This window comes from Gammaproteobacteria bacterium (genome assembly GCA_013697705.1).
Classification (GTDB): domain Bacteria; phylum Pseudomonadota; class Gammaproteobacteria; order UBA6002; family UBA6002; genus UBA6002.
In genome coordinates this window covers 1-57649 of sequence record JACCWJ010000046.1, presented here as the reverse complement: position 1 = coordinate 57649, position 57649 = coordinate 1, and the positions used below count along the sequence as shown (strand labels likewise).

Annotated in this window: 53 protein-coding genes and 4 tRNA genes; 19 read left to right on the top strand and 38 right to left on the bottom strand. The window is 41.1% G+C overall.

Annotated features, from left to right (window positions below; all coding sequences use genetic code 11):
- Nucleotides 1-167: 167 nt before the first annotated feature.
- From H0U71_09015 to H0U71_09005, 3 genes are read right to left on the bottom strand one after another with little or no spacing between them, the layout of a single operon-like run.
- A complete protein-coding gene (locus tag H0U71_09015; GenBank protein ID MBA2655185.1) occupies nucleotides 168-902 on the bottom strand; it encodes a pseudouridine synthase in 735 nt (244 codons plus the stop codon).
- The gene (gene scpB, locus H0U71_09010) at nucleotides 895-1557 is read right to left on the bottom strand and encodes an SMC-Scp complex subunit ScpB (GenBank protein MBA2655184.1); all 663 of its coding nucleotides are present in this window, start codon (nucleotides 1555-1557) and stop codon (nucleotides 895-897) included. The genes H0U71_09015 and scpB overlap by 8 nt, the downstream gene beginning before the upstream one ends.
- Nucleotides 1557-2360 carry a segregation/condensation protein A gene (locus tag H0U71_09005; GenBank protein MBA2655183.1) on the bottom strand — a complete coding sequence of 268 codons (804 nt, stop codon included), beginning with the start codon at nucleotides 2358-2360 and terminating at the stop codon, nucleotides 1557-1559. The genes scpB and H0U71_09005 overlap by 1 nt, the downstream gene beginning before the upstream one ends.
- Before the next feature lie 143 nt (nucleotides 2361-2503).
- On the opposite strand from H0U71_09005, the gene H0U71_09000 reads away from it, so the two are divergent.
- Genes H0U71_09000 through H0U71_08990 form a run of 3 tightly spaced genes read left to right on the top strand, consistent with a single transcriptional unit; the run spans nucleotide 2504 to nucleotide 3625 of the window.
- Nucleotides 2504-3046 carry a septation protein A gene (locus H0U71_09000; GenBank protein ID MBA2655182.1) on the top strand — a complete coding sequence of 181 codons (543 nt, stop codon included), beginning with the start codon at nucleotides 2504-2506 and terminating at the stop codon, nucleotides 3044-3046.
- Nucleotides 3047-3059: 13 nt separating this feature from the next.
- The gene (locus H0U71_08995) at nucleotides 3060-3353 is read left to right on the top strand and encodes a YciI family protein (protein MBA2655181.1); all 294 of its coding nucleotides are present in this window, start codon (nucleotides 3060-3062) and stop codon (nucleotides 3351-3353) included.
- A gap of 5 nt (nucleotides 3354-3358) precedes the next feature.
- The gene (locus tag H0U71_08990; protein MBA2655180.1) at nucleotides 3359-3625 is read left to right on the top strand and encodes a BolA family transcriptional regulator; all 267 of its coding nucleotides are present in this window, start codon (nucleotides 3359-3361) and stop codon (nucleotides 3623-3625) included.
- Between the two features lie 31 nt (nucleotides 3626-3656).
- Here H0U71_08990 and purC read toward each other — a convergent pair whose 3' ends face one another.
- Genes purC through H0U71_08975 form a run of 3 tightly spaced genes read right to left on the bottom strand, consistent with a single transcriptional unit; the run spans nucleotide 3657 to nucleotide 5944 of the window.
- Nucleotides 3657-4373 (bottom strand): phosphoribosylaminoimidazolesuccinocarboxamide synthase, encoded by a 717-nt coding sequence (purC, locus tag H0U71_08985; protein ID MBA2655179.1) that lies wholly within the window; start codon nucleotides 4371-4373, stop codon nucleotides 3657-3659.
- A gap of 51 nt (nucleotides 4374-4424) precedes the next feature.
- A complete protein-coding gene (locus H0U71_08980) occupies nucleotides 4425-5042 on the bottom strand; it encodes a hypothetical protein (GenBank protein ID MBA2655178.1) in 618 nt (205 codons plus the stop codon).
- A gap of 26 nt (nucleotides 5043-5068) precedes the next feature.
- Complete coding sequence (locus H0U71_08975) at nucleotides 5069-5944, bottom strand: 4-hydroxy-tetrahydrodipicolinate synthase (protein ID MBA2655177.1); 876 nt, start codon at nucleotides 5942-5944, stop codon at nucleotides 5069-5071.
- A 112-nt stretch (nucleotides 5945-6056) separates the two neighbouring features.
- Here H0U71_08975 and H0U71_08970 point away from each other — a divergent pair, with 112 nt between their 5' ends.
- Entirely contained in the window at nucleotides 6057-6575 is a 519-nt protein-coding gene (locus H0U71_08970; protein MBA2655176.1) for a hypothetical protein, read from the top strand.
- Nucleotides 6572-7054, top strand: coding sequence for a peroxiredoxin (locus tag H0U71_08965; protein ID MBA2655175.1), 483 nt, complete (start codon nucleotides 6572-6574; stop codon nucleotides 7052-7054). The genes H0U71_08970 and H0U71_08965 overlap by 4 nt, the downstream gene beginning before the upstream one ends.
- A 75-nt stretch (nucleotides 7055-7129) precedes the next feature.
- On the opposite strand, the gene H0U71_08960 is transcribed toward H0U71_08965, so the two are convergent.
- The 5 genes from H0U71_08960 to H0U71_08940 form a co-directional block, all read right to left on the bottom strand.
- Complete coding sequence (locus H0U71_08960) at nucleotides 7130-7642, bottom strand: 6,7-dimethyl-8-ribityllumazine synthase (GenBank protein MBA2655174.1); 513 nt, start codon at nucleotides 7640-7642, stop codon at nucleotides 7130-7132.
- Nucleotides 7639-8871 (bottom strand): bifunctional 3,4-dihydroxy-2-butanone-4-phosphate synthase/GTP cyclohydrolase II, encoded by a 1233-nt coding sequence (locus tag H0U71_08955; GenBank protein ID MBA2655173.1) that lies wholly within the window; start codon nucleotides 8869-8871, stop codon nucleotides 7639-7641. Before H0U71_08955 ends, H0U71_08960 begins: the two co-directional genes overlap by 4 nt.
- Entirely contained in the window at nucleotides 8868-9461 is a 594-nt protein-coding gene (locus H0U71_08950) for a riboflavin synthase (GenBank protein MBA2655172.1), read from the bottom strand. The genes H0U71_08955 and H0U71_08950 overlap by 4 nt, the downstream gene beginning before the upstream one ends.
- A 61-nt stretch (nucleotides 9462-9522) precedes the next feature.
- Nucleotides 9523-10584, bottom strand: coding sequence for a bifunctional diaminohydroxyphosphoribosylaminopyrimidine deaminase/5-amino-6-(5-phosphoribosylamino)uracil reductase RibD (ribD, locus tag H0U71_08945; protein MBA2655171.1), 1062 nt, complete (start codon nucleotides 10582-10584; stop codon nucleotides 9523-9525).
- A 67-nt stretch (nucleotides 10585-10651) separates the two neighbouring features.
- Nucleotides 10652-11812, bottom strand: coding sequence for an acyl-CoA dehydrogenase family protein (locus H0U71_08940; protein MBA2655170.1), 1161 nt, complete (start codon nucleotides 11810-11812; stop codon nucleotides 10652-10654).
- 42 nt (nucleotides 11813-11854) lie between these two features.
- Here H0U71_08940 and H0U71_08935 point away from each other — a divergent pair, with 42 nt between their 5' ends.
- Together H0U71_08935 and H0U71_08930 are read left to right on the top strand one after the other, a co-directional pair.
- A complete protein-coding gene (locus H0U71_08935; GenBank protein MBA2655169.1) occupies nucleotides 11855-13132 on the top strand; it encodes an MFS transporter in 1278 nt (425 codons plus the stop codon).
- A gap of 13 nt (nucleotides 13133-13145) precedes the next feature.
- A complete protein-coding gene (locus H0U71_08930) occupies nucleotides 13146-13346 on the top strand; it encodes a DUF2905 domain-containing protein (protein MBA2655168.1) in 201 nt (66 codons plus the stop codon).
- A gap of 120 nt (nucleotides 13347-13466) precedes the next feature.
- On the opposite strand, the gene H0U71_08925 is transcribed toward H0U71_08930, so the two are convergent.
- From H0U71_08925 to H0U71_08865, 13 genes are all read right to left on the bottom strand, one after another.
- On the bottom strand, nucleotides 13467-13970 hold the full coding sequence (locus tag H0U71_08925) for a hypothetical protein (GenBank protein MBA2655167.1): 504 nt from the start codon (nucleotides 13968-13970) through the stop codon (nucleotides 13467-13469).
- 54 nt (nucleotides 13971-14024) lie between these two features.
- A complete protein-coding gene (locus H0U71_08920; protein ID MBA2655166.1) occupies nucleotides 14025-15032 on the bottom strand; it encodes a tetraacyldisaccharide 4'-kinase in 1008 nt (335 codons plus the stop codon).
- Nucleotides 15029-16804 carry a lipid A export permease/ATP-binding protein MsbA gene (msbA, locus tag H0U71_08915; GenBank protein MBA2655165.1) on the bottom strand — a complete coding sequence of 592 codons (1776 nt, stop codon included), beginning with the start codon at nucleotides 16802-16804 and terminating at the stop codon, nucleotides 15029-15031. Before msbA ends, H0U71_08920 begins: the two co-directional genes overlap by 4 nt.
- Before the next feature lie 14 nt (nucleotides 16805-16818).
- Nucleotides 16819-19098 (bottom strand): DNA internalization-related competence protein ComEC/Rec2, encoded by a 2280-nt coding sequence (locus H0U71_08910; protein ID MBA2655164.1) that lies wholly within the window; start codon nucleotides 19096-19098, stop codon nucleotides 16819-16821.
- 88 nt (nucleotides 19099-19186) lie between these two features.
- A complete protein-coding gene (gene lolD, locus H0U71_08905) occupies nucleotides 19187-19888 on the bottom strand; it encodes a lipoprotein-releasing ABC transporter ATP-binding protein LolD (GenBank protein ID MBA2655163.1) in 702 nt (233 codons plus the stop codon).
- Entirely contained in the window at nucleotides 19881-21131 is a 1251-nt protein-coding gene (locus H0U71_08900) for a lipoprotein-releasing ABC transporter permease subunit (GenBank protein MBA2655162.1), read from the bottom strand. The genes lolD and H0U71_08900 overlap by 8 nt, the downstream gene beginning before the upstream one ends.
- A 16-nt stretch (nucleotides 21132-21147) precedes the next feature.
- Nucleotides 21148-21236: transfer RNA gene (locus tag H0U71_08895), tRNA-Leu, on the bottom strand.
- Nucleotides 21237-21399: 163 nt separating this feature from the next.
- Nucleotides 21400-21473: transfer RNA gene (locus H0U71_08890), tRNA-Cys, on the bottom strand.
- 66 nt (nucleotides 21474-21539) lie between these two features.
- Nucleotides 21540-21615: transfer RNA gene (locus H0U71_08885), tRNA-Gly, on the bottom strand.
- A 12-nt stretch (nucleotides 21616-21627) separates the two neighbouring features.
- Nucleotides 21628-22191, bottom strand: a complete 564-nt coding sequence (gene pgsA, locus H0U71_08880; protein MBA2655161.1) for a CDP-diacylglycerol--glycerol-3-phosphate 3-phosphatidyltransferase — start codon at nucleotides 22189-22191, stop codon at nucleotides 21628-21630.
- A gap of 80 nt (nucleotides 22192-22271) precedes the next feature.
- On the bottom strand, nucleotides 22272-24101 hold the full coding sequence (gene uvrC, locus H0U71_08875) for an excinuclease ABC subunit UvrC (protein ID MBA2655160.1): 1830 nt from the start codon (nucleotides 24099-24101) through the stop codon (nucleotides 22272-22274).
- 197 nt (nucleotides 24102-24298) lie between these two features.
- Entirely contained in the window at nucleotides 24299-24955 is a 657-nt protein-coding gene (gene uvrY / locus H0U71_08870; GenBank protein MBA2655159.1) for a UvrY/SirA/GacA family response regulator transcription factor, read from the bottom strand.
- Nucleotides 24956-25005: 50 nt separating this feature from the next.
- Nucleotides 25006-25093 (bottom strand) — tRNA-Ser (locus H0U71_08865).
- Nucleotides 25094-25206: 113 nt separating this feature from the next.
- On the opposite strand from H0U71_08865, the gene H0U71_08860 reads away from it, so the two are divergent.
- The 4 genes from H0U71_08860 (at nucleotide 25207) to H0U71_08845 (ending at nucleotide 29868) form a co-directional block, all read left to right on the top strand.
- Nucleotides 25207-25878, top strand: a complete 672-nt coding sequence (locus tag H0U71_08860; GenBank protein ID MBA2655158.1) for a Bax inhibitor-1/YccA family protein — start codon at nucleotides 25207-25209, stop codon at nucleotides 25876-25878.
- 91 nt (nucleotides 25879-25969) lie between these two features.
- Nucleotides 25970-26884 carry a L,D-transpeptidase family protein gene (locus tag H0U71_08855; protein MBA2655157.1) on the top strand — a complete coding sequence of 305 codons (915 nt, stop codon included), beginning with the start codon at nucleotides 25970-25972 and terminating at the stop codon, nucleotides 26882-26884.
- A 167-nt stretch (nucleotides 26885-27051) separates the two neighbouring features.
- Complete coding sequence (locus H0U71_08850; protein MBA2655156.1) at nucleotides 27052-27783, top strand: murein L,D-transpeptidase catalytic domain family protein; 732 nt, start codon at nucleotides 27052-27054, stop codon at nucleotides 27781-27783.
- 2001 nt (nucleotides 27784-29784) lie between these two features.
- On the top strand, nucleotides 29785-29868 hold the full coding sequence (locus H0U71_08845) for a hypothetical protein (GenBank protein MBA2655155.1): 84 nt from the start codon (nucleotides 29785-29787) through the stop codon (nucleotides 29866-29868).
- Nucleotides 29869-31929: 2061 nt separating this feature from the next.
- On the opposite strand, the gene serS is transcribed toward H0U71_08845, so the two are convergent.
- The 4 genes from serS to H0U71_08825 are packed head-to-tail and all read right to left on the bottom strand — an operon-like array spanning nucleotide 31930 to nucleotide 37485.
- A complete protein-coding gene (serS, locus tag H0U71_08840) occupies nucleotides 31930-33213 on the bottom strand; it encodes a serine--tRNA ligase (GenBank protein ID MBA2655154.1) in 1284 nt (427 codons plus the stop codon).
- Nucleotides 33213-34547, bottom strand: a complete 1335-nt coding sequence (locus H0U71_08835; protein ID MBA2655153.1) for a replication-associated recombination protein A — start codon at nucleotides 34545-34547, stop codon at nucleotides 33213-33215. The genes serS and H0U71_08835 overlap by 1 nt, the downstream gene beginning before the upstream one ends.
- Nucleotides 34548-34555: 8 nt before the next feature.
- A complete protein-coding gene (gene lolA, locus H0U71_08830; protein MBA2655152.1) occupies nucleotides 34556-35170 on the bottom strand; it encodes an outer membrane lipoprotein chaperone LolA in 615 nt (204 codons plus the stop codon).
- Between the two features lie 26 nt (nucleotides 35171-35196).
- Nucleotides 35197-37485, bottom strand: a complete 2289-nt coding sequence (locus tag H0U71_08825; protein MBA2655151.1) for a DNA translocase FtsK 4TM domain-containing protein — start codon at nucleotides 37483-37485, stop codon at nucleotides 35197-35199.
- A 168-nt stretch (nucleotides 37486-37653) separates the two neighbouring features.
- On the opposite strand from H0U71_08825, the gene trxB reads away from it, so the two are divergent.
- Nucleotides 37654-38598, top strand: coding sequence for a thioredoxin-disulfide reductase (gene trxB / locus H0U71_08820; GenBank protein ID MBA2655150.1), 945 nt, complete (start codon nucleotides 37654-37656; stop codon nucleotides 38596-38598).
- A 498-nt stretch (nucleotides 38599-39096) separates the two neighbouring features.
- Here trxB and H0U71_08815 read toward each other — a convergent pair whose 3' ends face one another.
- On the bottom strand, nucleotides 39097-40158 hold the full coding sequence (locus H0U71_08815; GenBank protein MBA2655149.1) for a hypothetical protein: 1062 nt from the start codon (nucleotides 40156-40158) through the stop codon (nucleotides 39097-39099).
- A 249-nt stretch (nucleotides 40159-40407) separates the two neighbouring features.
- Here H0U71_08815 and infA point away from each other — a divergent pair, with 249 nt between their 5' ends.
- Nucleotides 40408-40665 carry a translation initiation factor IF-1 gene (infA, locus tag H0U71_08810; protein ID MBA2655148.1) on the top strand — a complete coding sequence of 86 codons (258 nt, stop codon included), beginning with the start codon at nucleotides 40408-40410 and terminating at the stop codon, nucleotides 40663-40665.
- A 24-nt stretch (nucleotides 40666-40689) separates the two neighbouring features.
- Here infA and clpA read toward each other — a convergent pair whose 3' ends face one another.
- The 3 genes from clpA to icd form a co-directional block, all read right to left on the bottom strand.
- Entirely contained in the window at nucleotides 40690-42948 is a 2259-nt protein-coding gene (gene clpA / locus H0U71_08805) for an ATP-dependent Clp protease ATP-binding subunit ClpA (GenBank protein ID MBA2655147.1), read from the bottom strand.
- Nucleotides 42949-42966: 18 nt separating this feature from the next.
- A complete protein-coding gene (gene clpS, locus H0U71_08800; protein ID MBA2655146.1) occupies nucleotides 42967-43284 on the bottom strand; it encodes an ATP-dependent Clp protease adapter ClpS in 318 nt (105 codons plus the stop codon).
- 185 nt (nucleotides 43285-43469) lie between these two features.
- Complete coding sequence (gene icd, locus H0U71_08795) at nucleotides 43470-44726, bottom strand: NADP-dependent isocitrate dehydrogenase (GenBank protein MBA2655145.1); 1257 nt, start codon at nucleotides 44724-44726, stop codon at nucleotides 43470-43472.
- Between the two features lie 91 nt (nucleotides 44727-44817).
- Between icd and H0U71_08790 the strand changes: the two genes are divergently transcribed.
- From H0U71_08790 to H0U71_08780, 3 genes are read left to right on the top strand one after another with little or no spacing between them, the layout of a single operon-like run.
- Nucleotides 44818-45345: a pseudouridine synthase gene (locus tag H0U71_08790; GenBank protein MBA2655144.1), complete on the top strand. Its 528-nt coding sequence runs from the start codon at nucleotides 44818-44820 to the stop codon at nucleotides 45343-45345.
- 45 nt (nucleotides 45346-45390) lie between these two features.
- Entirely contained in the window at nucleotides 45391-46473 is a 1083-nt protein-coding gene (mnmA, locus tag H0U71_08785; GenBank protein MBA2655143.1) for a tRNA 2-thiouridine(34) synthase MnmA, read from the top strand.
- Between the two features lies 1 nt (nucleotide 46474).
- The gene (locus H0U71_08780; protein MBA2655142.1) at nucleotides 46475-46825 is read left to right on the top strand and encodes a 4a-hydroxytetrahydrobiopterin dehydratase; all 351 of its coding nucleotides are present in this window, start codon (nucleotides 46475-46477) and stop codon (nucleotides 46823-46825) included.
- A 118-nt stretch (nucleotides 46826-46943) separates the two neighbouring features.
- On the opposite strand, the gene H0U71_08775 is transcribed toward H0U71_08780, so the two are convergent.
- Nucleotides 46944-47687 carry a hypothetical protein gene (locus H0U71_08775; protein MBA2655141.1) on the bottom strand — a complete coding sequence of 248 codons (744 nt, stop codon included), beginning with the start codon at nucleotides 47685-47687 and terminating at the stop codon, nucleotides 46944-46946.
- A 27-nt stretch (nucleotides 47688-47714) separates the two neighbouring features.
- On the opposite strand from H0U71_08775, the gene mfd reads away from it, so the two are divergent.
- Both mfd and H0U71_08765 read left to right on the top strand, forming a co-directional pair.
- A complete protein-coding gene (mfd, locus tag H0U71_08770) occupies nucleotides 47715-51176 on the top strand; it encodes a transcription-repair coupling factor (protein MBA2655140.1) in 3462 nt (1153 codons plus the stop codon).
- Nucleotides 51177-51188: 12 nt separating this feature from the next.
- The gene (locus tag H0U71_08765) at nucleotides 51189-53375 is read left to right on the top strand and encodes a sulfatase-like hydrolase/transferase (GenBank protein ID MBA2655139.1); all 2187 of its coding nucleotides are present in this window, start codon (nucleotides 51189-51191) and stop codon (nucleotides 53373-53375) included.
- Between the two features lie 68 nt (nucleotides 53376-53443).
- Here H0U71_08765 and H0U71_08760 read toward each other — a convergent pair whose 3' ends face one another.
- Genes H0U71_08760 through H0U71_08740 form a run of 5 tightly spaced genes read right to left on the bottom strand, consistent with a single transcriptional unit; the run spans nucleotide 53444 to nucleotide 56444 of the window.
- Entirely contained in the window at nucleotides 53444-54007 is a 564-nt protein-coding gene (locus H0U71_08760) for a hypoxanthine-guanine phosphoribosyltransferase (GenBank protein MBA2655138.1), read from the bottom strand.
- Nucleotides 54003-54968, bottom strand: a complete 966-nt coding sequence (nagZ, locus tag H0U71_08755) for a beta-N-acetylhexosaminidase (GenBank protein MBA2655137.1) — start codon at nucleotides 54966-54968, stop codon at nucleotides 54003-54005. Before nagZ ends, H0U71_08760 begins: the two co-directional genes overlap by 5 nt.
- 8 nt (nucleotides 54969-54976) lie before the next feature.
- Nucleotides 54977-55318: a DUF1820 family protein gene (locus H0U71_08750; protein MBA2655136.1), complete on the bottom strand. Its 342-nt coding sequence runs from the start codon at nucleotides 55316-55318 to the stop codon at nucleotides 54977-54979.
- Nucleotides 55315-55920, bottom strand: a complete 606-nt coding sequence (locus tag H0U71_08745) for a DUF924 domain-containing protein (GenBank protein ID MBA2655135.1) — start codon at nucleotides 55918-55920, stop codon at nucleotides 55315-55317. Before H0U71_08745 ends, H0U71_08750 begins: the two co-directional genes overlap by 4 nt.
- Nucleotides 55921-55943: 23 nt before the next feature.
- A complete protein-coding gene (locus H0U71_08740) occupies nucleotides 55944-56444 on the bottom strand; it encodes a L,D-transpeptidase (protein ID MBA2655134.1) in 501 nt (166 codons plus the stop codon).
- Between the two features lie 591 nt (nucleotides 56445-57035).
- Between H0U71_08740 and H0U71_08735 the strand changes: the two genes are divergently transcribed.
- Nucleotides 57036-57422 carry a DUF4870 domain-containing protein gene (locus H0U71_08735; protein MBA2655133.1) on the top strand — a complete coding sequence of 129 codons (387 nt, stop codon included), beginning with the start codon at nucleotides 57036-57038 and terminating at the stop codon, nucleotides 57420-57422.
- Nucleotides 57423-57649: the final 227 nt, after the last annotated feature.

Genomic DNA, 57649 nt, shown 5'->3' with positions numbered 1-57649 from the left:
TTTCATTCATAGGTTCAGTCTCTATCCATGGCATCCTAGTTCCCCAATTTTTGTTAACTAGGAGTATGTTACTGTTACCTATGTGTCCGGTCACTTTCATTACCGATGTGACCGGGTCGGACCAATTCTCTTAAGCCTAATCGCGGGAGAGGGTCGGGGTGAGGGTTTTACTTCTTAAATAATTTAGTTAAAGCATCAATGGACGTTTTTTCTAGCTCTACCCAACGACTCGTGCGTAATGAACGGGGCAAGGTAATATTACCGTAGCGTATGCGTATTAAACGACTGACTCTCACATCTTGTGATTCCCAGAGACGACGCACTAAACGATTTCTTCCTTCCTTTAAGACCACATGGTACCAATGGTTAGTCCCTTCCCCTCCCGAATAGGCAATGGAATCAAAATGAGCCATGCCATCTTCTAGCTGAACTCCCTTTCTCATCTGAGTTAACATTTGCCTATCCACTTCACCATATATCCTAACCGCATACTCTCGTTCAATTTGAGTGGATGGATGCATGAGTTTATTGGCAAATTCCCCATCGTTAGTAAACAGTAATAACCCAGAGGTATTGACATCAAGTCGACCGATAGAGATCCATCTTCCTTCTGTTAACCGAGGGATATTATCAAAAACAACAGGCCTTCCCTGTTCATCTTTACGTGAAGAAACCTCTCCAAGCGGTTTATGATAGGCAATTACTCGATGGGTAGATGGCATCATCGAAAGCTGAGAGATGGGCCTGCCATCCACACAAATATAAGCGTTACTCTCAATTCGATCCCCCAGTCTTGCTTGGTGACCATTGACGCTGATTCGCCCATGGGCAATCCATTCTTCCATGGTACGTCTTGAGCCTAAACCCGCTCTAGCTAAAACTTTTTGAATTTTTTCACTCATTTATAGATTCTAATGTTGGTTCTTCTTCAGCCATTTCACTCTTCTTTTCGCCATGATTGACCACCGGAAGCTGCAACTGTACGGCCATTTGCGCCTCAATGTCTTCAAAATTTTGTATCTCAGACAAAGGCGGTAAGTCAGATAATGTTTTTAGATTGAAGTCATCAAGGAATTGTTTAGTCGTGGCATAAAGTGCGGGCTTACCCGGAACTTCTTTATAACCTAGTATTTTCACCCAGTCTCTGTCAAGAAGCGTCTTAATGATGGTCGTACTCACAGCCACCCCACGGATATCTTCAATTTCAGCACGGGTGATAGGTTGGCGATAAATAATAAGGGCAAGCGTTTCGAGGAGCGCTCGAGAATACTTCGCGGGCCGTTCTTGCCACAGCTTTTGAATCCAAGGAGCCAGATCTTGTCGTACTTGAAAGCGATAACCAGTAGCCACCTCTTTTAATTCGATCCCTCTTTCCTGATAGTCTTCTATCAAGGTGTTGAGATATTGTTTTATTTCTTGGGGAGAAGGCGTATTGTCGGGGTCAAAAATTTTTGTTATTTGTTCAATACTTAACGGATGATCGGAGGCCATAATGGCCCCCTCAATTATTCTTTTGTAATCTAGCACCGAAAATGAATTCAATTGTTTAATCCTCATTAACGACTTACGGCCCTGATATGAATAGGCGCGTAAGATTGTGATTGTATTATCTCTATCAATGATTGACGTAGTAATTCCAAAATTGCAATGAAAGTAACCACTACACCTATGCGCCCCTCTTTCAAAGAAAAGAAATCAGAGAAGCCTGTAAATTTGTCGGCCTGGACACGGTTTAAAATTTCCGTCATCCTTTCTCGAATAGATAAGGTTTCGAGTTGAATGTGATGATGAGTGGTATGTTTAACCCGTTGTAAAACACCTGCCAGCGCGAGCAATAAATCTTTAATTTCTACTGTGGGCTGAGGCTTAGTTGAACTCATTTCTGGAGGCTGAGGATTAACGGGAAACACATCTCGCTCTACTCGTGGTAGCGTGTCTAAGTCCTCAGCAGCTTTCTTAAAGCGCTCATACTCTTGTAATTTCCGTATCAATTCTGCCCTTGGATCAACCTCTTCTGTGTTTTGGCTGGGGGGCTTGGGTAATAATAATCGTGACTTAACTTCAGCTAAAAAGGCAGCCATCACCAAATAGTCTGCGGCTAGCTCTAAGTTGAGTTCATGCATCAATTCCACATACTCAACGTACTGCCGGGTCACCTCAGCAATAGGTATATTCAAGATATCTAAATTTTGCTTTTTAATTAAATACAAGAGCAGATCCATAGGCCCCTCAAATGCCTCGAGGAAAACTCTCAATGCCTGAGGAGGGATGTATAAATCCAAGGGTAGTTCGGTGATGGCTTCTCCTTTGATGAATGCAACTGCTTCCTGCAATTCAATTTCAGGGGCCAGGGTTTCCATAAAATCTACTCGTATACGTTAAACGCTAAAGTTTAACGCCTACAGGATAAATAGTGAATAACTTTAAGTGGTCACATTATGCTTATAGTATTCATCCCTATGGCTATGTTAAAATTGATCAAATCTCTCGACCGGTGTAACTCATGAAATTATTATTTGATTTTTTCCCTATATTTCTTTTTTTTGTTACTTACAAATTTTATGGAGTATATGCTGCAACAGGGGTAGCGATGGCAGCCTCTTTCATTCAACTAGCTGTTGACCGAATCAAAAATAAACGATTTGAAACTATGTACTTGGTCACTTTTTTCTCCATTTTGATGTTGGGAAGTGCCACGCTTTTTTTACATAATGAAATCTTTATAAAATGGAAGCCCACTATCCTTAACTGGTTGTTTGGTGTGATTTTTATTGGTTCTTCGATAATTGGTAAAAAGCCCCTCATACAACGTACTCTTGAAAAGAAGATTCAACTGCCACCTTTAGTATGGCAGCGCCTAAACATTAGCTGGGCTATTTTTTTCCTGCTTATCGGTGCCGCTAATTTATTCGTGGTTTATCACTATTCGACTAATACTTGGGTCAATTTCAAGCTTTTTGGGATGTTTGGACTGATGTTAGTGTTTGCAATTGCGCAAGGACTTTATTTATCTAAATATATTGAAGTTACGACTGAACAAAAATAAAGGCAACATATTCATGTATTACTCAATCATTGCAGAAGATGCAGAAAATAGCGCTGAAAAGCGACGTCAAGGTCGGGTAGCCCACCTTCAAAGACTGCACGTATTGAATCAGCAGGGTAGATTACTCGTAGCAGGACCCCATCTTAAAGCAGAGGAAGAAGATACTGAAACCTATTGTGGAAGTTTAATTGTGGCTGATTTTGATTCCTTAACGGCCGCCCAACAATGGGCCGATGCAGATCCTTATTTACAGACGGGTGTTTATAGCCAAATTTCCGTAAAACCGTTTGTAAAGGTATTTCCCTAGTGAATATTAATGAAACCCGCATCACCTGGATACGTGAAAAACTGAGTATCGCTCTATCACCTAGCCTTTTGAACATTCAAGATGATAGCCATAAACATGCTGGACATGAAGGCGCCAAAGGGGGCGCGGGCCATTTCTCTCTTGAGATAGCCTCGCCCCTTTTTGAAAAAAAGTCATTGATTGAGTGTCACCGCATGATTTACGAAGTACTCGATGAAGCAATTCCTGCAGAAATTCATGCACTAAAAATTAAGATAACCAGATCTGATTAAGACTCGTCAATACAACCTAGAATACGGGGGATCAGGAAGGGATATGAATCCCTAACCGTTGAGAAGCAATTTCGTAAGACTCAATAACATTTCCCATGTCACGTCTAAATCTATCTTTATCAAGCTTTTCTCGTGTGTTTACATCCCAAAGACGACAGCCATCTGGGGTAAATTCATCTCCCAATAAAATCCCCTGATCAGACCGACCAAACTCTAATTTATAATCGACGAGAATCATTCCCGCATTCATAAATAAAGGTTTAAGGAGTTCATTTACTTGAAATGTCAGGGCCTTCATTGCCTCAATTTCTGCCTCACTAGCCCAATTGAAAGTCAGAATATGAGATTCATTGATCATAGGATCATGGAGAGCATCATTTTTTAGGAAGAATTCAAAAATGGGGTGCGGCATTTCAGTGCCTTCAACAATACCGAGACGTCTACAAATACTACCGGCTGCGATGTTTCGAATAACGCACTCTACTGGAATCATATCCAGTTTTCTAACGATTGATTCTGTGTCGGAATATAACTCGATAAAGTGTGTGGGTATTCCCTGATTCTGAAGATAGGACATGATATAGGCATTAAAGTAATTATTAACCATCCCCTTACGAGGCAGCTGTTCTACTTTAAGACCATCAAACGCAGAAGTGTCATCCCGAAAATGAACGAGAAGGAGATCATCTTTATCTGTGGTATAAAGCGTCTTTGCTTTTCCAGAATATAACTCACTTATCTTCTTCATTTTCGGTACTCAATTTTAAAAAGGTCACTACCACTTAGGGCTTGTGACGAATTAATCATTCAAAGAACTATTAAGTTGATTCTGTAAACCGGGATTAGAAGGGCTCACCGATACCACTGTACCCTGGCCGGATGGCTTTAGATGAACTTGGTAAATTGGCATATCTTTTTTCACTTTGCCGCCTGTGCCTGTGGTGTCGACAACATAATAAGTGCCTAATGTGTTATCCCTCTCAACAATTTTATATTTCGCCGCTTGTAAAACATGGCCTACTTTAACCCAAGCTTGAGAAAAATTTACTCCAACGGGCTTTGAACCATTGGCTGTAGGATTAGTATGACCTTGTATTTTTGCGCTCTCTGCATTTCTAATGCGGTCTTGCTGAGACATGATGAGCGGCTGTGACTTGGGTTGAGGAACCGCACTTCCAGGTGGTATCAAGGGTGGCTGGATATTCGCAGCATCCGGAGCGGCTTGTGGGACCTCGTAGTAATCTTGCACATTGTTAGAGCTCAAATTTTGCGGAATCACAACTGTTCGATCAACCGGTTTCTCCTTGGTATAGCTTTTTGATTCGTCTTTTAGAAACCCATCCCGGTCTCCAATTGTGGAACACGCTGATAAACCAAGAATGGCTATAGAAATAATGCTTATATTAACTATTCGCATTGTAGTCTCCTCGTAACAATAAATAATTAAACAACGCCCGCTTGTTGCAGGGCGGTTCGTAGATTCTGATGATTCGAATTGGATAATGGAGTCAGTGGAAGTCGAATTCCTTCTTCGATTTTCCCCATCTCATGTAAAACCCATTTAACCGGAATGGGATTGGATTCAACAAATAATTTAGTATGTAACGGCATCAGCCTTTGTTGTAAGAGGAAGGCTTCGTCTTCATTCCCCGAAAGTGCCGCTTTACACATATCATGCATAAGTTGAGGCGTAACGTTTGCTGTGACAGAAATCACTCCCTTTCCTCCCGCCAAAAGAAAATCTAATGAAGTAGCATCATCACCACTGTAAAGATCTATTTTTTCATCACAAAGATCCAGGATTTTACGCACCCTGCTAATGTCACCGGTTGCTTCTTTTAAGCCTATAATGTTGGTCACTTCCGTGAGCAACCCTACCGTTTCAGGCAATAAATCACAACCCGTCCGCGATGGAACATTATATAGAATCTGGGGAATTGCCACGGCTTTGGCTACCGCACAATAGTGTTGATAGAGACCTGCCTGTGTAGGTTTATTGTAATACGGTGTTACCAATAAGCAAGCATCTACCCCCATTTCCATAGCATGTTGGGTGAGCCGAATTGTTTCCGCGGTGGAATTTGACCCTGTACCGGCAATAATAGGCAAACGACCTCTAACGTTTTTAACTGTTTCTGTAAGCACCTGACCTCTTTCTGCAAAATTGATTGTTGCAGATTCCCCCGTGGTGCCTAAGATAACGAGTGCATCAGTTTGATTTGAAATATGCCATTCAATTAATTCTGATAGACTGTTAAAATCCACGGAGCCATTCGCGTGCATCGGAGTAATTAAAGCGACCATACTTCCATGAAACATGGTGTTTCTCCCAGATTAAAATTGCATAGTAATGAGGCTCCTTATCAAAGACAAGAAAAAAACGCAGTTGAAATTATTATTTGGCGCGATTAACGTTTCTAAAGGGCAACAAATGGAAAACATACTGATCACCACAATTTGTAAGAGTGATACTAATACGTTCAATGAACTCGCTAAATTAGCAGGCAAATATGACTGTCATATCAGTTTTAGTCATGTTTACACCTTAGGGTTAGATAACACCATTACTGCTCAAGTGGCGGGCAATTGGAGTGGCATTGCAAAAATAGAGGCTGCCTTACCTGCCTTAGCAAAATCACTGGATATCGAAGTGGTCTACAAAAGATCCCACCAAGAAAAGGTGGAGCGGTATTTTCTTCCCTACAATATTGAAATCGTGGCCGTAGACCAGCCGGGTGTGGTGCATGAAATTACAGAATTTTTCACCTCCTTAGAGGTTTTTACACAATACCTGGTAATCTTAACGTCAATGCATCAACAAACTCCCATTTTAAAAATTCAGATGCAGATAGACTTACCCGCTGATAACAATATTGCTGATATTCGAGAGCAATTTCTAATATTTTGTGATGAGCTGAATTTAGACGGAATTATGGAGCCTCAGAAATGACAAATGAAAAATGTGCCTTGGATACTTTAGTGCCTGATTTTTCAATCATCGCTACCAATGATACGGACGGTAAGTTATCCAGCTATTCTGAAAAAAATATACTTCTTTTTTTCTATCCTAAAGATAGCACGCCCATTTGCACTTCAGAAGCTAAAGCCTTCCGCGATTATTTTGAAGCTTTCACCGATCGCAACACCGTTATTTTTGGTGTATCCCGGGATAACTTAACCTCTCACGAGCGGTTTAAAGAAAAGTTACAGTTGCCCTTTGAATTAATATCAGATAGTTCAGAGCAGCTTTGTAACTATTTTGACGTGATCGCCATAAAGAATTTTTTTGGAAAGAAAATACATGGCATAGTCAGAAGCACTTTCCTAATCGATAAACAGCGCCTCCTTCGCGCCGCTTGGCGCAAAATAAAGGTCACTGGCCATATTGAAGAAGTTTTAGAGGAAATTGATGCGTTAAAAAACCGATAGATTCAGGGTAACTATTCTTGCACTCATTAGAATGAGTGCAAGAATCTCAATCTTCGGCTGACCAGTTCGATTCTATTAAGAAAGATTAGTATCTAACGAGAATTGATTAGCCTTTATTTTTTCTCCCCCTATTTGGGCCAGGACAGAAACCATTTCAAATGCTGCATCAACAGAATCGCGGCCTGCATGAGAATGGTTCCCGCCTGCGCGCTCTAAGGCTTGCTCTAAGTTGTCGGTGGTAAGCACCCCAAAAATGACCGGAACGCAATATTCAAGAGCAACCTCCAGACAACCGTCACTCACCTGCTTACACACAAAATCATAGTGACCCGTTTCACCTCGAATAACGGCACCTAATGTAATTATGGCGGAATATCTTTGGGTCTTTGCGAGGTGTTTTACCGTAATAGGTATTTCCACTGCTCCAGGCACCCACACTATCGTGACATGATCATTCGGGATTTCTAATTCTTTGAGTCTTTGAACTGCCCCTTCACAGAGAAGATTAGTGACCTGTTTATTAAATCGACTGACGACCACTGCCACCTGAAAAGGTCGCTCTAATTCTTTCGCGGTGATAATTTTCATATTTTCTCCACTATGTCATTTTCAAAGGTGAATAAATGGCCCATTTTGTCTCTTTTGGTTCGTAAATAGGCAATATTATGCGGATTAGGGACTATTTCAAGGGGCTCCCGTGACACTACTTCAATGCCATAACGGGTGATGCCAGTAACTTTATTCGGGTTATTCGTCATAAGACGTATTTTACTCAGGCCTAACAGCTTTAAGATCTGTGCACCAATACCATAATCTCTTTCATCAGCCCCAAAACCTAAACGATGATTTGCTTCGACGGTGTCAATACCCGCATCTTGTAAAGCATAAGCCCGAATTTTATTCCCCAACCCAATCCCTCGCCCTTCTTGTCGTAAATAGAGCAAAACCCCACCTTCTTGAGCTAGTTTGGACATTGCATATTTTAATTGTAAGCCGCAATCGCACCGAGAAGACCCAAAAGTATCTCCCGTTAAACATTCTGAATGCAGGCGAACCAGCACAGGCTCCTCAGGATTAAGTTCGCCTTTAACCATTGCCATATGATGTGCCTTATCAATATGACCTTGGAAGGTATAAACCCTGAAATTGCCATTTTCTCTCGTGGGCAAGTTTGCTACTGCAATTTCATCAACGATACTTTCATTTTTAATGCGATAGACAATTAAGTCTTCAATAGAGACAATTTTAATATTATGCTGAGTCGCAAATGGAATTAAATCGTGCAAACGGGCCATCGAACCGTCATCGTTGAGAATTTCACATATAGCAGCCGCAGACTTTAGACCCGCGAGACGCATTAAATCTGTACTTCCTTCAGTATGACCGGCTCTGGCAAGAACCCCCCCTTCGCGCGCTTGCAAGGGAAACACATGTCCTGGCGTCGTGATATCTTCACTGGTTGATTTTTCATTTATTGCCACGCGTATGGTATGCGCTCTATCTTTTGCGCTAACGCCCGTAGTCACACCGCTAGCAGCCTCGATACTTACTGTAAACTGTGCCAGTGTAGGACTCACATTTCTTTTGACCATCATTGGAAGAGCAAGTCTTTCAGTGTATTCCTCGGTTAAAGCCAAGCAGACAATTCCTCTTGCATGTTTGATCATAAAGTTGACGATCTCAGGCGTTATTTTTTCCGCAGGAAAAATGATATCCCCTTCATTTTCACGCGACTCATCATCTACTAAAATCACCATGCGTCCTTCACGCAAATCCTCTAAGGCTTCTTCAATTGTTGCAAGTTGGAAATTTTTCATACTCTTTCACTATTTTTTTGGTTAAGCACAAGTTTCGCTAAATAATCAAACTCTATATTAACACTACCGCCCTGCGGCACTGTTGAAAGAGTGGTATGCTTCAAAGTATGGGGGATTAACATCACTTTGAAGTGGTCTGGTTGCACTTCATTCAATGTTAGGCTCACTCCATTAATAGCGACACTGCCTTTTTTTACCAGGTAGGGTACATATTGAGGATCAATGCCGACGAAGGTGAGCTCCACGAACTCCTCATGGCTTATTTGCTGCTCTAGCATGCAGGTGGTGTCGATGTGTCCCATCACAAAGTGGCCCCCCAAACGGTCGGTCAATCGTAACGAGCGCTCGAGATTTACTTCTGATCCTTCCTGATATGCAGAAGCGATCGTTAATTTCATTGTTTCGGGGGAAATATCAACAGTGAATTGGTTTTGATGTTGAGAGGTCACTGTTAAGCAGGCTCCATCGACAGCAATGCTCTCACCTAATTCTAGATCTGCAAATTTGCTTTCTATTGCTATTCGAATTTTTTTTTCGGTTTTTTCGATCGCTACTATACGACCGCAATGATCAACAATTCCAGTGAACATACCTCCCCCTCAACTAAGTTACAAAACCAGACTTTTAAGAACCCTATATTGTAGCGGAATATTATTCCCAATCAATCTCACAAACAACATCTTCGCCCATATTTTGCCATTTAATCGCCTTTGCTTCGCTAAAAATGTCTCTATCTTCATTAAAAGCAGGTAACGCTCGCTTGCCCAATAGCTTTGGAGCAATATAGATGAAGCTTTTTTGAGCCAACTGTTGACTCGCGAAGGCGCTAAAAACCTTGCCGCCTGCTTCTACCCATAAGTCATGGACGCCATCATCACCAATCTTATCTAAGATTTCTCCTAAATGCAGATGTCCGATGGACTGTGAGACAGGGTGGCAGGTGATGCCCAACTCTTCTAAAGTCTTTATTTTAGAGGGCTCACCTTCAGAGTAAAATACGGTAATTTTTGCGGCAGTCTGCATTAACTTTGCAGAGGGTGGAAACTCAACTTTAGAATCAATGACATAGAGAGGCTTGGCAATCACCCTGTCGCCCAATCGTATATTTAATGAAGGATCATCCTGAATAATAGTTCGTACTGAGGTAAGGATAGCGTCTGATTTTTTGCGTGACTGGTGCGTAAATAAACCTGCGATTTGACCCGTAATAGAGACCGGATTACTCATTAAATCGGCAATCTTTGAATCTAAACTCATTGCCAACTTCGTGGTGACCCACGGTCTATGTGTCTGCACCCAATGTGAATAGCTTTTATAAAATGCATTTATTTCAGGCAAACTTATCTGTTCACATCGCACCCCTTGAGATTGTAAAAGTTGTGCGCCCTGACCTGCCACCAGAGGATTTGGATCTAGATAGCCATAATAAACCGCTTTAATTCCCTTATTTAGAATCATATCGGTACAGGGGGGAGTTTTCCCCCAATGGCAACAAGGCTCCAATGTCACATAAAGAGAAGCGTCTTCAAAATTGGATAGCTGCTGGCTGGCCGCTACTTCTGCATGGTCATATCCGGGGCCGTAGTGGTAACCCGTCGCTATAATTTCATTATTTTTGACAACTACAGCCCCCACACTGGGGTTAGGAGAACAAAAACCCCGACGTTCATTCGCTAATTCTAATGCTTTTAATAAAAAATGATGGTGGCCCACCGTACCCCCTAATGATAATAAAAAGACTTTTCTTCCTCGTGGAAGAAGATTGATGTGAACTCACAGCTTACCCGGAAAAAGCATCAATCCCTGTTAAGTGTTTGCCTAAAATCAAGTGATGGACATTATCCGTACCTTCGTAGGTAAAAACGGATTCTAAGTTCACCATATGACGAATTACTGGATATTCTAAGCTAATACCACTCGCCCCCAATAAATTACGGGCCTTGCGCGCTATTTTTAATGCTTCGCGACAACTATTCATTTTAGCGAGCGAAATCATCGCCGGAGAAGCCTTATTTTGATCCTTAAGTCGTCCTATTTGGAGATTCATACATTGGGCTTTGACAATTTCTGTAAACATATCCGCCAGGTCTTCTTGTATTAGCTGAAAACTGGCGAGGGGTTTTTTGAATTGTTTTCGCATAAGAGTGTAATGTAAAGCGGTATCAAAACACGACATCGCGGCCCCCATCGCGCCCCAAGCTATGCCAAAGCGGGCTTGATTCAAGCAACTCAATGCAGCACCTAAACCTTTATCGGTTCCTTCCAAGAAATTCTCATCAGGGATGAAACAATCTTCCAAAATTATTTCGCCTGTCGAAGAGGCTCGCAAGGAAAATTTTTTCTTAATTTCTTCGGTTTTGAAACCAGGGAAATCTCTTTCTACAATAAAACCTCTAATACCTTGATCTGTCTTTGCCCATACTATGGCTATATCAGCAAAGGGAGCATTGGTTATCCACATTTTTGTTCCATTCAGCTTCCAGCCTCCTGAAACTTTCTGCGCCACTGATTGCATGCTTCCCGGATCAGACCCTGAGTCTGGCTCAGTTAATCCAAAACAACCAATAAGTTCACCCTTTGCCATTCTCGCCAGGAAACGCTGCTTCTGTTCAGTAGTACCATATCGAAAAATGGGATACATACACAATGAGCTTTGAACGGATACAAAACTCCGTAAGGCGCTATCAGCCCGTTCCAATTCCTGACAAGCTAAGCCATAACTAACATAATTGGTTTGACTTCCCCCATATTCTTCTGGGAGCGTCATTCCGAGGATGCCTAATTTAGCTATTTCTGGTATAAGCTCTTTGGGGAAATACCCAGAATCATTCGCATCTATAAAAAGATTGCTTGGAAGACTATTTACAAAACGGCCCACGCTGTCGCGGATTAATTTTTCTTCTTCATGAAGCAAATTATCTAATAATAAAAAATCTTCCATCGATTAATCCTTTTATAAATAACGTATTTGATTGGACAATTTATGAGTTTAAAAAAGAATTATATTATTTTAGTAGGTATACTTGGAACTGTCTTTGAGTGGTTAGAGTATTCCTATTATGGATACTTAACAACAAAAATAAGCCAACTCTTCTTTCCTAATTATGATACTCGTACAGGTATTTTAGCAGCAATGGGTATATTTGCTGCGGGTTTTATAATGCGCCCCGTTGGGGGAGTTTTATTCGGGTACTTGGGAGATAGAAAGGGGCGAAAATCAGCTCTATTTCTCTCCCTTCTTTTAATGGGGTTTTCCACTTTATTAATGGGGGCGTTACCTACGTACCAAACAATTGGCATTTATGCCCCGCTGCTACTGCTTTTCTGTAGACTTCTGCAGGGGCTAGCTGTATCAGGGGAATTCAATGGCGCAGCTATTTTTTTAATAGAACATAATAAGAATAAATATCCCACTCTGGCAGGGAGCTGGGTAGGGACTGCCTCTGCATTAGGCATGCTTTTAGGCATACTCGCGGCCACAATTGTTTCATATCCCGGAATGCCCTCTTGGTCCTGGCGAGTTCCTTTTATCTTTGCTTGTGTTTCCTGCTTTATAGCTAATTATCTGCGATACAAACTGCTTGAAACGCCCTTATTTTTAGAAGCAAACAATCAACAACAAATCAGCTGCTTTCCTCTTAAAAAAGTGTTAACTCAATTTAAAAAACCCTTTCTCTGTAATATGATACTTGCCGCCTTTGTAAGCGTTTATATTTATGTGTGCAATATGTATTTTGTGAGTTATTTGATAAAAGATTTACATTTTGCTCCTAGCCAATCCACTCTACTTGCCAGCATTGGTGAATTCTTAGTGGTGCTTTGTTTACCCTGTGCAGCGATACTTGCTGATCGCTTTGGTTACAAAAAAATCTTTCTTATCGGGCTTTATACCGCTCCGATAGCAACAGCTCTTTTATTTATTACTGCAAAAAATGGTTCTATACCGAATATCGTAATCGCAGAAATAATTTTTGGCATTTCAAATGCCTTTGCTTGCGCTCCCATGTTTAACTTCATCTATAAACTCTTTCCAACACATATTCGGTACACCGGAAATTCCACAGCATGGAGCTGTGGCGTGGCGATTTTTGGCGGCACCGCCCCGATTGTGGCAGACTTTCTAATGCATCAATTTTCTTTTTACGGGCCTACACTTTTCGTCAGCCTATTCGCTCTGCTTACTATATTTATCGTTACCCGAAAAGAAACTAGCGCTGAAATACTTCAGAGTGAGAACATTGGAGTTCAACTAATAGGATGAAAAAATGAGTGGAATGGCCAAAATATTAATGACCGTAGGTATTATATTGATACTAATTAGTGTGCTTTTACCCTGGTTGCAGAAGCTAGGGTTAGGTACATTACCCGGTGACATCATGATAAAAAGAAAGCATTTTACTTTTTACTTCCCGATCATCACGTCCATTATCGTTAGCATACTTATTTCAGTTATTGTGTGGTTTTTTAGAAAGTGATTGAGTCACCACCCATTTTAAAGCCGGACAATAACTTTCAGATTTGCGATGAATTTCGATCGGCTAAATAAGGACATTCGCTTCGCAAGTTGGACGCCATAAATGAATGGCGCCCTGACATTACTCGCTATCTGTTGGCTTTGTTTTGCCACCGGGGTGGAGTGTAGTGTCACTTTCTTTGTGCCCGGATGTGTCCGTTGGTGAAATCGTATCACTCGCAGGTTTCGTATGAATATTTGGTTTGGGTTGACTGGTACTTTGTGTACCTGTGCCACCGGTTGTATGCGCTGAATGAGGCGAAACAGTTGATTCTGTCTTTCCAGAAGTGGTTGTTGAACCTGCTTGCACTGAAGATTGCTGTTGTTTTAGCTCAGCTTCTAATTTTCGAAAGGCTTCTAAATCTTTATAAAGCTCGTTCAATAAATTATTAATGTGAGTTAATTCTTTGGCTGCTTTTGCTTGGTGATCTGCAGCACTTTGCAATAATGTACTAATCTGAACAATTTTGCCGCCGATAGCGTCGCCCTCAGCCACATTAGGAGTAGATTCAGGTGTAATAATAGATTTCACGCTATTAACTATACTTTGCAAATCGAATTTCGAAAAATCGGGTATCTTAGGCATATAATTCTTCCCTTCGTAAATATACTATTTTTTATAATAGCACATTTGCGTGGCCTATTTTTCCAGAGTTTTTAGGGTGGGACTGTCTAACCTTCGTAATTTAATAAGAAAATCTTTCAAAAAATGGGCACTAATTTCAGAAGCCACAGGGAGCACCCAAAAATTGGATCGTTTTAAATACGAACATTTCACCGCATCTTTTTCCGTCATAATTACCATTTCACTCACATCACAAAAATCAAAATCTTTATCTATAAATTTATGATGGTCGGCAAAAGAATGTAGCGTTGGGCTATAGCCTAAATTCCGAAAAGTATTAAAAAAACGTTCCGGATGGCCAATGGCTGCAACTACATGAAATGGAGTTTTCGGTAGCTGGGACAAGGACTTTTGCAATGTTGGATTTACTAAGTTATAAACTTTTTGTGGCAGTAATGACATAGAATAGCGGTGGACGTTGCTATTGTCGTTATAGACAATAAAATCCACCTTGGAAAGTTTGCGCAGCGGTTCACGAAGTGGGCCGGCAGGTAGACACCAACCATTTCCAAATTTTCTCTCCCCATCCACAATCACTATTTCAATATCTTTATTTATAGCATGATGCTGCAAACCATCATCTGAAATAATTACGTCGCAATTATAATTCGCTAATAATAGTTTGATAGCAGCAGCTCGTTGCGGTGCCACTACTACTGGATAATTTGTTTTGTTAAATATTAAAACTGCTTCGTCCCCAACCACCGCGGGATCACTCTGAGCAGTTACTATCTGGGGATGTTTTTTTATCTTACCTTTATACCCGCGGCTGACCACTCCCGGCGTGTAGCCTTTTTCTGATAAAAGCTTGGCTAGCGCTATGGTAAATGGCGTTTTACCTGTGCCACCCACCGTAAGGTTACCGACTACAATTAATGGCACCGGGGAAGAATATCTCTTTTTAAAACCTAAGATATAACTCAGTTTATGCACCCAAAAACAAAACTGATAAAAATAGGAAAAAGGTAGCAATAAAAATAGAAATGGGTTTTTGGAATACCAAAATTTGACAATTAATTTCATATTAACTCGTATTGTTCTTTTGAGGCTTCGGTTGAGTGAATAGATTGTAATTTTGTATAGTAGCCGTTACTAATTAATAATTCTTGATGCGTACCTGTTTCCACTATTTTACCCTCTTCTAAGACTAAGATTCGATCTGCTTTTTCAATGGTAGATAATCTATGAGCAATAATAATAGTCGTTCGATTTTGCATTAATTTTTCAAGTGCTATCTGTATATAACGCTCGGATTCGTTATCGAGAGCTGAAGTAGCCTCATCTAAGATGAGAATAGGAGCATCCTTAATAAGGGCACGGGCAATCGCGATGCGTTGTCTTTGGCCGCCTGATAATAACACGCCATTTTCCCCAATAAATGTGTTAAAACCATCCGGTAATTTCTGGATAAATTCTAATGCACAAGCCGCATCAGCCGCTTCTTTTATACGCTCTAACGTGACGTTTTCAAATATTCCATACGCAATATTATTGGCAATCGTATCGTTAAACAGATTGACTTGCTGGGAAACGAACGCGAATTGTCTCCGTAAATCATTCAACCGGTATTCACGCACGTCGATAGCGTCTATACAAATTTGTCCTGCATTATGCTCATAGAATCTAGGTAATAAGTTCACCAGAGAGGTTTTGCCGCTACCTGATCTGCCCACTAATGCAATGGTTTCGCCCGGATTAATATGAAAGCTAATGGAATTTAAAACATTTTTTTGATTATTTTCATAACCAAAATACACGTTGCGAAATTCAATTTCACCCCTTGCCTTCGTAAGACTTATTTGACCACGATCTTTTTCGGTCTCAACATCTAAGAGTTCAAAAATACTTTTAGCTCCGGCAATTCCTTTTTGGATAGTGCTATTCACGCGGCTTAAGCGTCTTAAAGGGGTTAACAAAGACACCATAGCACCCAATATTGCCACAAAACTCCCTGCTGATACTTTCAAGGAAGGTAATGCTGCTAAAAATAAAATACAAGAGATGGGTATAGCTGCTAACAGTTGTACAGTAGAGGAACCAATGGTGTCGGTCACAATAATCTTCATCTCACGATGTTGATTTAATTCGGTGGTGTCATAGAATTTTTTCTTTTCATATTCTTCGCCGCCAAAGGTTCGGATTACTTTATAACCTTCGATAGCTTCTTCAGCGACATGGGTCACTTGTCCCATGGCTTTTTGCACATTCGAACTTAGCAATTGCATTCTTTTACTAGTGTAACGAATAATCCACGCAATAAGCGGCGTAGCGATTAAAAAAAGCGAACTAAGCTGCCAACTATTCATAAACATTACGCATAAGAACCCAATGACCAAAAACCCTTCTTGGAACACTGTTAAGAGCGCAAATGTGGTGGCCTCTGCAATTTGTTCCACATTATAAATCATTAAAGATAATAATTGCCCTGATGTTTGTTTATCGTAAAAGCTTGCGGGTAATTTTAATAAATGATTAAAGATACGCTGACGAAAGTCAGTAATAACACGACGTCCAACTTTATTGACATAGTAGTTTGAAGCGAAACTCAAAATGCCCTTGAAAAAAAAGATTCCAACTACAATAAAGGGCAACCAATGAATAAATTTCATATCATGGGCAATGAAGCCACGATCGATTATAGGTTTTATCAGGGCAACAAAACCCGCACCCGCCAAAGATTCGAGTATGGTGGCGACAATGCCTAACGCGAAAATGCCAATATAGGGTTTTAAGGAAGCGAGCAAACGCTTATAGATATTGGCTGACTCATTATTATAAATCTGAGCAATCTTCATGTTTATCCAAGTTGTTATTGATGCCAAATTTTACGTTGTTTTTGGCGAAATTCTTTAATGGTCACCATATCAGAATCAGGGAATAAAGTCATGGTGATTGCCCCACTAAAAACAGTGTTAAAAGTCGTCACTCGCTGACTCTTATACCGATGAAGAACGTCTGGGTGTGGATGATGGTAGGAGTTTAAATAACCACAGGAAAATATGGCATATAAGGGAGAAACCGCTTTGATAAAATTATCACTGGATGATGTATTGCTGCCATGGTGGGGGACCACTAAAATAGTCGCAGCCAGCTCCTTTAAATGCCGCTCAATCAAGAGGTCCTCAGCTTCTTTTTCAATGTCTCCAGTTAACAATATTCCCTGTTTACCCTGAGTAATTTTAAGGACGCAAGAAGCATTATTGCCTTTAAGGCTCCTATCTTTTACAGGGGAAAGGAAGGTAAAAGTGACACCATCCCATTTCCAGGTCATATTTTCCCAACAATTCTGCGGCTGTTGATCTTTGAAGTGCTGGGGAACACTCGTGATAATACTGGCTACCTGAAGGGATTTTAGTAGCGATTGCGCCCCCCCACGATGATCGTTATCTCCGTGACTAACGGTTAACACATCAATTTTTTTAAGGCCTAAACGTGAAAGATAAGGCAAAATCACCCTTTTCCCCATATCAAAATCTTCACTGAGTTTAGCGCCAGTATCAAAAATTAAGACGTGATGGGGCGTTCGTATCATGGTGGCTAACCCTTGCCCAACGTCGAACACGGTCAGTTGTAACGAATTGGCTGGTATAATCGCCGGCTCAAAAACAAAGAGAGGCAGGCTCCATAACGCAGCCATCCACCGGTGCATCATTCCTGTGGGTAACAAAAATATATAGGATGCCATGTGGCTTAAAATAGCAATTGTGTTATTCAAATAGGCATGGAATATGATGACGGTGAACTGGGCCAGCTTCTCAAGCAACCCCCAAATCCACAGTAGTAAAAGAAGGGAAAATTTCAGAATAGGCGTACCTAATTTAGCAGAAATCATCAAGCAGACCATACCAATGAGACAGCTGGGAACGACTAAAAAGCTAATCCATGGAATCGCGATGAGATTTGCTGGAATAGAGAGGGGCGAGGTTTGTTGAAAAAAAAACAAGACAGTAGGCATCATTCCAATGGTGATCACCCCCTGCGCCCGGCCAAATTTCCACCACCCTTTAGGCGCCGAAAGTCTTGCACTCATCCCATATAACAGCAAGAAAACGGCGATAAAAGATAGCCAAAATCCGCACAGAAGTGTTGCAAAAGGATCTATCACAATGATTACGCCTAAAGCAAATAGGAGTGATCTAAACGGAGTAAGGTGGCGTTGAAAAATGATTGAGGCCAGCATAAAGATGATCATGATTAAAGCACGCTGGGTCGAGGGTGAAAGACCCGCTAGAATGCTATAAATAATTGCGGCCGCGACACCTGCACTCGCTTGTATTTGAAGAGTAGGAATATATAAAGGAGCGTTGGGCAATCGATTCCAAATCATTCCGGCAATTTTAGCAAAGAGCATTGCGACCAATCCTATATGGAGGCCAGAGATGGCCACTAGATGGCCTGTTCCAGTAATTCTAAAGACCTGCCACTGCGAAGAAGAAATATAGGCTGTCACCCCAAGGATCAGTGCCAGCACAATGCCACAAAAAGGATTATTACGCAGCAAGGTATGAATCTTGATAAGAATATACTCTCTCACTCTTTGAATAGGATAATGTGACAATTTAGAGGTGAGAAGTTGGTTCTTGTTATTACAAATCACCGTGCCGAGCGCGCGTATATGCTGTTGAAAATATTGCCTTTCTGAATCAAAACTTCCTGGGTTCATTAAGGTATGAGGTTTTCTTAACTTGGTCACTAACCGCCAGCTATCTCCTACCTTAAAATTATAAAGACAGTGTGGGCAGTGCAACTTTATTAGCACATGGACGGAGTGACCCTCTACCTGCATCATTTTAAAATTGAAGGTGGTGAATTGAGACTGAGTAATCGGTATAGATGCAATGTAACCTTGTACGCTTACCCGCTGATTTTCCAGGGTCGCAGGCAACGACCAACTCGTTATAAAATGGGCGTACAATAATGCCCATGCGCTCCCCAAACATACCATGCCCAAAGGGTATAATTTATTTCTGTTAATTACGCAGACAATGCCACCAAGGAAAATAAAAAAAATTACGGCAACACAGGGGATTTGTTTAAATAAAAAAGAGGTTAAAACACCGATTAAAAAGAATAGGACAAAGGCTGGCATAACTTTTGCTTTGATAGATTAACAACTACTAATAAAACCTATTAAGCCAACTGTGAAGCAATAAAACAACACAGGGTTTTTTTCGGAGTTATGTTAAGCTGCCGTTTTCTAGTGTGAGGGTTCGACCCATACGATCAGCAAAAGATAAATCATGGGTAACAATAATAAAGCTCGTCTTGAGGTCTTGATTGAGCTCTAACATTAATTCAAAAACTTGCATTGCCGTCTGTTTATCAAGATTTCCAGTAGGTTCATCTGCAAGCACACAAACGGGTTCTGTAACTAAGGCCCGACCGATCGCGACGCGTTGTCTCTCGCCTCCGGATAATTCTCCTAGACGATGTTTATGGCGTTTATCTAGACCTACCTTATTCAAAATAATTGCCGCCTTTTCTCGAGCATCCTTTAGAGAATCTCCTCGGATTAATAAAGGCATAGCCACATTTTCTAGCGCATTAAATTCAGCTAATAAGTGGTGGAATTGATAAATAAAACCTAAATATCGATTCCTAAGCAGTCCTTTTTTCGCAGTCGAGAGAGTATGAATATTAATCCCTGCCACCAATACTTCGCCGCTAGTCGGTTCATCAAGACCGCCTAATATTTGGAGAAAGGTACTCTTGCCTGCGCCTGATACTCCTAAAATTGCCAGCATTTCACTTGATTGCACACGAAAATCAGTTGCCTTTAAAACACTGATCTCAGTTTTTCCATCGGAAAAAATCTTCGTTACAGCCTTGCACTCTAAGACGGTTTGATCGGGAGAGTTAATCGGCGAGACGTTATTCATAGCGTAATGCTTCTACAGGTTCAGTTCTTGAAGCCTGCCACGCAGGATAAATTGTGGCGATAAAACTTAAAAATAATGCAATGCCTGATATTTGAAAAACATCGCGCCACTCTAAACGAGAAGGCAAATAATCAATAAAATAGACAGAGGATGATATAAAATGAGTATGAAGAAGACTTTGAAGGCCTTGAACCATAGCGGGCGCATTTAGCGCCAACAGTATGCCACTACCAATGCCTAATAAAGTACCAATGACGCCCACAATTCCACCTTGGACCATAAAAATAGCCATAATAGTGGCGGGACTAGCGCCTAAAGTACGAAGTATTGCAATCTCTGAACGTTTATCCGTAACCACCATTACTAAAGTGGAGACTAAATTGAATGCGGCGATACCAATAATCAATGTTAAAATAATAAACATCATTGATTTTTCCATTTGAATCGCTTTGAAATAACTTCCTAACATTCCTTGAGTCCAATTACCTATCGAAAATTCAGGCATTTGGGATTGCAGTCGTTCACTGATCATAGGGGCACTGTATACATCTGTTAGTTTCAATCGTAATCCCGAAACATTATTTTGCAGCTTAAACAGTTTTTGCGCATCGTGCATTTCTATAAATCCGATGCTGTCATCAATATTAAACCCACCTTCAGCATGGAATAATCCGGTCACAGTGAATCGTTTATATTGTGGCATGACGCCAATAGGCGAAACATTTACATCGGTCGTTAATACAGTGACTTTGTCACCTATTTGTAAACCTAAACCCTCAGCCATGCTTTCACCCAGAATTATTCCAAATTGGCCTGGTTTTAGATCATTAAAACTACCCTTGGTCATTGCCTCAAACATTTTGGATACGTTTTTTTCTTCATTGGGCAAAATACCCGTTAAGATGACAGGTTTTGCAGTACCCGAATTCGCCAACAATGCTTGGCCGGAAACAAACGGTGCCACCCCCGAGACTTGAGGCTCTTTCTGAACTTTATTTTTTACGCCTTGCCAATCTGGGATTTGTTGCATCATGTTTGTTACGGTGACTTGTTGTGCCATGTTGAACACACGACCGCTAATTTCATAGTTAAAACCGTTCATTACCGAAAGGACGGTGATGAGTACCATGACTCCCAAGGCAATGCCTAACATCGAAACTAATGAGATGAAAGAGATGAATTGATTGCGTCTTTTAGCGCGGATATAACGAAGGCCGATATAAAAAGGAAGGTATTTATACATCAATATTCTTTAATGTTGGTGCCCGGGGCCGGACTCGAACCGGCACGGGAGTCTCCCCCCGAGGGATTTTAAGTCCCTTGCGTCTACCTATTTCGCCACCCGGGCTTTTTACTTAAGTGCCGGTAAAGAAGAGCGTTCATCTTTGGCTGAATTAACTTAATTCACCACCCATAAATCGTTCTACCACTTCCGTTTCAGTTTATCTTGGTGGTAATCCAATTATAAACGTCTATCGCTTTCTAAATTCGCTGATTCACTGTGTATTCAATGGAGGCTGGGGTCGGAATCGAACCGGCGTCCACGGCTTTGCAGGCCGCTGCATAACCACTCTGCCACCCAGCCATAAACAAAATTCGGTAGGGAAAGAAAATATTTCCCTACCGAATTTTGGCTATAGAGAGATTAACTTGGAGCGGGAAACGAGACTCGAACTCGCGACCCCAACCTTGGCAAGGTTGTGCTCTACCAACTGAGCTATTCCCGCATCGATGGTGTATTATTCCTTTTCAGTTGATAAAGTCAAGTCTGGCCATGCTATTTTTAGGTACATCGCCATTGACCAAATAGTAAGCGCTGCCGCAACATACAATAAAAAACTACCGATCACCTGTAATAGAATATTGCTACCTGGGCGATAAAGCATCAGTAAAATGAGTGCAAGCATTTGCAAGACAGTTTTAATTTTAGCGACCATTGAGACTGCCATACTGGTGCGTTTGCCTAATTCTGCCATCCATTCACGCAAGGCAGAAACAACAATTTCGCGACCTACGATAATTGCCGCTGGGATGGACAAGTAAGGCAGACTCGATTCACCCACCACTAAAACTAAGGCAACCGCCACCATTAATTTATCTGCAACAGGATCAAGGAAGGCACCAAACTTCGTGGTTTGTTTTAGATTACGCGCTAAATACCCATCCAACCAATCCGTGAAGGCGGCTAATGTAAAGAGCGCAGCGGCGCTTAAATGCGCCCAGGAGACAGGTAAATAATAAAGAACAACCACAATGGGAACGAGAAGCAGGCGTAATAATGTGAGTAAATTAGGGAGGTTCATAATAATGCTCGTGATTTTTAAACGATTATAACGTAATACTTCTTTAAGGTCATGATAACATCTTTAAAAAAAATGAGTGCCTAACGGTGCAATGCATCAAAGATTTTTTGGGCAAGGCTTAGACTAATGCCTTGAACTTTTGCAATATCTTCAACACTGGCACGTTTGAGCTCTTGGATACCACCAAACTGACTAAGCAACTCTTTTCTTCGTTTTGCCCCAATACCTTCGATCTCTTCTAAAACTGACGTCGATCTAACTTTCGCTCTTTTTTTCCTGTGGGCTGTAATAGCAAATCGGTGCGCTTCGTCACGAATCTGTTGAATTAGATGCAATGCCAATGAGTCATGACTTAACTTTAAGGGCTGCTCTCTACCTGAAATAAATAATGTCTCCAGGCCAGGCTTTCTTCCCTCTCCTTTTGCAATAGAAACCAACATAACGCCACTAATTTGCAGCTCTTCCAAAACAATTTCGCCTTGGCGTAATTGACCCTTACCTCCATCGATAAATAGAACATCGGGGAGTTCACCCTCCCCTGTCTTGATGCGAGTATATCTCCTGGTCAACGCTTGGCGCAGCGCGGCGTAATCGTCTCCGTGCACCACCCCCTCAATATTAAAGCGTCGATAATCTTTTTTGAGAGGCCCTTCACTATTAAATACTACGCAAGAGGCTACGGTGGCTTCTCCGGAAGTATGACTCACATCAAAACATTCCATCCTTTGGGGGATATTCGTTAAATTGAGGGCTTGTTGTAATGCTTCCATGCGCCGGAACACACTTGCCTTCCCCGCTAAATGGCTTTCAAGTGTATGCTCTGCATTAGCTCGTGCCATCTTTAACCATTGCAAGTTTTTACCTCGACATTGATCGGAAAAGATCATTCTTTTACCCAGTTTTTCAGAGAGCGCATCTTGAATCCATTCTCGTTCATTCAATTCAATATTGAGTAACACACGCGAAGGAAGAGCCTGACTCCGAATAGGATTAAGATAATACTGTGGCAAGAAAGCGCTTAAGATTTCTCCATCAGTGGTGTTTTTAGGCATATTAGGGAAGTAAGACTTTGTGCCAATTAATTGACCTCCTCGAATCGTTAAGACATGAATACACGCCTCACTCATACGACTTGCAAGTGCCACTACATCGGTATCACCACGATAACTGGTGATGTATTGTTTCTCTTGAATGCGTCTCAAACTAACAATCTGATCTCGCACTCTTGCTGCCATTTCATATTCTAACGCTAGCGCTGCTTTATCCATTTTGGAGGCCAATTCATCAATGACTTGATTGTTTTTTCCTTCTAGAAATAACACAGCATATTTAACATTTTCTTGATAAGTGGGGGCATCAATATAGCCAACACACGGGGCTGTACATCGCTTGATGTGGTATTGCAAACAAGGACGACTACGGTTGGCAAAAAAACTATCGGAACATTGCCGAAGCTTAAACAGCTTTTGTAATAAGGTCAGCGTTTCACGCACAGCGCCAGCACTAGGATAAGGACCAAAATAGAGGCCGGTCGCTTGCTTGGAACCTCGATGAAAATCCAGACGCGGGAAATCTTGGTGCGCTGTTAGGTATAGAAAAGGGTAGGATTTATCATCTCTGAGCAAAATATTATAGCGGGGTTTGAATTGCTTAATAAGATTACTTTCAAGTAGCAATGCCTCATTATCACTTTTGGTAAGCGTGATGCTAATGTTTTTAACATGCTCAAGCAGTGTTTGCGTTTTGGTATCGTTAATTGTTCGCGTAAAATAACTAGCTAATCGCTTTTTTAAATTGCGTGCTTTCCCGACATAAAGCACATTAGCATTCTTATCAAACATTTGATAAACACCCGGCAAATTCGGAGCATTTTGCAAAAAAGATTTAAGATCGAAGCTAATGTCATTCATATAAATAAAGCATAAAGAGGCTAATATAAAAAGTGTTATTTTGTCAGACTAACTGGAACGTTCAGATTTGCGCGGAATTTCAATCAAAAATTAAAAGAAAAAGCGCAGCATACTCAAGTATGTGAGCAGTTTTCTTTTAATTTTTGATTGAAATTCGGCCAAATATGGACGTTCGCCTCTATAGGCTAATTAGCTAGTTATTTTTGAGTGCCAATGCTTGAAGAGTCGACTAAGCCATGACGTATGGCTAATAGAGTCAATTCCACATCATTTTTTACATCTAGCTTTTCAAATATACGATAGCGGTAACTGTTAACCGTTTTAGGACTTAAGTTTAATTTTTCTGATATTTCTTGAGGTTTGCAACCATGGGTAATCATAATCATTACCTGCAGCTCTCGTTCTGATAGTGAGCTAAAAGGAGATTCTTCTTTATCGGTGATGTGTTTGAATGCGAGCTGTTGTGCCACAGCAGGACTAATATATCGTTGGCCAGAATGAACCGCGCGAATGGCTTGCACCATTTCATCCATACTAGCATCTTTTGTTAAGTATCCCGCCGCTCCAGCTTGTAATAATTTAGCGGGGAACAAATCATCGTCACAAACGGTGACAACTAAAACTTTAATATCAGGATCTATGTGGAGTAATTTACGTGTTGCCTCTAGCCCGCCTATGCCAGGCATGCGGACGTCCATTAATACGACATCGGGTCTTATATTTCTTGCTATCTTAACTGCGTCTTCACCACTTCTCGCGTCGCCTATTACCTTTATCCCTTGAATATCATCAAGCATTCTTTTGATGCCAGTACGTACTAAGTCATGATCGTCAACTACTAATACTTTTATCAATGCATTCTCCGAAATACAACTAATAGTATATCTGGATTTAAATATACGTTTGGCGGAGAGGCAGGGATTCGAACCCTGGGAGGGTTTCCCCTCAACGGTTTTCAAGACCGCCGCTTTCGACCGCTCAGCCACCTCTCCAGTCGTATTGCAATAGTATATCTAAAATGATCAAATATTAGAAAGGTTTATCTCTATTTGATACCATAGCTAGGATAATCCTCGGATCACCAAGACTAAGCGAAGGAGTTTATATGCCATTTCAAAATTATTCTATAGTTAAATCAAAAGAATCTATATTAGGTTCTCACTCAGTACTTCGGAGTACTTATTTCTTACTTAGCCTGACATTACTCTTTAGTGCGGTCACCGCGGCTCTCTCTGTTTCTGTTCATGCTCGCCCTGGTTTCTTGTTAACGATCGTCGGAATGTTTGGCTTGTCTTATCTTACTCAAAAACTGCGTTATAGCCCTTGGGGACTCGTAGCAATTTTTGCCTTTACGGGTTTTATGGGTTTCACATTGGGGCCTATCCTTGACATGGTGATGAGAACCTATGCCAATGGAGGTCAAATCATTATGACGTCATTAGGCACAACAGGCCTGATCTTTTTGGCATTATCGGCTTACGTATTAACGACTCGCAAAAATTTTAGCTACCTGGGTGGATTCTTATTTATTGCCATGATGGTCGTTTTTTTAGGTGCCATAGCCGGCATTTTTTTACAGATGCCTGTATTTAATATCATTATCTCCGGCGCCTTTGCTTTAATCTCTTCTGCATATATTTTGTATACCACCAGTGCCATTATTCACGGTGGGGAAGATAGTTACATTATGGCCACAGCGTCACTCTATGTCTCGATCTTCAATTTGTTTGTAAGTCTCATACAAATTTTAAGTGCGTTTGCTGGCAATCGCGACTAAGTCTTCTACAATTTTAAAACAGTCATAAAAAGCTCAGTTAACTGAGCTTTTTATTTTAGGATTTTTTAAAACATGTTAAATGGAGTTAACTATGTTTAAAAAGATACCCGTTTTATTATTGTTTCTTGCCCCTGCACTGTATGGTGCCACCTATCCTATGCCCGCTCCTGGTAATGATCTCATTGGACAATTAATTACTGTTCAAGCCCAGTCAGGGGAAACTATTAATGACATCGGTGATAAATATGGCATTGGTTTACATGAGATGCTGGAAGCAAATCCTACTGTAAGTCAAAACGAACTTTATGGCGGTGAAGAGATTATTGTTCCCACCCAATTCGTGCTGCCTAAATATCGTAAAGGCATTGTGATTAATCTTGCAGAGTGCCGACTGTATTATTTCACTGCTGATGGAAGAGCGGTGTTAACTTATCCGGTGGGGTTAGGCCGTAAAGGATGGAGAACACCGACCACTTCGACGACAGTCATCCGAAAATGTGCCAATCCTGTCTGGACAGTTCCTGCAAGTATCCACAGTTACGTCTATGAACAAACGGGGAATTGGTTACCCAAAGTTGTTCCCCCTGGTCCTGAAAATCCCTTAGGACCCTATGCCATGTATTTAGGAACGCATGGTTATTTAATTCATGGCACTAATCAACCCTGGTCAATCGGTAAGCTTATCAGCGCCGGGTGTATTCGATTATATAATTCAGATGTGGGGGAATTATATCAACATGTCACTAATGGCACCCCCGTCAGGATTATTCATCAACCTTATAAAGCGGGCTGGCAATATGGTCGGCTCTATTTAGAGGCGCATATCCCCGTTAATATCGGAGAGCCCCCCAGCGATTTAAATATGATTTCAGCAGAGCGCTCCTTATTGTCGGCAGCGCATAAACGAACTGGCGATATAGATTGGGCATGTGTACGACAGATCGTGGAGCAACAAAATGGCATGCCCGAACCTGTTAGTAGCTATCAGTTTAGAGCTAATGACTAATCCTCTGGGCCTTATTTAAGGCCCAATTCTACAATATGGCAAATTTGCCTCATTTTTGGTATAATCCCCGACCTACTTAAAAGGCATTTATTCAATTTGATTATTGAAAGGTTATCAGAAAAATCTGAGGGCCTTTATTGTTTACCGATTTTTAGAGGTTCAAAAACATGCAAAATAAAGCAACTATAATAACAACCCTCATAATTTCATTTATGCTTATGAGTACTACATTATTTTACGCAAGTTCCGCTTCCTGCTCCCACCACAAACGTCACCTTCGAATCCCAACTCACATTCGCCTTCCCGTCATCACCCAAAGTGAAAGTGACAATAAGTGGGATGTTAACCCCAGAGTTTGGAATCTTGCATTAAAAGCATACAATAATGCTATGCAAAAAGGTTATATAAAACAAAAGGTTGTGACAATTATTGATTATTCACTTCCCTCCTCGGTCAAGCGCATGTGGGTAGTTGATGTGGGTAATAAGAAAGTCCTCTACCACACTTTAGTAGCGCACGGAAAATTTACCGGCGGACTTTTCGCAAAACATTTTTCTAATAAACCGGGTAGTCGCGCATCCAGTATCGGAACTTTTATTACCGAAAACACTTATATGGGTTCAAATGGATATTCTTTGCGTTTGCGAGGGTTAGAACCAGGATTCAACGAAAGAGCAGAGTCTAGAGCTATTGTGGTCCACGGCGCTTGGTATGCCACTCAGAATTTTGCCAGCCACCATGGTAGATTAGGCCTCAGCTGGGGTTGCCCAGCCGTTAGCCCTTTATTAGCTAAACCTATTATCAACCATATCAAGAATGGCACCCTCGTGTTTGCCTACTATCCTGACACGCAGTGGCTAGAGCACTCTCGGTTTTTAGCCGCTAATAGTATGGGTTAACTCAAAGCGAGTGGTCTGTCGATAGTCTTAAAAAACCCGGATTCCGCTTCGCTACATCCAGGCTACATGATAAGGGAAAAAGATAGTGCCTTTTAAGCGCCCTATGCAATTCTGTAATCGGTTCTAGAATTAGTAAATTCACTGATTGAATCCAATCACCTTTGTACTAAAGAAAAATTTGGTTTACTCAACGTCGTCGCGGTACAACATTTGCCAGGGCAAATTCAAACCTTATTTATTGGGGACGCCTAACATTGCCATAAGAATCTATGCCTCCTTGCTGCGCAGAGGTCTGAGATTGAAAGCTTTCCTCACTCGGCAAATTAGAGCCAAAGAAGTTTTGAGTACTATTCCATAAATTCTGTCTCTGCTGTAAAGGGAGCGCTGAATTTAAAGGTTGGGATGGAATTTGTAAGGGCCGTCGATTCGACAGATTTTCATTTTGATTATATATTTGAGGGGGGTATTGGTTCCCTAATTGACTATTCTGACGCGCTATTCGATGGAATGCCAAGTCTCCGGTTGGCGGCAGCATGAAAGAGGGAGTCCAAGGATCCTTTGGATTCTCAGGATCATATGAGTATGATAAAGGCGTTTGCAGAGGTGAGGGCTCTGCATATAGAAAACTTCTTTGAGGCGTAAACTGTTCATCTCTTCGGGTATATTGGCTTGCTATAGGAGGAGGTATAGAGTCAACCCTGGGAAATTGCTGAAAAGATTGAGCCCCAGAATTTTGTACTAGGGATGCATTATTAGAAAGCGGCAAAAGTTCTTGGATTGAGGACCTTATACCTTGAAGATGGTTATTCAGCTTTTCTTTTACAGTTTCGAGTACAAGCCTTTCTAATAAATTAGTCATGGGTATAAATATCAGCTCTTGTACTCTGGTCCGACCATAATATTCCATAAAAATATCAACAAATTGTTGCGCGAGGCTTTTAATACCCTCCAACCCTAATTGAGACAAAGGAGCATCGAATAGTTTTTGGTAGGCTGCCTCACCTATCTGTTGCATAGGCTCGCCCATTACTAGTTGCACTAATTCTTTCAGGGACGGTTCAATGGGTGTCGACAGTAATTGCTGTGTTGAATCTAACGATATTGAGGGACTCATATTTGCAGGTTGGGGGGAGTAAGAAGGTTGACCCAACTCTGATGGTAAAAAAATAGGAGTTGATTGCTTCGCAGAATTTGTATTAGGGCTATTTATATTAGAGGCCTGAGAGTTACCAGCACTGGTCGGGGTTGCTACCTGATTATTGTTATTGCAGTTATCAGCAATGTTAGTTGAGGAAGGCGATGAGACGTCATCTAGCTCATTAGGGGAAATTTCGGCCAATCTGTAACCCCGTTGTGCTGCTTGATCCTCCAATAAAATCAATTTCGGTTCACTGATTTTGTAATGTTGATTCCACCGTAGGAACTCTTCCTCGGAGAAATGAGCAGCCAATTTATTATATCTCTCACCATCCTTAATTATACAAATTGCCGGAATAGATGAAGCTGTCTTGCGTGATTTAAAAGCTCCCCGACGCGCATTTTTGATTGCCGTTCGAGAACATTCACCCCAAGAAGTAAAATGGAGATATTTAATTAGCTGCACATCCTCCTTTTCCTTCTTTTCAGTACACACTACCTTGCTAAAAACCCAATCCTTAGGTTTTATATGTTTTTCTTTTTTAAGAAATAGCTCGGTGTTTAGCCTTTTTGCCATTAAAGGTGACAGAGACAGGGTTTGTGCATCGGCCTCTACTTTGAAACAGTTATGTACATCGCCAATAGGCAGGTATTCTTTAGATCCACCCCATAAATCTGCAGCTAATGTCTTTAAATTTTTCGAAATTTCTCCTTTACGCATATAACAGCCAGTTTCTGCATCGTAATGGAACACTCCGGCAAACCCCAAATCCAGAACTAAGGCATTGTTATCATTAGAACTTAAGTTTTCCGTTGCAGCAGTATCGGGGGGGTTGTTTTCCAAATTAACATAAGACTCCTCCGTTGTGTTTGACGAAGGTTCGAATATTGGCGTTTGCTCAAAGGGTTCATCCCTACCAGGAGGTGGTGAAAACCGATTGGAAGTGAGAGAGGTAAATGGCATTGAAAATTGTTGTTCTAAATATTGTCGCAGCTTTTCACCGAGTGATTCACCAATACTCTCTTGCATAAATTTTTGAATTTGTTGAAGTATCAATTGTTGCTGTGACTGCTGAAGAGGGTGTTGCATAAAAGTTTGAACGAATTGTTGTGTTATATATTGCAAATATTCCTGAGTCGTTGCGTTTGAAGATTGTTTTATTACAATTTGAAAAACTTCATCACTAACTTTTTGTATAGATTGTCCCATGAGAAGATTCACTAATTCCTGCATCGGTCTCTCGATTTGAGGTGCTACTACGTCGTCAAGGAGCACTTTAGTTTGAGTTTGAGGTTGAGCCGAATCTTGGACCGGATCTAACGGCCTTAACTGCTGAGTGTTTATTGATGGAGTAGAGTATGGAGGATAATTCCAGTTTGATGATTGAGGAGTAAATGGGGAAACCCCGGAATTAATGGAAATATCACTATTATTGTTGTTGCTAGCATTAGTAGAACTTGAGAGAGAAAAGCTTGAATTATTATTGCAGTTATTCACATTATGGGGCGCGGTAGTGGAAATGGATGAGGCAATCGCCACCACATTTTGATCTGTGGTCTCTACGGCAGCATCATACTCAAAATCACCATACGACTCAAAGCTTGGGGAGCGGGTTACATTATTATTAACCTCTGAAATTTCTCTTCGATTTGATGATTGAGGAATTAAAAGTGGGGAACTAATCGGACTATGGTTATAATTGTTGCTTGGGTGGTGAAAGTTACTCGAACTTGATGAAAAAAAACGTTGATTATTATTACGATTATCAACAACTCGCGGCAAGCTAGCAGTAATAGAAGAGGCAGTTTCAGACAAATTTTGATCTTTGGTCCCAGGAGTTATACCTACTAATGCCGGATCATACTCAAAATCACCGTTCGATCCAACACTTAAGATATTGGTTATATTATTGAACCCTGGAATCTCTCCTTCATTAGATGGCCCTTTTCTTAAAATCTTGTTGGTCCACCATATTATGGTTTCATTAGTTGAGTCATTTGTGGCAATACGACTCTGATTAGATCGTTTTTTAGTGATTTCAGTTACCGGAGACAATGCAAGGGTGCTGTAGCCATACTCCTTCTTAAGAGAATCGTCTGTGAGAACCTGCAATGATAATTTTTCGTTCAATGCATGGGCCTTGCACCATTCACGAAAACCCTGGAGGGAAATTTTCAAAGCGTTAATGCAACTATAGTGCTTTGTTGTGCTATCCGGTAATAATTTTGTGGCTTGCAATGATATGGCGGTAAAGGGGAAATTTTCCTTCTTTGGATCACGAATTGTACCAAGTAAATTCGAGGGATTGCCTCCAAACTCAGTAATATGATAACAGTCATCACCTCCAGGAAGTTGAAAAAAAATTCGTTCATGATGTGGCCGTTTAGAACGAGTGCGTATTGGAGCGGCGGCCATTTCATCACATAAAAGATTAAATACTTCAGACTTTATTGTGAGTGTTAATTGCGTATTTTTTTTAGATAGTAATTCTGTATAATTTTTAAATAGTTGGCTCTTATCCTCATCCGAAATGAGTTCAAGTAGGAGGTGGCGAATTTTTTTTGAGGGTAATTCTAAATCCCGCTTGTTTTTGACGACGTAATTATAATTATTCGCGTCATCAAGCGTGAACTGACCGAATATTTCCATAAAGCCATTAGCAATTAATTTGTTGTTGTTGTTGTTGTTGTTGTTGTTGTTGTTGTTGTTGAAGCGTATTTCAAAAGGGTGTTGCACGACAATACCTCAAAAGGATAATTAAACGAATAGGGGGCATTAGCTAATTTGTCTACTGTAGTACACAAACATTAGCATAATCTTAAATGGTCGGGGTGCCGGTGAACGAACATGGCAACCGCATCAAAAACCCTCTTGACAAATATTTGAGGCTTGATTTTCCCTGGATTTCGCTACGCTACATCCAGGCTACTTTGAGGGTGTTGCAGTGAGTAGCCTTGATGCAGCGAAGCGTAATCAAGGTTCTTAGCAATTCAAGGTGAAGAAAGAATTTAACAGCAACGCTCTATGATTTTTTTCCCATCCATGAAAGTCCAAAGCGCTTCTGGAACATGAATATTCCCTTGTGCGTCTTGATAATTTTCCATGATAGCCACTAAGGTGCGCCCTACCGCCAATGCAGATCCATTCAATGTGTTAACGAGCATAGGTTTTTCATCTGGTTTATTTCTCCAACGCGCCTGTAAACGGCGGGCCTGGAAATCTTCGAAATTACTGCAAGAGGAAATTTCACGATAGGTATTTTGCCCGGGCAGCCAAACTTCTAAATCGTAAGTTTTAGCAGCGGCGAATCCTATATCGCCGGTACATAACGTCATTACTCGATAAGGTAATTCCAACTTTTGAAGAATTTTTTCAGCATGTGAGGTTAACTCATCAAGCGTCTGATAAGAGTTCTCTGGCTTTACCACTTGGACTAATTCAATTTTTTCGAATTGATGTTGGCGAATCATTCCCCGTGTATCTTTACCATAAGATCCTGCCTCACTTCTAAAACAGGGCGTATGCGCCACCCATTTGATAGGTAAAGATTCACCTTCCAATATACTATCACGCACCAAATTAGTAAGGGGCACCTCAGCGGTAGAAATTAAACTCAAGTTGGAGTCTCCCGCTATCCAAAACATGTCTTCACGATGTTTTGGCAATTGTCCTGTTCCGTAAAAAGCTTCTTCTTTGACTAAATAAGGGACATAAATCTCTTTATAACCATGCTGATTTGTATGGACATCCAACATAAATTGAATAAGTGCACGATGCAATCGGGCTAAACCATCATGCATGACAATAAAACGAGCACCTGATAATTTGGACGCCGCATCAAAATCAAGCAACTTTAAATTTTCACCTAATTCAACATGATCTTTAGGCGAAAATTCAAATTGCCTAGGGACTCCCCATTTGCGTATTTCCACATTATCGGACTCATCCTTACCCACCGGAACACTTTCGTTAGGAATGTTCGGAATCATTAAATAAATGTCTTGAAGCTGTTGCTGTATTAGCTCAAGTTTCGTTTCAATTTCTTTTAATTGAGATCCAAATTGCCCCACTTCGGCCAGAAGAGGGGAAGTGTCTTCGCCCTTGGCTTTAGCTTGGCCGATAAGCTTAGATTTTGTATTACGATCATTCTGTAATTGCTGAGTTTTAATTTGTAATGCTTTACGCTGCTCTTCAAGCTCATTGATTTTATCAACACTCAAGATAAAACCACGTTTTGATAAATCAATTGCAACGCGTTCGATGTCATGTCGTAGCAATTTAGAATCTATCATCACTCATCACCCTTCAATTTAGTTTTACTTGATGTTTTTTTAACATTTTTATCTAACTCTCGCAACCTAGATAATTTTTCCTTAATTTGGATTTCCAGCCCTCTTTCCACGGGACGATAATACTGTTTAGTTGGCATGTCTTCTGGAAAATAATTTTCTCCGGCCGCATACGCCTCCGGTTCATTGTGTGCATAACGATATTCCTTCCCATAACCTATTTTTTTGAGTAACCGGGTGGGTGCATTACGAAGATGTAAGGGCACATCTAAAGAGCCATATTCCTTTGCATCTTGCAGTGCTTCTTTATAGGCTTTATAAACCGCATTACTTTTAGGTGCGCAAGCCAAATAAATAACCGCTTGTGCTAAAGTTAATTCACCTTCAGGGCTACCCAGACGTTGATAGACAACCCATGCATTAAGGGCTATTTCTAGAGCACGAGGATCAGCATTCCCGATATCTTCACTCGCCATTCTCACCAAGCGCCTGGCAATGTACTCCGGGTCACAACCACCATCTATCATTCGAGAGAACCAATAGAGTGATCCATCAGGAGAAGAGCCGCGCACAGATTTATGTAGTGCTGAAATTTGCTCATAAAATAAATCTCCGCCTTTATCATAACGGCGGACTTTACCGGATAAAACATCCGTTACCACCTCATCACTGATAACTTCTTCTTGTCCACGATCAACTGCAAAATCACTTGCGATTTCGAGCATGGTTAACGCTTGTCTTGCATCTCCATCTGCAGCCATCACCAAACGTAGCTTCGCCTCCTCTGAAATTTTTAGAGTACGATCGCCTAACCCTTTTTCATCCCGCAAGGCTTGATTAATAATCTGCAAGATATCGTCTTCGGTTAATCGTTTCAAAACATACACACGCGTCCGAGACAATAACGCATTGTTGAGTTCAAAAGAGGGATTTTCGGTCGTTGCGCCCACTAAAATAATAGTGCCATTTTCAATATAGGGAAGGAATGCATCTTGCTGAACTTTATTAAATCGATGCACTTCATCAACAAATAATACCGTTAGCTGATCATGAGAGCGTAGTTCGTTAGCTTTTTGAATTACTTCTCGAATATCTTTTATGCCCGACGTCACTGCTGAAAGCGCTTCCACATGCGCATTTGCATTTTTTGCCAGCAATCTTGCTAAAGTTGTTTTACCCGTTCCAGGCGGGCCCCACAGAATCATAGAATGCATAATTTTGCGCTCTATAGCTTGTCTGAGAGGCTTATCTTTACCGGTTAAATGAGCTTGACCTATGAAATCATCAATATTGTCAGGTCGCATTCTGGCAGCGAGCGGCTCAAAAGAAGGTGTCATTCCGATCCTTAATTAGAAATAATATCTACCCCCTTAGGAGCATGAAATTGAAATAAGGAAGTTGCCAAGCTAGGGTTAATCTTTACATTAGAGAAGGTGAAAATATTTTTTTGACCTAAATTGTCGATCACTGACATTTGATGTAATTTATCATTTTCAAACACTAACTCGACACGTTGCACCATATCTTGACTGCGTTTTGGCTTGAGATTAAAAATGACTTTACTGCCCTCTTGTTTGGAATCGATGATATTAAACCGTTCTTCTAAAGCAGCAGTTGAACCACTTAATAAGATGGCTGGACTATGGGCGTCTTTCCCTAAGCTTTGTTTTGTTGCCTGCTCAAGATCAACATCATAAATCCACAAATATTTGCCATCAGCAATAATGACCTGGCGATTGGGCGAAGTGATTTCCCAACGAAATTTACCTGGACGCTCTAACGCCATGGTGCCAATCGATTTTTTTGCAGTGCTTTTTTTAATAATGGAGGTTTGTTGAAAATTAGCACTCATCGAATGGAAGTTAGATAGAAATTTATCGAGTTGTTGTGACGCTGTATCGGCCATCGCGGACGAAGAAAATAATATTACCCCTAATAAAAAGCCTTTAATTTTTTGCATATAGATCCTCTACTACGTTTAAAATCTTACTCTTTGTCATTTGGAACTAGAATTTCTCGAGTGCCATTCGTTTCCATTGCACTCACTAATCCAGCGTTTTCCATAGCTTCTACTATTCGAGCTGCACGATTATACCCAATCTTGAGTCTTCTTTGAATGTTAGAGACAGAGGCGCGCCTTGTTTCAAGTACAATTTGGACCGCTTGATCGTAAAGTGAATCTTGTTCGCTATCGCCTTCTTCACTACCAAAATCGCCAAATCCGCCAGACTCACTCGCAGGAATACTGAGGACCTCATCCATATAATCCGGCTTACCTCTTCTTTTCCAATCACACACTACGCGATGGACTTCTTCATCCGCCACGAAGGCACCATGGATTCGAACGGGCACGCCTGTTCCCGGCGGTAGATAAAGCATGTCACCATGCCCTAAAAGTTGTTCAGCGCCTTGTTGATCTAGAATGGTCCGTGAATCGATACGCGACGAAACCTGAAACGCAATTCGAGTAGGAATATTTGCCTTGATCAAACCAGTGATAACATCTACTGAAGGACGTTGTGTAGCTAGAATTAAATGAATACCTGCAGCCCTCGCCTTTTGTGCAATTCTTGCAATCAATTCCTCCACTTTTTTCCCGACCACCATCATCATGTCTGCAAATTCATCGGCGAGCACTACAATATAAGGCAGTTCTTGTAAGTGAGGTGCTTCAGCCCCCATGCCTTCTTGCCAAAGCGGATCTAGGAGGGGCGCCCCTTTTTTCTTTGCTTCTTTGACTTTTAGGTTGTAACCCGCAATGTTGCGCACCCCTAAGGAAGCCATTAATCGATAACGCCTTTCCATTTCAGCCACACACCATCGAAGTGCACTGGCAGCCTCTTTCATATCTGTTACCACAGGAGTAAGTAGGTGAGGTATTCCTTCATAAATAGAGAGCTCTAACATTTTTGGATCAATCATAATGAGACGCAATTCTTGAGGCGTTGCTTTAAAAAGCAAACTTAATAACATTGCATTGAGACCCACTGATTTACCAGACCCTGTCGTTCCCGCAACTAATAAATGAGGCATCTTTGCCAAATCTACAATAACGGGATGACCTGCGATATCTTTGCCTAACGCTAAAGCGAGGGGGGAATGGGCATTTTCATACTGTTGAGAAGCGAGTACTTCTCGGAGCCTGACGACTTCTCGGTGTTGATTGGGTAATTCTAATCCGATGACGGGCTTGCCAGGAATAATTTCGACTATACGCACGCTAAGCACGGACAATGAGCGCGCTAGATCTTTTGCCAACGTGCTGATCTTGCTCACCTTGGTGCCTGCTGAGAGTTGTAATTCGAAACGAGTAACGACGGGGCCAGGGTGAACAGCCACGACTTTAACTTCAATCCCGAAATCGAGTAACCGGAGCTCCACTTCACGTGACATATTCTCTAGTTGTTGGTTGGTATACCCTTTTGCCGTGCCACGCTCAGGCATATCTAAAAGCGTAATAGGGGGTATTGTTCCCTCTAGAGAGGGTTCATACGTAACGGGAGCCGTGTGAATGACTGGTTTCTTTTTTACCTCTTTAGGTGTGGTAATTTCAATTTCGTCATCCTCTTCTTCGTCACTTAGAGAGGGTTTAATTTTTGGTTCAACGCGTACGATGGTCGGTTTAACCTCTCTTGGCTCAACGTCAGGTGTTTCAAAGCCAATTTTTTTCACCTTCGGCTCTTGCCTGCTTTGTTCCTTCTTTCTTTCTAAGAGTTTTGGAAGTTTGGCTGAGTGATCTAAAACGAACTTGCCAATGTTATCGACTACCACTAACCAAGACCAGCCGGTAACGAGTGTTAAGCCCGTCAAAAAAATAGCGAATAAAATTAAACCTGAGCCGGCAGAATTAAAAATTTTAACCATGCTGTAGCCCACCACATTTCCAAGCACCCCCCCGGACGTAAAAGGGAGATGCGAGGAGGAATCTACATGCAAACTCGCAATACCTGTGCCTGCAAACAAAAATAAAATAAAGCCCATAATTTTCAAGTACAACAGCGAACGAGATTCTAATTGACTCTGATTAGAATGGCTGTATTGCCATGCGCTATACGAAAATATAAAGGGGAAAACAAAGGCTAAATAGCCACAAAGATAGAGCAGAATATCGGCTAGCCACGCCCCAACAGAACCACCATAATTAGCGATTTCCTTGGTCTGCCCCGTATTAGACCAGCTTGGATCAGCGGGATGATACGTTGCTAATGCGAGCAACAAAAAAAGAGACATCGAAAGTGCGATGATAAAAAAACCTTCTCGAAGTCGCTTATGCATCTGCAGCAAGTTTGATAATTTATATTCTTTTTTTTGCACACGTCTCACATTTTTCTCGCTATACGATTAAAAACACTATTTTAACTACCTGGCTAAAAATTTACATGTTAAATTACGTTTTTTCGGCGCAATGCTGTTTAACGTAATCAAATAAAGGTAGGGTTCCTGATGAGCGATATAAAACATCACCGCCTCATAATTCTAGGGTCTGGTCCTGCAGGTTATACCGCTGCCGTTTACGCAGCAAGAGCAAATTTAAATCCAGTTATTATCACAGGAATTGAACAAGGAGGCCAACTCTCCAAAACAACCGACGTAGATAACTGGCCCGGCGACGTTGAAGGGTTACAAGGCCCCGATCTTATGGACAGAATGTTACGACACGCCAAACGTTTTGACACTGAAGTTATTTTTGACCACATCAACCTGGTCAACTTAAAAGACCGACCTTTTTATTTAAAAGGTGAGTTTCACGAATATACCTGCGATGCCTTAATCATTGCAACTGGCGCCACTGCCAAATATCTAGGCATTCCCTCTGAACAGGCATTTATGGGCAAAGGCGTTTCGGCCTGCGCGACCTGTGATGGATTTTTCTTTAAAAATCAAAAAGTGGCCGTCATTGGCGGTGGCAATACTGCTGTTGAGGAAGCATTGTATCTGTCTCATATTGCTTCCGAAGTGCTGGTTGTACATCGCAGAGATAAATTTCGCTCTGAAAAAATACTCGCTAATCGCCTACTCGATAAAACGATCAATGGCAATGTTAAAGTCGCGTGGTTCCACACACTCGAAGAAGTTATTGGAGACAAGAGTGTCAGCGCCATCCGTATCAAGAATGTTCTCAATAATGAAATGATGGACTATGACGTCAAAGGTGTTTTTATCGCTATTGGACATAAGCCTAATTCCGACATTTTTACTGGACAGCTTGAAATGGAAAATGGCTACATCAAGGTACAAACCGGCTCGAATGGTAATGCGACAGCGACCAGTATTCCTGGTGTGTTCGCTGCAGGCGATGTCACTGATTATATTTACCGACAAGCAATTACCTCTGCCGGCACCGGATGCATGGCAGCACTAGACGCGGAAAAATTCTTAGATAAATAAGCGACAAATCAGTTGGCGTTTACGAATTTAGGAAGACCAAATTCGTAAATGCCAGCCTGGCTCGTAAGCAGTTGCATTTAGTTAATAGAGTTACTATCTATAATCTGTTGTCAGATTGTGGTGAGAATCTCTATTATCGTTTGTGTCAGGAAATTCTGAGCTGGCGGGGTTTGAGGTGACAGCATTCGGTGAAGCCTGGGTTTCATAACCTGCTAAGCCAAAAGTATATCCACCATTGTAACAAGGTATCGAAGCATCTTTAGAGGCAACCGCCGGGGCAGCAAAACCACTTATCGAATAAAGAGAAATAGTGCAACTATTCCAATAGTTATTTTCTTCATGTCTCTCTCCTAGAGGCAGTAAAATTATATAGATAGATAGCCTGAAGAAATCTAGGCACCTAAAAGTAACAATTTATGATAAAAATCGCAACATTAATTTAATTACTACCATAAAAGATAAAGAGCGTTGGTCAAACCAACGCTCTTTAGTTTAGAACTAGATACGGACTTGAACGCCAACATATGGGCCTGCAAAGTTAGTATCAGTGATTACTCTTGGAGCACCTGATAAACCCAACCCATTTAAACGATCAACTGAATTGAAGAAGTGGTCCACTTGGTAACCCGCTTCAACTGTCATCTTGGTGTGTGATGGATTGCAGAACTCCACATTGTAGTTCAATCCTAATTTTGCATTTAGATTTGGAACTACCCGTGTGATCTTTGGATTTTCAAAGGAAGCCACATCAGTAATAGTAAGCGTGTCATTTGTTAAAGTAGCATGTTGCTCAAATTTACTTTTGGAGTTTCCTACTAATAACGCTGTGGTAGCTTGACTAACAACGCCAAAACCACGACCTAGGCTGTATTCAGCATCCATACCTAAACGTGGACCTATACCTTTAAAGCTACTTTTTTGTGAAGTATTGATGTTAAAAGTTTCAGCTGCAGCATCGTCGTCGAGCTGAAGTGTACCTTCGTAGTTAGCATTAAATGTGTTGCGTAAATCAACATAACGAAGACCCGTTAGGAACTTGATATGTGTATTGCAACCGATATTGAAATGCTGACCAAAATCTAAATCAACAGCTTGATATTCTGTTGTAAATTTCGCGTCACTTCCGAAGGTAGCTACGCTGGTTGCATCAACTAAAAAAGGTGCTGTGGTAGCAATGAATACTTCATTAGCTTTTAATTTAACAGCATCTGTTTGAGTATTTTTATAATTTGTGTAACTTAATGAAACGTCATTTGCGGAGCTTGGGAAAACATAACCAATATTGGCACGGTAGCCCCAATCATAGTCTGGATCAACATTTTGAACAGAACCATTACGCAATTGACCCGTGGCACTCACTTCTGCAGGAGCTGGGTAAACAATGCCGTAATCTAAGGCATCAACAGAAGGACGGAGATAAAGGCCAGCTAAACCGAAGGTAAACCCGCCATTATAAGAAGGAACGGTTACATCGAAAGGTGCTTTGTTTGAAGAAGCAAGGGCATTAATTGAAACCGTAGATAAAAGAGCAGTAAGTCCAAGTGTTATTTTTTTTATCATAATGAAGCTCCAAATTTTGTTATAGTAATAAGCTTCCTTAATAGTCCTTAATTTACATCCCTTTATTCGATTCCCTTTTTATCCTTCGTTTATTTCCATATCAACAGGCAATAACCTTAGCATCTCTATAAGTCTTGTCAATACGCTAGATGCGAGAGTCGATGCTGCGGTACTAAAAATCCATGCCGCAAGGTGACTTTTCCTATTTAAATAGGTATGATACTTGCTTTTTGGAGTTTATTAGAATTCATGCCTAAAGAAGAACATATTGAAATGCAAGGGGTAGTGGTAGAAACCTTACCTAATACCATGTTCCGAGTGAAATTAGAAAACGGACATATTATTACTGCCCATATCTCGGGTCGAATGAGAAAAAATTATATCCGCATCTTAACTGGGGATACCGTTACCGTAGAGCTAACGCCCTATGACCTCACCAAAGGCCGTATCAGTTTTCGAAATCCTGATAAGAAGAAGGCCACCGAACAGGCTGAAGAAGGAAGTTAGGCCGAGAGACTCTCGGCCTAAGTGTTATGATTCGTCTTCCGTAGTGATGACCAGCTGGTCATTCTCTTCAGTGATGTTGACGACGCCACCATTGATCAAATTGCCAAATAACAATTTGTCCGCTAGCGGCTTCTTGATCTGATCTTGTATGAGCCGACTCATTGGTCTCGCACCCATTTTTTTGTCGTACCCATTTCTGGCTAGCCACTCTTTTGCGCTGTTATTAATATTTAATTTAACAGATTTAGTAGAGAGAACAGATTGAAGCTCGCTCAAGAATTTCTCAACAACTTTATCTAGAGTGACAGTGGTTAAGTGGTTAAATTGAATAATCGCATCCAGTCGATTTCTAAACTCAGGCGTGAACAGCTTTTTGATGGCTGCATTACTCTCACTTTGATTATCCTGCTCGATAAAGCCAATAGTAGACCGCTCTAGTAGCTCTGCTCCAGCATTGGTAGTCATTACTACAATGACATGTCTGAAATCAGCGCTGCGTCCATTATTGTCAGTTAAAGTGCCATGATCCATTACCTGCAATAAGAGGTTATAAACATCAGAATGCGCTTTCTCAATTTCATCTAAAAGCAGCACCGCATGAGGATGTTTATTTATGGCTTCAGTCAATAGCCCACCTTGGTCGTATCCCACGTAGCCAGGAGGGGCCCCGATTAAACGAGAAACTGTATGACGCTCCATGTATTCAGACATATCAAAGCGCACCAATTCAATGCCCAAGGTTATAGCTAATTGCCGCGTTACCTCAGTTTTGCCGACCCCCGTAGGCCCTGCAAAAAGGAAGCAGCCTACTGGTTTATCCGGCTCTCTTAGGCCTGATCTTGCAAGCTTAATAGATGTGCAAAGTGAAGAAATAGCATGCTCTTGACCAAATACCAACATGCGCAGATCTTCTTCAATATTTTTTAACACTGTCTGATCTGATAACGTGACATGCCGGGTTGGAATCCGAGCAATTTTAGCCACAACCTCTTCAATATCCCGGCCACCAATGACACGTCGTTTTTTATGAGGAGGCTGAAGGCGTTGATAAGCCCCTGCCTCGTCAATTACATCTATAGCCTTATCGGGCAGATGTCTTTCATTGATGTATCGATCAGAAAGCTCTGCCGCCGCCTTTAGTGCAGTAAAGGTATATTTGACTCCATGATAAGATTCAAACCTACTCTTTAGCCCACAAAGTATCTTGTAAGTATCAGCGACTGATGGCTCAGAAATATCAATTTTCTGGAAACGACGCGTTAAGGCGCGGTCTTTTTCAAAAATAGTACGGTATTCCTGATAGGTCGTTGAACCCATGCAACGGATTTCTCCACTGCTCAAAAGAGGTTTTAACAGATTAGAGGCATCCATCGTGCCGCCTGATGCCGCACCCGCGCCAATAATGGTATGAATCTCGTCAATAAAGACGATAGCGCCAGGATGGCGTTTAAGATCTTTCAATACTTCTTTGAAACGTTTTTCAAAGTCCCCACGGTACTTAGTACCTGCTAATAGCATGCCCAGATCGAGGGCAAATACGGTGCTATTTAATATTGGTTCGGGAACCTTTTTTTCGACGATAAGTTTAGCTAATCCTTCTGCGATGGCAGTCTTACCTACGCCGGCTTCCCCTACCAATAAAGGATTGTTTTTACGCCTCCTGCAAAGTACTTGCACGGTTCGGATAATTTCATCTTTCCGCCCTATCAATGGATCAATTCGACCTGTTTTGGCCTGTTCGTTCAGATTGATAGCAAAACGTTCGAGTGCACTTTCATGCACAAATCCCTCATTGGGGTCATGGTCGGTCGACCTTTCCAGAGGACTTGGGCTTGAATGATGATGATGATGGACCTTAGATATCCCATGAGATATATAATTTACTACGTCAAAACGCGTCACATTTTCCTGGCTTAAAAAATAGACAGATTGGCTTTCCTGCTCACCAAAAATAGCCACTAGGACGTTGGCGCCCGTTACTTCAGACTTGCCCGCGGTTTGCACTTGGATTATTGAACGCTGCAGCACGCGTTGAAATCCTAATGTCGGTTGGATATCCGCATCATTACTCGCGGGTAATAATGGCGTTGTTTCATCTACAAATATACCTAATCCAATCTTTAACCGATTGAGATCGGCCCCACAAGCGACCAGAACCTCGACAGCATCAGGATTATCCAGAAGAGATAACAGTAGGTGTTCTACTGTTATAAATTCGTGCCTCTTATCCCTGGCTCTCTCAAAAGCATTATTAATGCTAATTTCTAGTGCTCTACTAAACATGTTGCACCTCCTTACTCCTTATGCAATCTCCATACTGCACAATAGAGGATATTCAGAACTACGGGCATAATTGTTAACCTGAGCCACTTTCGTCTCCGCTATATCGTATGTAAACTTTCCACATATACCTTTCCCTTCTAAATGTACCTGCAACATGATTTTAGTGGCTCGCTCTTTATTATGATTAAAAAAGTTAATAAGTACTCCTACTACAAAATCCATCGGCGTAAAATCATCATTGAATAATACCACCTGGTACAGATTTGGTTTTTTTATGTCTGGGCGAACTTCCTGTACTACTAAGCTGCCCACATCATGTACGTTTTCATAGTTCATATTTATTTCTCTCGCTTACTTTAAAATTAGTCGATTTTGAAAGATTTTTCCTGTTTTGAACTGTAATTTTTCAATTTAGGAACAATAACTTAAAAATTAGAAAAACTTTGACAAATAGAGATTATATGCTGAGCGCCCAGAAAGAGTGGGAGGTCGTTAACCCCCCCTCACTCAGCACCGATATTTTACATGTGGCTAATAATGGCATCGCCAAAATCAGAGGTGGAAAGTAGTTTTGCATCACTCATAAAACGATGAAAATCATAGGTGACGGTTTTTGCTTCAATAGCACCTTCCATCCCTTTATTAATCAAATCTGCCGCTTCTAGCCAGCCAAGATGACGTAGCATCATTTCACCCGACAGAATTATGGAACCCGGATTGACCGCATTTTGGCCTGCATACCGGGGAGCGGTGCCATGAGTTGCCTCAAAAATAGCAGATCGATCACCAATATTTGCTCCAGGGGCTATTCCAATGCCGCCTACCTGGGCCGCGAGCGCATCTGATAGATAATCACCATTCAAATTTAAAGTGGCTATAACGCTGAATTCGACGGGTCTCAACAGAGTTTGCTGAAGGAAGGCGTCTGCTATGGCATCCTTGATTACAATATCTTTACCTGTTTTTGGATTTTTAAGCACATGCCAAGGACCGCCATCAAGAGGCGTTGCGCCAAATTTCTCCCGCGCCACTTCATACCCCCAGTCTTTAAAGGCGCCTTCGGTAAATTTCATAATATTGCCTTTATGCACCAAGGTGACAGACTCACGATCGTTATCAATGGCGTATTGAATAGCGCGTGTTACGAGGCGACTTGACCCCTGCTTGGAAACAGGTTTTATGCCTATTCCACAATGTTCTGGAAAACGAATTTTCGTCACTCCCATTTCATTGCAGAGGAAATTTATGACCTTTTTCGCTTCCGCTGTCTCGGCTGCCCATTCAATTCCTGCATAGATGTCTTCTGAGTTTTCTCTGAAGATAACCATGTCAACGTTCCACGGCTCCTTCACTGGACTGGGTGTTCCTTCGTAATAACGAATAGGACGAAGACACACATACAAGTCGAGTTGTTGTCGTAGCGCTACGTTTAATGAACGAATGCCACCACTAACAGGGGTAGTCAGAGGACCTTTTATGGCTACCACATATTCCCTAATTGACTCGAGGGTTTCTTCTGGTAACCAAACATCAGCGCCGTAAACTTTAGTGGATTTTTCCCCGGCAAAAACTTCCATCCATGAGATTTTTCGTTGATCTCCATACGCCTTAAGCACTGCAGCGTCTAACACTTTTTTCATAACGGGTGTAATATCAACGCCTATTCCATCACCTTCGATGAATGGAATTATGGGTTGGTCTGGCACGTCTAAGGATAAGTCAGACTTAACTTTAATTTTTTCGCCCTGGTGGGGTACTTTGATATGTTGGTATGCCATTATTGCTCCATTTTTTTAAAATTGGTTGCGGCAGAATATCATTTTTTACCTGAAAATCCTATTAGGCAATGCTTAAGTCGAGCTCAAAAACATGGTGATTTTATTTAATAAACCCTTTGGGGTCCTCACACAGTTTACAGATAAAGAGGAACGCGAGACTTTATCTGACTATATTAAAGTGCCAAATGTGTATCCCGCAGGAAGACTAGATAAAGATAGCGAAGGGCTTGTGGTGTTAACTGACGACCCCGTCTTAAGACATAAAATTATGCACCCCAAATTCAAATTAGAAAAAACCTATTGGGTGCAGGTAGAGGGAGTGCCACCCTCCCCCGCACTTAATAAGCTGACGACCGGCGTTTTATTAAATGATGGGGTCACCAAACCGGCAAAAATAAAAATAATTGAGCCACCTTCGATTTGGGAACGACATCCGCCGATACGATTTCGCGCTACTATTCCCACCACCTGGCTCGAGATCAAATTAAAAGAAGGCAGAAATCGACAAATCCGTCGCATGACAGCCGCGGTAGGATTCCCTACCCTTCGCATCGTCCGCGTTGCGATTGGAGAATGGCAATTATCTGACCTGCAACCAGGCCAATGGCGCTGCAGTTAAATTTAAAAGTTTTTATGTTAAAATAATGAATTTCTACGAGAATCTATGACTTACCAAAATAAACAACATATTGTAGTGGGCCTCTCAGGCGGGGTTGATTCATCAGTCGCTGCATTACTGTTAAAACAACAGGGATACAAACTGACGGGTGTTTTCATGCAAAACTGGGAAGCAGATAGAGAAGACCCCTACTGCTCTGCTATGCAAGATTTGACGGATGCAAGGTCAGTCTGTGACAAAATTGAAATCCCCCTTAAAACGGTTAATTTCGCAGAAGAATATTGGGAGAAAGTTTTTCAAAACTTTCTTGATGAACTCGCCCGAGGCAGAACACCTAATCCAGATATTCTGTGTAATCAAGAAATTAAATTCAAAGCATTTCTCAATTATGCAATTAATTTAGGGGCAGACTACATTGCAACAGGTCACTATTCAAAGCTCAGTACAATCGACAATATTACTTATCTAAAAAAGGCAGTGGATACGAGTAAAGATCAAAGTTATTTTTTGCATCGCTTAAATCAATTTCAGCTATCGCACAGTTTGTTTCCCTTAGGTGACATGAAAAAGACCGAGGTGCGAAACATTGCAAAACACGCAGGGTTTATTAATTCCACTAAAAAAGATAGTACGGGCATTTGTTTTATTGGAGAACGTAAATTTAAAGATTTTCTGAGTGAATATCTTTTAGCTCAGCCAGGTAATATTGAAACAGATTTGGGCGAGGTAATAGGGAAACATCAAGGACTAATGTTTTACACCCTGGGTCAACGTCAAGGCCTGGGAATTGGCGGCAGCAAGAATCACTCAGAAGCACCCTGGTATGTACTCTACAAAGATATTCCACGAAATACATTAATTGTTGGCCAAAATCAGGATCATCCGTTATTACTGAAAAATGCATTAGTGTGTAGTGATGTAGTGTGGATAACTAAAGCGCCGAGTTCTCCATTTCACTGCACTGCAAAAATACGCTACCGCCAAATGGACCAACCCTGTATTATCTCTGCATTAAATGAGCAAGAATATCATGTTGAATTTTTGCAATACCAACGCGCCATCACTCCAGGGCAATCTATTGTTTTTTATCAAGATGAGCTTTGTTTGGGAGGCGGAATAATTCGTTAATATGGAGACAATCATGACAGATTTAACTGAGAAGAAATGTGTACCCTGTGAAGGAGGCGTGCAGCCGCTTTCCAAAGAAAAAGCTGAGGAATTAATACAAAAACTTGATGGCTGGAAGGTAGGTGAAAACAACAAATCAATCACGAAAGACTTCTCGTTTAAAAACTTCTATAAAACGATGGCTTTTGTGAACGCAGTGGCCTGGATTGCCAATCAAGATATGCATCACCCCGATATGAAAATTGGCTATGATTACTGCAAATTGGAATTAATGACCCATGCTATTTCCGGTCTGTCTGAAAATGATTTCATTGTTGCTGCTAAGATCGATAATTTTTGCAAATCAAGCTAAGCGTAGAACCAGTGCCGGATCCAGGCTACGATATTAAAAGTAGCCTTGATGCAGCAAAGCGAAATCAAGGAACCCAAACCTCCACTGATACGCTCTGGGCATTACAAAGCGCAGTGTGCTAAGGACCTTGCGTGCGAGGAGGTTGTGCCATAGGCTCTGGGAGTGACTTAATTATTTTCAAATTGTTGTACTGAATCAATAAAGCCGAATAAAAATAAGGCATTGATATGGTTAATATTATTGCTTCAATAAAAAGTAACCACTCCCCTCCCCACGGGGTAATTTTGAAGAGGCTTCTCAAAAAATAGGAAATAGCATAGGGGATAACCAATACTATAAATGTCTGCCACCAATTGCCCCAGACCAAACGTGCGCTCGCTTCAAATGCTTTATAAACATTCAAGCGGTCAATCACAATAAAAGGTAAGAACATAACCAAACTTATGGAGATAAAAACGGCGGGTAGAATAAAAAGAAACATGCCCACATTGACGAAGACGAAATATAATACCATGGCAACATATAATGGAATTAAGCAAGTAAGTGCCGTAGAGATTGATAATTTATAATTAACTTTCTGTTCCGTTGCAATTGTATAAATGTTATAGAATAATATGGCGACAAAAAAAGCTTCTACGGTCAGTAACACAATAAAAAGAAGCAAAGCCCACCAAGAAAATTCAAGATGGCCAGAAAAGTCTTGATAAAAAAATCCGACAAAGCCAAAAAGAGTGGGAATGATATGCACTATAGAAACGATAAAAGACCAGACCAAAATGTATTTCAAAGAAGTAGTATACAAACTCCAACTGTTCTTTAAGATCCCCGCGGTCGTTAAAGGATCAGTTTCTAACTTATACATCCATGTCTCCTAGTAAATAAGATCAAAATGATGAGCAATCTCACTCCTTTAGAAGTAATAATACCAAAGAAACCGGGCGAACGACAATTTTGGGGTCAATTATATGGCCTTGCTGGAAGCCTAGCGGTCTCCTGCGCCAGTAAAACCCATGAGGGACTCGTCGTGGTCGTTACTCCCGACATGCAGGCCGCCACGAAATTACAGTATGAATTGGAGTTTTTTGCCCTTGAGAATGATTCCTTACCCATTTTCACCTTTCCCGACTGGGAAATTTTACCCTATGATCATTTTTCCCCTCATCAAGATATTGTTTCAGAACGTCTCCTAACCCTTTACAGATTGCCCCAGCTCACGAAGGGAATCATCATTGTTCCTATCAATACCCTTATGCATTTCACCACTTCGCGGGAATACGTTGAAGCATTAACCTTTGCTATCAAGAAAGGAGATAGCATTGATCTCACAGAGTTCCAGAGACGCTTAGAACGCAGTGGCTACAGGCATGTGTCTCAAGTGATGGAACACGGTGAATTTTCAGTAAGAGGAGCGTTATTAGATTTATTTCCCATGGGCAGTACTCAGCCTTACCGTCTCGATCTATTCGATGAAGAAGTGGATAGCATTCGAATTTTTGAAATAGAAACGCAGCGATCTCTTGAAGTCATTGATGAAATAAGGCTATTGCCTGCGAGAGAATTTCCTCTGACAGAAGCGGCTATTACCCAATTTAGACAATCATGGCGTAATATGTTTTCGGGCAACCCGGCACACTGTCCCATCTATGAGAGTGTGACTAAAGGACAGTATGCTACGGGCATTGAATATTATTTACCTCTATTTTTTGATAAAACTCATACCTTATTCGATTATTTTTCGCCCAATACCGTTATTGTACAAATAGGAGATATCGAAAGTAAGGCCAATCAGTTTTGGCATGAAGTTTCAGAACGATATGAACAACTCCGATATGATGTCCAAAAACCCATCCTAGCGCCGCAAGAGATTGTCCTGCAAGTTAATGAAGTTTTTGGTAAATTAAAAGCGTTTGCACAGATAGTGGTACAAGAAGATCCTTTACCAGAACGCGGGAATGCTCGCAATTTTAATACCTCCCCCCCTGTTGATTTAAAAATCATTAGTAAAGCCGAACAACCTCTACAAGCGGTTAGCAATTATTTAGAGAAGGCAGAAAACAGAATTTTATTTTGCGCCGAAACATTGGGGCGACGAGAATCGATTTTGAATTTACTCGAAGAAATTGGAATAAGACCCACCCTCATTCCCAGCTGGAAAGAATTCCTGGAATCAGATATTAAAATTGGAATGACCATCTCTGCATTAGATAATGGCATGACATTGCACCATCCTGAAATTTCGTTAATTACCGAAGCTCAACTATTTGGGCAGCAAGTGATGCAACGCCGACTTCGCACCCGCAGCGGACATGACCCAGAAAATGTAATAAAAAATTTAACCGAATTAAAAATCGGCGCGCCGGTCGTTCATCTTAATCATGGAGTAGGCAGGTATATTGGCCTACAGCTCATTAACACTGACGGATTCGAAGCGGAGTTTTTAACGATTGAATATGCTGGAGGAGATAAGTTATATGTGCCTATTTCATCCCTGCATTATATTGCGAGGTATACAGGCCGAGAAGATGAACATGCACCAATTTATCAACTTGGCTCTAAAAAATGGGAAAAGATAAAACAAAAAACAGCGGAAAAAATTCGTGATGTTGCTGCCGAACTGTTGGACATTTATGCTAAACGTCTCGCCAAACGGGGCCATGAATTCTCTAAACCAAATCACGATTATTTTACCTTCGCCGCAGAATTCCCTTTCGAAGCAACCCCTGATCAGCTAAAGGCAATTGATGAAGTAATTAATGACATGACTTCACCGCGCCCAATGGACCGGCTGATTTGTGGTGATGTAGGGTTTGGTAAAACTGAAGTCGCAATGCGTGCCGCATTCTTAGCGACCCAAGATAATGTTCAAATAGCAGTCCTCGTACCCACCACCTTACTGGCTCAACAACATTATCAAAACTTTCAAGATCGATTTGCTAACTGGCCTATTAAAATCGCGGTAATATCGCGATTTCAAACTAAAAAAGAACAAGAACAAATTGTTAAGGAAGTGACCGGGGGAAAAGTTGATATTCTCATAGGTACCCATAAATTATTACAAGCAGATATAAAGTTTCAATCATTAGGTTTATTAATCATAGACGAAGAGCATCGTTTTGGTGTCCATCAAAAAGAAAAAATAAAGGCGATTAAAGCTGAAGTTGATATCTTAACCCTTACCGCAACGCCGATCCCACGCACATTAAACATGTCTTTAACAGGGGTTCGGGACCTGTCCATTATCGCCACTCCTCCCGCTAAACGCCTCTCAATAAAAACATTTGTTAGAGAATATAATCCTGCAATTGTGCGAGAAGCTGTCTTACGCGAGATCTTGCGAGGAGGACAAGTTTATTTCTTACATAATGATGTACAGACTATTCAACAAACGTGTGAAAAACTAGAGCAACTGTTGCCGGAAGCACGCATTAATTTTGCTCATGGCCAAATGACGGAACGATCTTTAGAAAAAGTGATGTCAGATTTTTATCATGCACGTTTTAATGTTTTGGTAAGTACAACCATCATTGAATCAGGCATCGATATTCCTACGGCTAATACCATTGTTATAAACAAAGCCAATCACTTTGGTTTAGCTCAGTTACATCAATTGCGGGGCAGAGTGGGACGCTCTCATCATCAAGCCTATGCTTATATGCTTACTCCTCCCGTGAAAACAATTACTAAAGATGCGATTAAACGCCTTGAAGCGATAGAATCCCTTGAGGATTTAGGCGCAGGGTTTATGTTGGCCACCTACGATTTAGAAATACGCGGATCAGGTGAGATTTTAGGAGAAGACCAAAGTGGTTTCATTGAAGAGGTTGGCTTCCATCTCTATTCCGAAATGTTAGATCATGCAGTTCAATCGTTAAAAGAGGGCAAAGAGCCCTCACAAGATGAACCCTTGGAAATGGGACCTGAAATCGATTTAAAGATTACCGCATTGATACCTGAAAATTATTTACCTGACGTCCATATTAGACTCAGTTTCTACAAACGTATTTCGAGTGCAAAAAATTATGCTGCATTGCATCAAATACAAGTGGAAATGGTGGATAGATTCGGACTCTTTCCTGAGCCCATAAAAAACTTATTTGCTGTTACACAAATTAAACTAGACGCTATTCCACTTGGCATCGCTAAGATTGAAATGGGTGCCTCGCAGGGTAAAATGGAATTCACCAGCCACCCAAACATCAACTTACCCGCCCTTCTGAAACTTATTCAAACAGAACCCAAACGATATCAATTTGTAGGATCCAAAGGCTTAAAGTTCGCCTTAAATGAAAATACCGCTGCCAACAAATTAAAAATGGTAACCGACCTTATAAAACTTCTCACGCCGAAATAGTAAGGAAGGGGCATGCTATTACAAAAACGATCCTGGACACTTCTAAAAGGGGTGTTTTGTTTTCTCACCCTGCTGATACTATTATTACAATTCTATTTTTTGTCGCTTAAATTGCCTCTTGATACAGCATATACCAATAAGATGGCAGGATTTCTTACGATCTTTCTGCACAAACTCGGCAGCAATTTTTCACTCTGGAAACCACTCATTGCTTATGTATTAGCGCATATATTTATCCAAACATTCCTAGTTATTATTATTTACTGGCTGGCTAAGGAGCTCGTCAAAACTTCTCACGTGTTTGAGAGGAATCTTTTTTTGGTAGGCATTTTGTTGTGGCTGCTTTGTCAAACAAGCATTTATTTGTGGAATGGATATCTCTTTCCTTATTCATATTTTTCAATGAAGCTACCACATCACTCGCCTATTTATTTAGCGGCATTGATTGTGACGACCTCCCTCCTCCTTATTATTGTAGGCCTCGTGTTATTTAGAATAATAGTGAGTAAGCCCAGGGGGAGCATCATAACCCTCGTCGTTTTTTTCTTAGGTTGGAGCTCGCTCTTTCTGTATAAACATTATGCAGCTATTTATTTTTTTCCAACTACGCAATCTCCAAATATTATTCTTATTATCACTGACTCGCTCCGCCCTGATTATGCTAAACAAAGTGACCGATCAATTCACGTCAAAAATTTTATCGATAATGCGGCTTTTTTTTCCAACTCATTAACATTGTTAGGAAGATCAACCCCAGGTTTGGTTTCAATTTTGACGGGTGCGTATCCCAAAAATAATGGCGCAAGATTTAATCTTATCCCTCAGCATTACTTAAAATTAGAAAATAGTTTAAGTAGGGTTTTGAAATCTCAAGGTTATCAAACTATCTTTGCTGCAGATGGAAGGCAGTTCGTTAACATAAATGCAGATTTTGGATTTGATCAAGTCATTGCAGCACAATCAGGAATTTATGATTTTATTTTTTCGTTGGTGAACGACACTCCTCTTTCTAACCTGTTAATGAACACCGTCATAGGAGAAATATTATTTCCCTATAATTATGCGAATCGTAATTCATACTTCACCTACCTTCCCGGATCATTTATTAATTTAGTGGATAATCGACTTATCAATAAATCGCCAGGAAAACCTGTTTTGTTTATAGCCGCGTTGACCGTAGCACATTGGCCTTATGTATGGGCAAAACAGCCCAACTTTGAATCCTTAGCAGAACGATACGAAGATTCTGTGATACAACTAGACAATCAATTTGGCGAGCTTTTGACGCTTCTCAAAAAAAGAGGTCTGCTACAAAATAGTATCATCATTACTCTTTCTGATCATGGCGATTCCCTAGGTCTGCCCGGAGACAGAATAACTGAAGAACAAAATTATAGAGGTCCCACACCTCGACTCGCTACTATTACACGATTTCCTTATATGAAATTCACACCTGGCTCTGCGCTGATAGGGATGGATACTTCTTCAGGTCATGGCACCGATCTCCTCAGCATGACGCAATTACAAACGACGTTAGCATTTCGCTCTAGTACTGGGATTAATCCTCAAACGATTACTCAACGCGTTGCCTTAATAGATGTCGCTCCTACTTTGTTTGATCTGCTAGGCATAACGCCAAAAATCCCATTTGATGGGGTTAGCTTAAGACCTATTATGATGGGCGGGAGTCAGTTAAAAAATTTCGATCGACCTCTCTTTTTGGAATCAGAAATTGATATTCCTCTCATTGATATAACTGCGCACAGAGGCGCTTCAACATTTTCCCGTTTGATCAATAAATATGCTAATTTATATGACATAGACTTAACTACCCAACAATTGGTGTTACGCGATACTGCTATTGCTCCATTACTTTCAGAAAAACAACGCGGGATTATCGAAGGCAAATGGTTACTCGTTCACTTCCCTGGTAAAAATAGACTGCAAACCGAGGTCATACCCTCTGATTCACCAGAGCTTAAAAATTGTTATTATTTTTTTCCGGCAACAAAAAACCAAGGCAAAATTAGCCAAATGTTTTGTTATAAACTTTCACCTACCATGCCCAATTTTGTGCTAGTAAATCTTGAAACAAAACAGTGGCAGATTTTTTTCCAAAATGAAGAGAGCCAGAACCCGACCTTCAGTTTACTGTTAAATAAACTGAAGGGGTTTTATGGAAGAGATTTAAGCGAGTAGGCAACGGTTCAACAAATATGACGTTGTTGCCGTGTTCTAAAAGAGTTGTATAGCTACAATAGAGAAATTCAACGATGCTCCGGCGCTATAGCAAAAATTCCCGGGGCATTTCTAAGATAGCCGCGATAATCCATACCGTATCCAAAGACATAATGGTCACCATCCACTGTCAAACCAGTAAAGTCTGCCTGAGCTAGACCACCTTCTTCTCTAGCATGATGCTTATCTACAATGACAGAGGTTAATACTTGCTTCGCGCCTTGATCTTCACAAAACTTAATGATCGCTGACAACGTTTTGCCGCTATCAAGAATATCATCGACAATCACGACTGTTCTGTCTGCAAGAGGACAAGTGGGTTTTGCTTTCCAGGCAATCTCGCCTCCCGACGTGTTACCTTGATAGCGGGTAGCGTGAATATAATTTATCTCTAAAGGAAAAATCATTCTCATCAGCAAGCTTCCCAAAGGAATCATGCCGCCCACAACTACACAAAGAAAAATGGGGAATAAGTCAGAGACTTCTTCAGTAATTAATAACGCCATTCGATCTAAAGCATGTTCAACTTCTTGTTTAGAATAGATGCAGGTGGCCTTTTCAAGTATTGATTGAATATCTTGAGGAATTTTAATCACAAATCTCTCCACGTAATTTTTCTTTTTTTCTAAATTGGTGCAAGCGGTTGGCAGATAAGGGATTTTGGTATAATTCCACCTCATCTAACACTCGGATTGCTTGATCTTGATGGTTACAGATTAGAATCATATCGCAGCCTGCCTCAAATGCACTGTGGGCTCTTTGAACATAATCTGCAATATAGTGCGCTCCCCCCATGCTTAAGTCATCACTAAATATGACACCTGAAAAATTTAATTTCGATCTTAACATCTCTTGTAGCCAAAAACGTGAAAAACAGGGTGGATGATTATCGATATCTTCATAAAGAATATGGGCTGGCATAACTGCATCTAGCTGAGTATTTAAAGCCCTAAAGGGTTGCATGTCTTGCTCCCAAAGCGTATCCAAACTTCGTTTGTCAATGGGCAAGGTCACATGAGAATCTGCCTTAACATAGCCGTGACCAGGAAAATGCTTGCCGGTGGCGGGCATGCCAGCTCGATGCATACCTTTAATAAAAACTCTTCCAAGGCGCGTGACGATATCAAGGTGAGCATGGAAACTACGATCACCAATGACTTCACTTTCACCATATGCCAAATCGAGAACCGGCGTGAAACTCAAATCTATCCCCAGCTCAAGTAATTCACAGGCCATCGCATATGCCATTTTTTCGGCAAGTGTCATTGCCTCACTGGTATTTTTCTCATAGAGATCACCATAACTTTTAAACGCCGGCAGGGGTATAAAATCGTCTCGAAATCGCTGAACCCGCCCCCCTTCTTGATCCACTGCTATGAGACATTCTGGGTTTATTTTGCGAATGTCTTTGATGAGATAGCGTAGTTGTTTCTTAGATTCGAAGTTGCGAGTAAATAGGATAACGCCGCCTACTTGAGGATGCCGCAATAGTTCTTTTTCAAGCTGATTTAACTCAAAGCTCGTCAAATCAAGCATGACATGCCCTAATGTCATTTTTTTTCCTATAAACGTTCTTTTGGCGCGGGGTAAATACCTGTGGGAAAGGGAGTTATATTATTGGCTTTATCACCCAAATCTTTTACTTTTGCTACACCCTCCTTAATTACTTCATCTATACGTATAATAGAATGTATTGGGATATAGCTTCGCTTCACACTGGTGAACTCACTTTTCAAGCGCTCTTCACCGGGGTCAACGACAACTGAGCTTTTTTCTCCAAATATAAGCTCTTCCACTTCGATAAAGCCTAGAAGATTGCTTTGAGCAACATTCTTTGCATAAATCTCATAAACATTGTTTTGATTAATAAATATCACTTTATAAATTGGCTTGGCCTCTGTCATTTATCACCTTGTAAATATTCTTTTTCTAAATATTTGATTTCTTCTTCTGTAGAGATGCGTCCTAGCGCTTGGTTTCGATCGGGGAAGCGACCAAAACGCTTTACTATATCAAAATGTTGTAAGGAATGGTCCAGAAAATTCTCAAAGATTCCTTTTGCCTCTGGGAAAGATAAATCTAAAAGAATTTTATAAGCACGGATAGAAGTCGCTTGAATTTCAACATTTTCGGAATGCATTAAGGGGAAATAAAAAAATGCTCTCTCAATTAAGCTAATCAAATGATCGTATTGTCTTTCTATACCATGCAAACATAGATCAAGGGCGCGGTGATCTTGTGCAAAGGCTAATGGGGTATCACGATAAATATGGCGAGAAAATTGATCAAATAAAATAATCAACGCTAACGAAGACCGTGAATTTTTTTCCCAATCGGAATATTCACCCAACACTGCTTTTTCTAAGTCATATGAAAATTTAGATCGGATCTCGTCATCCACAGCGGCATCATGGCCAAACCAGATGTGCGTCCGATTAGCGGTAGGAAACGCAGATTCTTCTACTTTGCCAAACCAGAATTTGATTATATCCTCAGCACGCTCCATACTTATCCTTTATTTGAATTCGATTAAGATTTATTTATAGCATGATCTTCTTCAGTAATCAAAACACGTGTCCCGACAGGTATTAAATCAAATAATTCAAGAATCCCGCTATTGCTCATACGTATACACCCATGTGACAAAGGAACACCCAAACCTTCTTCATCTGGGCAGCCATGAATATAGATAAAGCGTTTTAACGTATCTACGTTTCCAAAACGATTAACACCCGGCTCCAGCCCTCCCAACCAAAGAATACGCGTCAAAATCCAATCCCTTCCTGGCTGTTGAGTTGCAAGAGGAGGAGAATAAATCTCCCCCGTTGGCCGCCGCCTGACAAATACTGTATTGATAGGGGCGGATGTGCCAATTTTAGCGCGTACCCTATGCCAACCACGCGGTGTCATTTCACTTCCCCGAATTTCACCTAAGCCTCTTTTGGCCGTGGAGACGGTATAGGAGCGAATTGTTTTTTCATCGTTCAACAGAAGAAGTTGTTGAGTTTGGGCAAAAATCTTTATTATCATATAATCCAATTAACGCTGAGAAAATATATGACTAATAATGCCTCAAAAAAGATAATCCCCACAAGAAAATGGTATGGGTTATCTCTATTTTTATTTTTGTTGGGTCCAATAATTAGTGCGTATTTACTCTATTCGATTTTCAGTGCAGCGGTTCATACCATTACTTTTTATGTCCCCGGCACATCTCAGCTCTTTATCCCCACACCGGGACAATACACATTATGGGTTGAATCAAAAGCGCCGAAGAATATTCAGAAACTAAAAAATCTCGGTGTTACCCAGATAACGTTTACCGATACGAAGACTCATGAATCCTTCTTATTCAAACCTACGATAGGGTGGAGCAATACGCAAAATAATTCTGCTCATTATTCCCTAGGAAGCCTCAGCTTTACCAACGCAGGCACATACCAAGTCACCGCGCTGATGCCCGACAATGTTCCTCGTTATAGGATATATTTACGCCAACCCAGCCTACTCAAAGTGTTAGCTGCCTTAGCAGCCAGTTTCTTCTTTACAGGCCTAGGCATTGCGAGCGCCCTCTTATCAGCTATAATAATATTAATTAAACGCATGAATGCACAAAAAACTATGAAAACAGACGAACAAAAACCTACGCCCACTCTCACTCAGCAGGCCCCCACGACCCAAGAAACTACGTGGGCCATGGTGTGCCATCTTTGTGGATTCGCCGGATTTATTTTTCCCTTTGGGAATCTTATCGCGCCCCTAGTAGTCTGGGCTATGAAACGTGAAAAAATGCCCTATGTTGATGAACAAGGCAAAGAAGCCGTGAACTTTCAGCTATCCATCACTATTTATTACATAATTGCGTTAGTTTTAATGCTGATTGTAATTGGATTGTTTTTGTTACCGGTAATAGCTGTCTTCCATATCATTGCGATGGTAATGGCCAGCATTGAAACCGCGAATGGCAAACCTTTCCGATATCCCCTGACGATGCGTTTTATACGTTAGTTTATGTTACTTTTTCCTCTTTAGATTTAGCTGCGAATGTCCTCCAGGGCTGGATTTCCACGAAAATTTATAGAAAGCTACCTACGTTAGTACGTTCTACTAACCTTCAACTCTTCCACGACATTCTGCGCTTTCCCGTCGTTCTGGCTCGGCTTCCCGTCGTCCCGCGACACTCCTTCCCGTCGTCCCGCGACTTGATCGCGGGATCCAGCATCGGGCATTGATCC

Bases quoted from the DNA above. Each gene is read 5' to 3' on its own strand.
- H0U71_09015 (MBA2655185.1), bottom strand. From the start codon at position 902: ATGAGTGAAAAAATTCAAAAAGTTTTAGCTAGAGCGGGTTTAGGCTCA.
- scpB (MBA2655184.1), bottom strand. From the start codon at position 1,557: ATGAGGATTAAACAATTGAATTCATTTTCGGTGCTAGATTACAAAAGA.
- H0U71_09005 (MBA2655183.1), bottom strand. From the start codon at position 2,360: ATGGAAACCCTGGCCCCTGAAATTGAATTGCAGGAAGCAGTTGCATTC.
- H0U71_09000 (MBA2655182.1), top strand. From the start codon at position 2,504: ATGAAATTATTATTTGATTTTTTCCCTATATTTCTTTTTTTTGTTACT.
- H0U71_08995 (MBA2655181.1), top strand. From the start codon at position 3,060: ATGTATTACTCAATCATTGCAGAAGATGCAGAAAATAGCGCTGAAAAG.
- purC (MBA2655179.1), bottom strand. From the start codon at position 4,373: ATGAAGAAGATAAGTGAGTTATATTCTGGAAAAGCAAAGACGCTTTAT.
- H0U71_08980 (MBA2655178.1), bottom strand. From the start codon at position 5,042: ATGCGAATAGTTAATATAAGCATTATTTCTATAGCCATTCTTGGTTTA.
- H0U71_08975 (MBA2655177.1), bottom strand. From the start codon at position 5,944: ATGTTTCATGGAAGTATGGTCGCTTTAATTACTCCGATGCACGCGAAT.
- H0U71_08970 (MBA2655176.1), top strand. From the start codon at position 6,057: ATGGAAAACATACTGATCACCACAATTTGTAAGAGTGATACTAATACG.
- H0U71_08965 (MBA2655175.1), top strand. From the start codon at position 6,572: ATGACAAATGAAAAATGTGCCTTGGATACTTTAGTGCCTGATTTTTCA.
- H0U71_08960 (MBA2655174.1), bottom strand. From the start codon at position 7,642: ATGAAAATTATCACCGCGAAAGAATTAGAGCGACCTTTTCAGGTGGCA.
- H0U71_08955 (MBA2655173.1), bottom strand. From the start codon at position 8,871: ATGAAAAATTTCCAACTTGCAACAATTGAAGAAGCCTTAGAGGATTTG.
- H0U71_08950 (MBA2655172.1), bottom strand. From the start codon at position 9,461: ATGTTCACTGGAATTGTTGATCATTGCGGTCGTATAGTAGCGATCGAA.
- H0U71_08940 (MBA2655170.1), bottom strand. From the start codon at position 11,812: ATGGAAGATTTTTTATTATTAGATAATTTGCTTCATGAAGAAGAAAAA.
- H0U71_08935 (MBA2655169.1), top strand. From the start codon at position 11,855: ATGAGTTTAAAAAAGAATTATATTATTTTAGTAGGTATACTTGGAACT.
- H0U71_08930 (MBA2655168.1), top strand. From the start codon at position 13,146: ATGGCCAAAATATTAATGACCGTAGGTATTATATTGATACTAATTAGT.
- H0U71_08925 (MBA2655167.1), bottom strand. From the start codon at position 13,970: ATGCCTAAGATACCCGATTTTTCGAAATTCGATTTGCAAAGTATAGTT.
- H0U71_08920 (MBA2655166.1), bottom strand. From the start codon at position 15,032: ATGAAATTAATTGTCAAATTTTGGTATTCCAAAAACCCATTTCTATTT.
- msbA (MBA2655165.1), bottom strand. From the start codon at position 16,804: ATGAAGATTGCTCAGATTTATAATAATGAGTCAGCCAATATCTATAAG.
- H0U71_08910 (MBA2655164.1), bottom strand. From the start codon at position 19,098: ATGCCAGCCTTTGTCCTATTCTTTTTAATCGGTGTTTTAACCTCTTTT.
- lolD (MBA2655163.1), bottom strand. From the start codon at position 19,888: ATGAATAACGTCTCGCCGATTAACTCTCCCGATCAAACCGTCTTAGAG.
- H0U71_08900 (MBA2655162.1), bottom strand. From the start codon at position 21,131: ATGTATAAATACCTTCCTTTTTATATCGGCCTTCGTTATATCCGCGCT.
- pgsA (MBA2655161.1), bottom strand. From the start codon at position 22,191: ATGAACCTCCCTAATTTACTCACATTATTACGCCTGCTTCTCGTTCCC.
- uvrC (MBA2655160.1), bottom strand. From the start codon at position 24,101: ATGAATGACATTAGCTTCGATCTTAAATCTTTTTTGCAAAATGCTCCG.
- H0U71_08860 (MBA2655158.1), top strand. From the start codon at position 25,207: ATGCCATTTCAAAATTATTCTATAGTTAAATCAAAAGAATCTATATTA.
- H0U71_08855 (MBA2655157.1), top strand. From the start codon at position 25,970: ATGTTTAAAAAGATACCCGTTTTATTATTGTTTCTTGCCCCTGCACTG.
- H0U71_08850 (MBA2655156.1), top strand. From the start codon at position 27,052: ATGCAAAATAAAGCAACTATAATAACAACCCTCATAATTTCATTTATG.
- serS (MBA2655154.1), bottom strand. From the start codon at position 33,213: ATGATAGATTCTAAATTGCTACGACATGACATCGAACGCGTTGCAATT.
- H0U71_08835 (MBA2655153.1), bottom strand. From the start codon at position 34,547: ATGACACCTTCTTTTGAGCCGCTCGCTGCCAGAATGCGACCTGACAAT.
- lolA (MBA2655152.1), bottom strand. From the start codon at position 35,170: ATGCAAAAAATTAAAGGCTTTTTATTAGGGGTAATATTATTTTCTTCG.
- H0U71_08825 (MBA2655151.1), bottom strand. From the start codon at position 37,485: ATGCATAAGCGACTTCGAGAAGGTTTTTTTATCATCGCACTTTCGATG.
- trxB (MBA2655150.1), top strand. From the start codon at position 37,654: ATGAGCGATATAAAACATCACCGCCTCATAATTCTAGGGTCTGGTCCT.
- H0U71_08815 (MBA2655149.1), bottom strand. From the start codon at position 40,158: ATGATAAAAAAAATAACACTTGGACTTACTGCTCTTTTATCTACGGTT.
- infA (MBA2655148.1), top strand. From the start codon at position 40,408: ATGCCTAAAGAAGAACATATTGAAATGCAAGGGGTAGTGGTAGAAACC.
- clpA (MBA2655147.1), bottom strand. From the start codon at position 42,948: ATGTTTAGTAGAGCACTAGAAATTAGCATTAATAATGCTTTTGAGAGA.
- clpS (MBA2655146.1), bottom strand. From the start codon at position 43,284: ATGAACTATGAAAACGTACATGATGTGGGCAGCTTAGTAGTACAGGAA.
- icd (MBA2655145.1), bottom strand. From the start codon at position 44,726: ATGGCATACCAACATATCAAAGTACCCCACCAGGGCGAAAAAATTAAA.
- H0U71_08790 (MBA2655144.1), top strand. From the start codon at position 44,818: ATGGTGATTTTATTTAATAAACCCTTTGGGGTCCTCACACAGTTTACA.
- mnmA (MBA2655143.1), top strand. From the start codon at position 45,391: ATGACTTACCAAAATAAACAACATATTGTAGTGGGCCTCTCAGGCGGG.
- H0U71_08780 (MBA2655142.1), top strand. From the start codon at position 46,475: ATGGAGACAATCATGACAGATTTAACTGAGAAGAAATGTGTACCCTGT.
- H0U71_08775 (MBA2655141.1), bottom strand. From the start codon at position 47,687: ATGTATAAGTTAGAAACTGATCCTTTAACGACCGCGGGGATCTTAAAG.
- mfd (MBA2655140.1), top strand. From the start codon at position 47,715: ATGATGAGCAATCTCACTCCTTTAGAAGTAATAATACCAAAGAAACCG.
- H0U71_08765 (MBA2655139.1), top strand. From the start codon at position 51,189: ATGCTATTACAAAAACGATCCTGGACACTTCTAAAAGGGGTGTTTTGT.
- nagZ (MBA2655137.1), bottom strand. From the start codon at position 54,968: ATGACATTAGGGCATGTCATGCTTGATTTGACGAGCTTTGAGTTAAAT.
- H0U71_08750 (MBA2655136.1), bottom strand. From the start codon at position 55,318: ATGACAGAGGCCAAGCCAATTTATAAAGTGATATTTATTAATCAAAAC.
- H0U71_08745 (MBA2655135.1), bottom strand. From the start codon at position 55,920: ATGGAGCGTGCTGAGGATATAATCAAATTCTGGTTTGGCAAAGTAGAA.
- H0U71_08740 (MBA2655134.1), bottom strand. From the start codon at position 56,444: ATGATAATAAAGATTTTTGCCCAAACTCAACAACTTCTTCTGTTGAAC.
- H0U71_08735 (MBA2655133.1), top strand. From the start codon at position 57,036: ATGAAAACAGACGAACAAAAACCTACGCCCACTCTCACTCAGCAGGCC.